56 protein-coding genes and 2 riboswitches (1 of these 58 cut by a window edge) are annotated in these 54,309 nt (G+C 63.5%); of the genes, 21 read left to right on the top strand and 35 right to left on the bottom strand.

What is annotated here, in order from left to right:
- The 6 genes from ACNQPL_RS17425 to ACNQPL_RS17400 all read right to left on the bottom strand — a co-directional run.
- Window positions 1–258, bottom strand: the 5' portion of a protein-coding gene (locus tag ACNQPL_RS17425; protein WP_346612949.1) for a pseudoazurin. It extends 177 nt beyond the left edge of the window; 258 of the gene's 435 nt are visible here — the first part of the coding sequence; it begins with the start codon at window positions 256–258; its stop codon lies off the left edge, out of view.
- A gap of 17 nt (window positions 259–275) precedes the next feature.
- The gene (locus ACNQPL_RS17420) at window positions 276–1,055 is read right to left on the bottom strand and encodes an ABC transporter ATP-binding protein (RefSeq protein WP_416467373.1); all 780 of its coding nucleotides are present in this window, start codon (window positions 1,053–1,055) and stop codon (window positions 276–278) included.
- Between the two features lie 5 nt (window positions 1,056–1,060).
- The gene (locus tag ACNQPL_RS17415; protein WP_346612951.1) at window positions 1,061–2,077 is read right to left on the bottom strand and encodes an iron ABC transporter permease; all 1,017 of its coding nucleotides are present in this window, start codon (window positions 2,075–2,077) and stop codon (window positions 1,061–1,063) included.
- Window positions 2,077–3,087 carry an ABC transporter substrate-binding protein gene (locus ACNQPL_RS17410; RefSeq protein ID WP_416467361.1) on the bottom strand — a complete coding sequence of 337 codons (1,011 nt, stop codon included), beginning with the start codon at window positions 3,085–3,087 and terminating at the stop codon, window positions 2,077–2,079. The genes ACNQPL_RS17415 and ACNQPL_RS17410 overlap by 1 nt, the downstream gene beginning before the upstream one ends.
- A 110-nt stretch (window positions 3,088–3,197) precedes the next feature.
- Window positions 3,198–3,396, bottom strand: a riboswitch (cobalamin riboswitch).
- A gap of 28 nt (window positions 3,397–3,424) precedes the next feature.
- Entirely contained in the window at window positions 3,425–4,591 is a 1,167-nt protein-coding gene (locus tag ACNQPL_RS17405; protein WP_416467360.1) for a DUF1624 domain-containing protein, read from the bottom strand.
- Between the two features lie 186 nt (window positions 4,592–4,777).
- Window positions 4,778–6,904, bottom strand: coding sequence for a TonB-dependent receptor (locus tag ACNQPL_RS17400; RefSeq protein WP_416467359.1), 2,127 nt, complete (start codon window positions 6,902–6,904; stop codon window positions 4,778–4,780).
- 109 nt (window positions 6,905–7,013) lie between these two features.
- Window positions 7,014–7,220: riboswitch (cobalamin riboswitch) on the bottom strand.
- 161 nt (window positions 7,221–7,381) lie between these two features.
- Here ACNQPL_RS17400 and ACNQPL_RS17395 point away from each other — a divergent pair.
- Window positions 7,382–8,128 (top strand): outer membrane beta-barrel protein, encoded by a 747-nt coding sequence (locus ACNQPL_RS17395; RefSeq protein WP_346612955.1) that lies wholly within the window; start codon window positions 7,382–7,384, stop codon window positions 8,126–8,128.
- 78 nt (window positions 8,129–8,206) lie between these two features.
- Here ACNQPL_RS17395 and ACNQPL_RS17390 read toward each other — a convergent pair whose 3' ends face one another.
- From ACNQPL_RS17390 to ribBA, 5 genes are all read right to left on the bottom strand, one after another.
- Complete coding sequence (locus ACNQPL_RS17390; protein WP_416467357.1) at window positions 8,207–9,355, bottom strand: ABC transporter ATP-binding protein; 1,149 nt, start codon at window positions 9,353–9,355, stop codon at window positions 8,207–8,209.
- Window positions 9,356–9,374: 19 nt separating this feature from the next.
- Complete coding sequence (locus tag ACNQPL_RS17385; RefSeq protein WP_346612957.1) at window positions 9,375–10,184, bottom strand: ABC transporter permease; 810 nt, start codon at window positions 10,182–10,184, stop codon at window positions 9,375–9,377.
- A 6-nt stretch (window positions 10,185–10,190) separates the two neighbouring features.
- Window positions 10,191–11,108, bottom strand: coding sequence for an ABC transporter permease (locus ACNQPL_RS17380; RefSeq protein ID WP_387528192.1), 918 nt, complete (start codon window positions 11,106–11,108; stop codon window positions 10,191–10,193).
- The gene (locus ACNQPL_RS17375; RefSeq protein ID WP_387528189.1) at window positions 11,105–12,130 is read right to left on the bottom strand and encodes a polyamine ABC transporter substrate-binding protein; all 1,026 of its coding nucleotides are present in this window, start codon (window positions 12,128–12,130) and stop codon (window positions 11,105–11,107) included. Before ACNQPL_RS17375 ends, ACNQPL_RS17380 begins: the two co-directional genes overlap by 4 nt.
- A 223-nt stretch (window positions 12,131–12,353) precedes the next feature.
- Window positions 12,354–13,475, bottom strand: coding sequence for a bifunctional 3,4-dihydroxy-2-butanone-4-phosphate synthase/GTP cyclohydrolase II (gene ribBA / locus ACNQPL_RS17370; RefSeq protein WP_416467356.1), 1,122 nt, complete (start codon window positions 13,473–13,475; stop codon window positions 12,354–12,356).
- 78 nt (window positions 13,476–13,553) lie between these two features.
- Between ribBA and ACNQPL_RS17365 the strand changes: the two genes are divergently transcribed.
- Together ACNQPL_RS17365 and ACNQPL_RS17360 are read left to right on the top strand one after the other, a co-directional pair.
- Window positions 13,554–13,847, top strand: coding sequence for a DUF1330 domain-containing protein (locus ACNQPL_RS17365; RefSeq protein ID WP_346612961.1), 294 nt, complete (start codon window positions 13,554–13,556; stop codon window positions 13,845–13,847).
- Window positions 13,848–13,944: 97 nt separating this feature from the next.
- Complete coding sequence (locus ACNQPL_RS17360) at window positions 13,945–15,342, top strand: PAAR domain-containing protein (protein WP_416467355.1); 1,398 nt, start codon at window positions 13,945–13,947, stop codon at window positions 15,340–15,342.
- Window positions 15,343–15,842: 500 nt separating this feature from the next.
- Here ACNQPL_RS17360 and ACNQPL_RS17355 read toward each other — a convergent pair whose 3' ends face one another.
- Window positions 15,843–16,862 (bottom strand): alpha/beta hydrolase, encoded by a 1,020-nt coding sequence (locus ACNQPL_RS17355; protein WP_416467354.1) that lies wholly within the window; start codon window positions 16,860–16,862, stop codon window positions 15,843–15,845.
- 146 nt (window positions 16,863–17,008) lie between these two features.
- On the opposite strand from ACNQPL_RS17355, the gene ACNQPL_RS17350 reads away from it, so the two are divergent.
- From ACNQPL_RS17350 to ACNQPL_RS17325, 6 genes are all read left to right on the top strand, one after another.
- Window positions 17,009–17,893, top strand: a complete 885-nt coding sequence (locus ACNQPL_RS17350; protein WP_346612964.1) for a LysR family transcriptional regulator — start codon at window positions 17,009–17,011, stop codon at window positions 17,891–17,893.
- A 75-nt stretch (window positions 17,894–17,968) separates the two neighbouring features.
- On the top strand, window positions 17,969–18,370 hold the full coding sequence (locus ACNQPL_RS17345; protein WP_416467353.1) for a hypothetical protein: 402 nt from the start codon (window positions 17,969–17,971) through the stop codon (window positions 18,368–18,370).
- Window positions 18,371–18,478: 108 nt separating this feature from the next.
- Window positions 18,479–18,700, top strand: a complete 222-nt coding sequence (locus ACNQPL_RS17340; protein ID WP_003256222.1) for an MbtH family protein — start codon at window positions 18,479–18,481, stop codon at window positions 18,698–18,700.
- Window positions 18,697–19,416 (top strand): thioesterase II family protein, encoded by a 720-nt coding sequence (locus ACNQPL_RS17335; protein ID WP_387528173.1) that lies wholly within the window; start codon window positions 18,697–18,699, stop codon window positions 19,414–19,416. Before ACNQPL_RS17340 ends, ACNQPL_RS17335 begins: the two co-directional genes overlap by 4 nt.
- Before the next feature lie 57 nt (window positions 19,417–19,473).
- On the top strand, window positions 19,474–20,025 hold the full coding sequence (locus ACNQPL_RS17330) for a hydrolase (protein WP_416467352.1): 552 nt from the start codon (window positions 19,474–19,476) through the stop codon (window positions 20,023–20,025).
- Window positions 20,026–20,051: 26 nt separating this feature from the next.
- Window positions 20,052–21,104: a DUF1615 domain-containing protein gene (locus ACNQPL_RS17325; RefSeq protein ID WP_416467351.1), complete on the top strand. Its 1,053-nt coding sequence runs from the start codon at window positions 20,052–20,054 to the stop codon at window positions 21,102–21,104.
- A gap of 111 nt (window positions 21,105–21,215) precedes the next feature.
- On the opposite strand, the gene ACNQPL_RS17320 is transcribed toward ACNQPL_RS17325, so the two are convergent.
- From ACNQPL_RS17320 to ACNQPL_RS17280, 9 genes are all read right to left on the bottom strand, one after another.
- On the bottom strand, window positions 21,216–22,085 hold the full coding sequence (locus ACNQPL_RS17320) for a metal ABC transporter substrate-binding protein (RefSeq protein WP_416467350.1): 870 nt from the start codon (window positions 22,083–22,085) through the stop codon (window positions 21,216–21,218).
- The gene (locus ACNQPL_RS17315; protein ID WP_346612970.1) at window positions 22,082–22,981 is read right to left on the bottom strand and encodes a metal ABC transporter permease; all 900 of its coding nucleotides are present in this window, start codon (window positions 22,979–22,981) and stop codon (window positions 22,082–22,084) included. The genes ACNQPL_RS17320 and ACNQPL_RS17315 overlap by 4 nt, the downstream gene beginning before the upstream one ends.
- Window positions 22,981–23,727, bottom strand: a complete 747-nt coding sequence (locus tag ACNQPL_RS17310) for a metal ABC transporter ATP-binding protein (RefSeq protein WP_416467348.1) — start codon at window positions 23,725–23,727, stop codon at window positions 22,981–22,983. The genes ACNQPL_RS17315 and ACNQPL_RS17310 overlap by 1 nt, the downstream gene beginning before the upstream one ends.
- Window positions 23,724–24,626, bottom strand: coding sequence for a metal ABC transporter substrate-binding protein (locus tag ACNQPL_RS17305; protein WP_346612972.1), 903 nt, complete (start codon window positions 24,624–24,626; stop codon window positions 23,724–23,726). The genes ACNQPL_RS17310 and ACNQPL_RS17305 overlap by 4 nt, the downstream gene beginning before the upstream one ends.
- Window positions 24,627–24,643: 17 nt before the next feature.
- Window positions 24,644–25,213 carry a DUF6162 family protein gene (locus tag ACNQPL_RS17300; RefSeq protein WP_416467372.1) on the bottom strand — a complete coding sequence of 190 codons (570 nt, stop codon included), beginning with the start codon at window positions 25,211–25,213 and terminating at the stop codon, window positions 24,644–24,646.
- Between the two features lie 11 nt (window positions 25,214–25,224).
- Window positions 25,225–25,545, bottom strand: a complete 321-nt coding sequence (locus tag ACNQPL_RS17295; protein WP_346612973.1) for a hypothetical protein — start codon at window positions 25,543–25,545, stop codon at window positions 25,225–25,227.
- On the bottom strand, window positions 25,542–26,081 hold the full coding sequence (locus tag ACNQPL_RS17290; protein WP_416467346.1) for a thiamine pyrophosphate-binding protein: 540 nt from the start codon (window positions 26,079–26,081) through the stop codon (window positions 25,542–25,544). Before ACNQPL_RS17290 ends, ACNQPL_RS17295 begins: the two co-directional genes overlap by 4 nt.
- Complete coding sequence (locus ACNQPL_RS17285) at window positions 26,078–27,271, bottom strand: PepSY domain-containing protein (RefSeq protein ID WP_346612975.1); 1,194 nt, start codon at window positions 27,269–27,271, stop codon at window positions 26,078–26,080. Before ACNQPL_RS17285 ends, ACNQPL_RS17290 begins: the two co-directional genes overlap by 4 nt.
- A 176-nt stretch (window positions 27,272–27,447) precedes the next feature.
- The gene (locus tag ACNQPL_RS17280; RefSeq protein WP_416467345.1) at window positions 27,448–28,782 is read right to left on the bottom strand and encodes a lysine N(6)-hydroxylase/L-ornithine N(5)-oxygenase family protein; all 1,335 of its coding nucleotides are present in this window, start codon (window positions 28,780–28,782) and stop codon (window positions 27,448–27,450) included.
- Between the two features lie 199 nt (window positions 28,783–28,981).
- On the opposite strand from ACNQPL_RS17280, the gene ACNQPL_RS17275 reads away from it, so the two are divergent.
- Window positions 28,982–29,431, top strand: a complete 450-nt coding sequence (locus ACNQPL_RS17275) for a hypothetical protein (protein WP_416467343.1) — start codon at window positions 28,982–28,984, stop codon at window positions 29,429–29,431.
- Window positions 29,432–29,480: 49 nt separating this feature from the next.
- Here the strand turns inward: ACNQPL_RS17275 and pbpG are convergent, their stop codons facing one another.
- The 3 genes from pbpG to ACNQPL_RS17260 all read right to left on the bottom strand — a co-directional run bounded on the left by pbpG (window position 29,481) and on the right by ACNQPL_RS17260 (window position 31,262).
- Entirely contained in the window at window positions 29,481–30,407 is a 927-nt protein-coding gene (gene pbpG, locus ACNQPL_RS17270) for a D-alanyl-D-alanine endopeptidase (RefSeq protein ID WP_346612978.1), read from the bottom strand.
- Window positions 30,408–30,649: 242 nt separating this feature from the next.
- A complete protein-coding gene (locus tag ACNQPL_RS17265) occupies window positions 30,650–30,832 on the bottom strand; it encodes a hypothetical protein (protein WP_346612979.1) in 183 nt (60 codons plus the stop codon).
- A gap of 94 nt (window positions 30,833–30,926) precedes the next feature.
- Window positions 30,927–31,262 carry a hypothetical protein gene (locus ACNQPL_RS17260; RefSeq protein ID WP_416467342.1) on the bottom strand — a complete coding sequence of 112 codons (336 nt, stop codon included), beginning with the start codon at window positions 31,260–31,262 and terminating at the stop codon, window positions 30,927–30,929.
- A gap of 162 nt (window positions 31,263–31,424) precedes the next feature.
- Here ACNQPL_RS17260 and ACNQPL_RS17255 point away from each other — a divergent pair, with 162 nt between their 5' ends.
- The gene (locus tag ACNQPL_RS17255) at window positions 31,425–32,246 is read left to right on the top strand and encodes a shikimate 5-dehydrogenase (RefSeq protein WP_346612981.1); all 822 of its coding nucleotides are present in this window, start codon (window positions 31,425–31,427) and stop codon (window positions 32,244–32,246) included.
- Between the two features lie 104 nt (window positions 32,247–32,350).
- Here ACNQPL_RS17255 and ACNQPL_RS17250 read toward each other — a convergent pair whose 3' ends face one another.
- The 3 genes from ACNQPL_RS17250 to ACNQPL_RS17240 form a co-directional block, all read right to left on the bottom strand.
- Window positions 32,351–32,593 carry a hypothetical protein gene (locus ACNQPL_RS17250; RefSeq protein WP_346612982.1) on the bottom strand — a complete coding sequence of 81 codons (243 nt, stop codon included), beginning with the start codon at window positions 32,591–32,593 and terminating at the stop codon, window positions 32,351–32,353.
- A 109-nt stretch (window positions 32,594–32,702) separates the two neighbouring features.
- Window positions 32,703–33,230: a lactoylglutathione lyase gene (gene gloA, locus ACNQPL_RS17245; protein WP_416467341.1), complete on the bottom strand. Its 528-nt coding sequence runs from the start codon at window positions 33,228–33,230 to the stop codon at window positions 32,703–32,705.
- Window positions 33,231–33,451: 221 nt separating this feature from the next.
- On the bottom strand, window positions 33,452–33,811 hold the full coding sequence (locus ACNQPL_RS17240; protein WP_346612984.1) for a histone-like nucleoid-structuring protein, MvaT/MvaU family: 360 nt from the start codon (window positions 33,809–33,811) through the stop codon (window positions 33,452–33,454).
- Between the two features lie 355 nt (window positions 33,812–34,166).
- On the opposite strand from ACNQPL_RS17240, the gene ACNQPL_RS17235 reads away from it, so the two are divergent.
- The gene (locus ACNQPL_RS17235; RefSeq protein WP_416467340.1) at window positions 34,167–35,456 is read left to right on the top strand and encodes an OprD family porin; all 1,290 of its coding nucleotides are present in this window, start codon (window positions 34,167–34,169) and stop codon (window positions 35,454–35,456) included.
- A 65-nt stretch (window positions 35,457–35,521) separates the two neighbouring features.
- On the top strand, window positions 35,522–36,271 hold the full coding sequence (cobF, locus tag ACNQPL_RS17230) for a precorrin-6A synthase (deacetylating) (RefSeq protein WP_416467339.1): 750 nt from the start codon (window positions 35,522–35,524) through the stop codon (window positions 36,269–36,271).
- Window positions 36,272–36,321: 50 nt separating this feature from the next.
- Here the strand turns inward: cobF and ACNQPL_RS17225 are convergent, their stop codons facing one another.
- The gene (locus ACNQPL_RS17225) at window positions 36,322–36,672 is read right to left on the bottom strand and encodes a response regulator (RefSeq protein ID WP_346612987.1); all 351 of its coding nucleotides are present in this window, start codon (window positions 36,670–36,672) and stop codon (window positions 36,322–36,324) included.
- Between the two features lie 249 nt (window positions 36,673–36,921).
- Here ACNQPL_RS17225 and ACNQPL_RS17220 point away from each other — a divergent pair, with 249 nt between their 5' ends.
- The 5 genes from ACNQPL_RS17220 to ACNQPL_RS17200 are packed head-to-tail and all read left to right on the top strand — an operon-like array spanning window position 36,922 to window position 43,424.
- Window positions 36,922–40,389: a response regulator gene (locus ACNQPL_RS17220; protein WP_416467338.1), complete on the top strand. Its 3,468-nt coding sequence runs from the start codon at window positions 36,922–36,924 to the stop codon at window positions 40,387–40,389.
- Window positions 40,386–41,207 carry a CheR family methyltransferase gene (locus ACNQPL_RS17215; RefSeq protein ID WP_346612989.1) on the top strand — a complete coding sequence of 274 codons (822 nt, stop codon included), beginning with the start codon at window positions 40,386–40,388 and terminating at the stop codon, window positions 41,205–41,207. Before ACNQPL_RS17220 ends, ACNQPL_RS17215 begins: the two co-directional genes overlap by 4 nt.
- Window positions 41,204–41,779, top strand: a complete 576-nt coding sequence (locus ACNQPL_RS17210; protein ID WP_346612990.1) for a chemotaxis protein CheB — start codon at window positions 41,204–41,206, stop codon at window positions 41,777–41,779. The genes ACNQPL_RS17215 and ACNQPL_RS17210 overlap by 4 nt, the downstream gene beginning before the upstream one ends.
- Entirely contained in the window at window positions 41,773–42,999 is a 1,227-nt protein-coding gene (locus ACNQPL_RS17205; protein ID WP_346612991.1) for a hybrid sensor histidine kinase/response regulator, read from the top strand. Before ACNQPL_RS17210 ends, ACNQPL_RS17205 begins: the two co-directional genes overlap by 7 nt.
- 47 nt (window positions 43,000–43,046) lie before the next feature.
- Window positions 43,047–43,424 (top strand): response regulator, encoded by a 378-nt coding sequence (locus ACNQPL_RS17200; protein ID WP_176511937.1) that lies wholly within the window; start codon window positions 43,047–43,049, stop codon window positions 43,422–43,424.
- 125 nt (window positions 43,425–43,549) lie between these two features.
- Here ACNQPL_RS17200 and ACNQPL_RS17195 read toward each other — a convergent pair whose 3' ends face one another.
- From ACNQPL_RS17195 to ACNQPL_RS17185, 3 genes are read right to left on the bottom strand one after another with little or no spacing between them, the layout of a single operon-like run.
- The gene (locus ACNQPL_RS17195) at window positions 43,550–44,131 is read right to left on the bottom strand and encodes a TetR/AcrR family transcriptional regulator (protein ID WP_346612992.1); all 582 of its coding nucleotides are present in this window, start codon (window positions 44,129–44,131) and stop codon (window positions 43,550–43,552) included.
- Window positions 44,132–44,143: 12 nt separating this feature from the next.
- Window positions 44,144–44,992, bottom strand: coding sequence for a 3-hydroxybutyryl-CoA dehydrogenase (locus ACNQPL_RS17190; RefSeq protein ID WP_346612993.1), 849 nt, complete (start codon window positions 44,990–44,992; stop codon window positions 44,144–44,146).
- A 13-nt stretch (window positions 44,993–45,005) separates the two neighbouring features.
- Window positions 45,006–46,190 carry an acetyl-CoA C-acyltransferase family protein gene (locus ACNQPL_RS17185; RefSeq protein WP_346612994.1) on the bottom strand — a complete coding sequence of 395 codons (1,185 nt, stop codon included), beginning with the start codon at window positions 46,188–46,190 and terminating at the stop codon, window positions 45,006–45,008.
- 168 nt (window positions 46,191–46,358) lie between these two features.
- Between ACNQPL_RS17185 and ACNQPL_RS17180 the strand changes: the two genes are divergently transcribed.
- On the top strand, window positions 46,359–47,369 hold the full coding sequence (locus ACNQPL_RS17180) for an AraC family transcriptional regulator ligand-binding domain-containing protein (protein WP_416467337.1): 1,011 nt from the start codon (window positions 46,359–46,361) through the stop codon (window positions 47,367–47,369).
- Between the two features lie 58 nt (window positions 47,370–47,427).
- Here ACNQPL_RS17180 and ACNQPL_RS17175 read toward each other — a convergent pair whose 3' ends face one another.
- Together ACNQPL_RS17175 and ACNQPL_RS17170 are read right to left on the bottom strand one after the other, a co-directional pair.
- Window positions 47,428–48,954, bottom strand: coding sequence for a catalase (locus tag ACNQPL_RS17175; RefSeq protein ID WP_416467336.1), 1,527 nt, complete (start codon window positions 48,952–48,954; stop codon window positions 47,428–47,430).
- Window positions 48,955–49,061: 107 nt separating this feature from the next.
- Window positions 49,062–49,499, bottom strand: a complete 438-nt coding sequence (locus ACNQPL_RS17170; RefSeq protein ID WP_416467371.1) for a carboxymuconolactone decarboxylase family protein — start codon at window positions 49,497–49,499, stop codon at window positions 49,062–49,064.
- A 199-nt stretch (window positions 49,500–49,698) separates the two neighbouring features.
- Here ACNQPL_RS17170 and ACNQPL_RS17165 point away from each other — a divergent pair, with 199 nt between their 5' ends.
- Window positions 49,699–50,895 carry a cyanate transporter gene (locus ACNQPL_RS17165; protein WP_416467335.1) on the top strand — a complete coding sequence of 399 codons (1,197 nt, stop codon included), beginning with the start codon at window positions 49,699–49,701 and terminating at the stop codon, window positions 50,893–50,895.
- Here the strand turns inward: ACNQPL_RS17165 and ACNQPL_RS17160 are convergent.
- Entirely contained in the window at window positions 50,888–52,321 is a 1,434-nt protein-coding gene (locus ACNQPL_RS17160; RefSeq protein ID WP_346612997.1) for a PLP-dependent aminotransferase family protein, read from the bottom strand. The two genes, ACNQPL_RS17165 and ACNQPL_RS17160, sit on opposite strands and share 8 nt — an antisense overlap.
- An 888-nt stretch (window positions 52,322–53,209) precedes the next feature.
- Entirely contained in the window at window positions 53,210–53,548 is a 339-nt protein-coding gene (locus ACNQPL_RS17155; protein ID WP_346612998.1) for a hypothetical protein, read from the bottom strand.
- Window positions 53,549–53,720: 172 nt separating this feature from the next.
- On the opposite strand from ACNQPL_RS17155, the gene ACNQPL_RS17150 reads away from it, so the two are divergent.
- Window positions 53,721–54,302, top strand: a complete 582-nt coding sequence (locus ACNQPL_RS17150; RefSeq protein ID WP_387528084.1) for a flavin reductase family protein — start codon at window positions 53,721–53,723, stop codon at window positions 54,300–54,302.
- Window positions 54,303–54,309: the final 7 nt, after the last annotated feature.

Raw genomic sequence — 54,309 nt, 5'->3', positions numbered from 1 at the left:
CTCGAACGGCTGGTTCAGCTTGCTCTTGAACGCTTCGGCACCGGCTGGCAGCAACCCCGGCAGGCTGGCCGCGTTATGGCCGCTCTGGGTCGGCACAAAGCGCACGGTGTCGCCCGGCGCGATGCGCAGGTGGTCCGGCTCGTAGACCATGGCGCCCGCCGGCCCGCGGTTGAGCATCTTCACTTCGTGCACTTCGGCCAGCGCGGTAAAAGGCAGCAGGGTGCTGGCGAGCAGCAGGGCGGTGGGGCGCAGCAGCATGGCAGGAACTTCCTGGTTCAGGGGGCGCGAAAGCGCAGGATGCGCGCGCCGTCGAAGGGGTCGGTGAGGTAGTGGGCGTGTACGCCGAAGGTGCTCAGCAGGCGCTCGGGGGTGAGTACCTCCAGCGGCTTGCCGAGGGCGACCAGGCAGCCCTGTTCGAGTACCGCCACGCGGTCGCAGGTGAGGGCCTGGTTCAAGTCGTGCAGGGCCACCAGGGTGGTGACCGGCAGTGCCTGCACCTGCTGCAACAGGCTCAGCTGGTGCTGGATGTCGAGGTGGTTGGTCGGCTCGTCGAGCAGCAGCACCTGAGGGCGCTGGGCCAAGGCGCGAGCGATGTGCACACGCTGGCGTTCGCCGCCCGACAGTGAGCCCCAGATGCGTGTGCGCAGGTGCGTGGCATCGAGGTCGGCCAGGGCCTGCTCGACAATGGCGCGGTCCGCGTTGGAGAACGGCGCCAGCGCCGATAGCCACGGGGTGCGCCCCAGCGCCACGGCGTCGAACACGCTGATCGCGTCGAGGGTGTCGGCCTGTTGCTCGACCAGCGCCAGGGCCTGGGCGATACGCCGGCGCGGCAGGCGCGCGAGGGGCTCGCCAAGCAGCTGCACGCTGCCGCTGTGCGGTGGACGCAAGCCGGCCAGCAGCTTGAGCAGGGATGATTTGCCGGAGCCGTTGGGGCCGACGATGCCAAGGGTTTCGCCTGCCGTCACGGTGAGGTTGATATCGCGCAGCACGCGGTTGCCCGACAGTTGCAGGCTCAGGCCCTGGCAGGTGAGTGGGGCGATGTGCAGCGGCGTCATGACCGTCATGCGCGCCCCCGGCGGCTGACCAGGATCAGCGCAAACACCGGGGCGCCGATCAGCGCCGTGACCACGCCCACCGGGATCACCTGGCCAGGGATCAACGTGCGCGACAGCATGTCGGCGGCGATCAGGAACAACGCACCGCCCAACGCACTGGCCGGCAGCAGCCGGCTGTGGCCGGGGCCAAGCAGCAGGCGCAAGGCATGTGGAATGACCAGCCCGACGAAGCCGATGGCGCCGACAATCGAAACCATCACTGCCGTCACCAGCGCCGCGCAGCTGATCAACAGCAACTGGCTGCGGCGCACCGCGATGCCCAGCGATGCCGCTGAGTCGGCGCCGAAGGTGAACGCGTCCAGCGTGCGCCGGTGCCACAGGCACACCACCAGCCCGAACAGCGCCACTGGCACCGCCAGCCCTACCGATGGCCAGCGCACGCCGCTGAGGTTGCCCAGCAGCCAGAACAGGATGCCGCGGGCCTGCTCGGCGGTGGCCGACTTGGTGATGAGGAATGCGGTCAGGGCGTTGAACAGTTGCGAGCCGGCGATGCCGGCCAGGATTACCTGGGCGTTGTTGCTGCTCGGCCCGGCCGCGCGGGCCAGCATCAGCACCAGGGCGAAAGCCGCCACGGCGCCAACGAATGCGCCGCCGGACATGCTCAGGGCTACGCCGCCCAAGCCCAGCAGGCCGACCAGCACGGCACCGGTCGAGGCACCTGCCGACAGGCCCAGCAAGTAGGGTTCAGCCAGCGGGTTGCGCAGCAGCGCCTGCAGGATCACCCCGCAGGTCGCCAGCCCTGCACCGCAGGCCGCAGCGACCAGGGTGCGGGGCAGGCGGTAGTTCCAGATGATGCCGGCGTCGATCGGGTCGACCGGGTAACCGGCCTGCCACAGGTGGTTGGCCAGCACCTGGTAGACCACGCTGGGCGACACGCTGGTTTCGCCAATGGCAGTGCCTGCAAACAGGGCTGCGAGCAGGGCGGCCAAGGCCAGGGCAGTGCAGGGCAACAGGCGCTTCATCACTGTGCCGCTTTACCGCTGGCGAACGCCGCCGACAAGGTCTGCAGGCCGCGGAACAGGCGGATGCCAGCTTGCATGGCGTCGGCGTCGAGGATGATGATGCGGTTGTTCTTCACGGCGTCCATGTGCTGGGTGACCGGGTCGCTGTGGAGGAACTCGAGTTTTTTCTGGTAGTCGTCGGCGGGGAAGCGGCGGCGGTCCATACGGGCGATGATCAGCCAGGTCGGGTTGGCCTTGGCGATGGTTTCCCAGCCCACGGTCGGCCATTCTTCGGTGGACTCGACCACGTTGCGCACGCCCAGGGTGCGCAGCATGAAATCGGCCACCCCTTGGCGGCCGGCGACGTAGGGGTCGATATCCAGGTCAGCGCTGGAGAACCAGAACAGTGCCGACGTGTTGCTCAGATCCTTGCCGGCCAGTTGTTGCCTGGCGCTGTCCAGGCGCGCCTTGAGGTCGGCATTCAGCGCCTCGCCGCGGTCCTGCACGTCGAAGATTTCGGCCAGCTGGCTGACGCTCTTGTAGATGCTGTCGACCTGAAACGCCTGCAGCCGGGTGCCGTCGGCACCCACCAGGTTGTCCTTGCCTTCGCAGTCCGAGGGCAGCAGGTAAGTGGGGATCTTCAGTTCGTTGAACTGTTCGCGGGTAGCGACCACGCCTTGGGGGCCGACCATCCACTCGAATTGCACCGCCACCAGTTCAGGGCGCTTGCCGACCACCGCTTCAAAGCTTGGGTCGTTGTCGGCCAGGCGCGGTACCTGGTCGTTCAACGCCTTGTACTCGGGCAGCACATGGTTGAACCACAGCGAAGTGCCGGCCAGCTTTTCACCCAACCCCAAGGCATAGAGCATTTCGGTGCCGGCCTGGCCGATGGTCACCGCGCGCGCGGGGGCATGCGCGAAGGTCTGCGGCATGCCGCAGTTGTCCACGGTCAGCGGGTAGTGCGTGGCGGCGGCGTGGGCCACGCCGGTGAGGCTCAGGCCGGCGAGCAGGGTGGCGAAACGAGGCAGCATGCTGGGCGATCTCCTATCGGACAGTTCACGGAAGGAACGCACGGACAGGCATCGCCGAGCCCCTGCAGGCGGCAGGGGCAACACTGATGGCCAATCCCGGACACCCCGCCGGTTGGTGAATGTAAGCCGGCAGGTCTCCTGACTGGTGCTTCATCACCCGGCTCCGGCCTTCCCGGATCATGGGACCCAGTGGCATTCATGGAGCGGGCTCGGCACCTACAGTTGCGGGGGCAGTTCCGTTTGGCGCGCCTGGGCGGCCTGGGATTCCCTATTAATTCCGTGGTGGAAACCGGCGGCCCGCATGGTAGACCATCAGGCGCCGGGTGAAAACGCTAAATCAGAAGTACTTGAGCCAGGCGATGTCGCGCCGGCGGCCCTTGAGCCGGGCGAACCAGCGCACCGGCAGGTACAGCGCCGCGGCCAGCAACAGAGCACTCAGCCACACCGCGCCAATGCCGTCGAAGCCGAAGTAGTCGCCGTGGTTCAAACCGAACAGCGCGACGCATGCCAGGTACAGCAGCTTCAGTACGTACAGGTGCAGCAGGTAGAAGAACATCGGCGCCGCGCCGAATACCGCCAGGGCACTGATCCAGCGTGCCTGGCCGGCGCGTTCGAAAGCGCGCAGCAACAGCAGGCCGCAACCAAGTGTCAGGGCCAGGAACAGCAGTGAAGGCGGGTATTTGGTGATGTTGAAGAAGCTCATCAGCGTTTGGGTCAGCGTCGGGTAGCCGCTCCACGGCGCTTCGCCGTAGCCGTTGAGCATGCGTAGCACGACGAACCCCAGCACGGCGATCACGCCTGCCAGCAGCAGCTGATGCTGACGCTGGTGCGCCTGCGCACCACGGCCGAACCATGGGCCAAGGCCATAGCCCAGGGCGATCACGCCGATCCACGGCAGCACCGGGTAGGAGGTCCGCAGGCGCAGGCTGTCGGAAACCTCCAGCCAGCCACGGTCATGCAGGATTGCCCAAGGCACGTGCATCGCCGAACCGCTGCCAAAGTGCAGGCCATCGAGCAGGTTGTGGCCGGCGATGAGCACGCCAGCCAAGCCCAGCAGCGCGGGGCGCGGCAGCCACACCAGCAGCGACAGGGCGATCATGCTGACACCGATGGCCCAGATCACCTGCAGGTAGATCACGCTGGGCGGCAGCTGGAAGGTCCAGGCGAAGTTGACCAGGGTGAACTCCAGCACCACCAGGAACAGGCCGCGCTTGAACAGGAATGCCGAGACATCGCTGCGGCCCTGGTACTTTTCGCCGTACAGCCAGGCCGACAGGCCGGTGAGCAGTACGAACACCGGCGCGCACAGGTGGGCCAGGGTGCGGCTGGCGAACAGCGACGGGTCGGTAACGTCGATGGCCATCGGGTCGCTGACCTGACGGTGCAGGAAGAACGTCTCGCGAACGTGGTCGAGCAGCATGAACAGAATCACCAGGCCGCGCAGGGCGTCGATGCTCTGCAGGCGCTGGGTGAGCAGGGTGGGGGTGGCGGCGGCACTTGTCATGGAAGAGGGTCGCAGGCAGGAATGGATGTCAAATGAAACGTTATCTTATAACTATTTAATAACTGCCTGGTAGTGGTTTTTGTGCTGTCATGCCGGCCTCATCGCCGGCAAGCCGGCTCCCACACGGCGCTGCTGTACCTGTAGGAGCCGGCTTGCCGGCGATGAGGCCGGTACAGCCAACTCAGATCAGAAGCTGTAATCCACGGTAGCAAAGTACGACCGCGGCACGCCCATGATCCACTGCGTGCCACTGAACGCCGAGGCCACGTACTCCCGGTCGAACAGGTTGTTCACCTGCAACCCGAGCCGCACGTCCGGCAACACCTGCCAGCCGATGTTGGCATCGACCACGGTGTACCCCGGTGCGCGCTGGGTGTTGGCAGTGTCGGCGTAGCGCTCATCCACATAGCGCGCGCCAATGCCGGCTTCCACCTGCTGGCCGAACCCCTTGGTCAGCCACAGGTTGGCGGTACGCCGTGGCACATTGGCCGGGCGGTTGCCGCTGCGGTCCTGGGGCACACCGCCGGCCGTCTCGTCGAAGTCGTCATACCTGGCGCGCAACAGCGAGGCATTGGCAGAAACCTGCCATTGCTGCGGCAAGGCCAGCTCCAGCGTCGCCTCCAGGCCATCGGAGGTCTGTTGCCCGGCCTGCTGCTTTTCGTGGGTGAGCGGGTCATCCACCAGCAGCTTTTTCTTGACGATGTGGAAGGCCGCCAGCGTCCACTCCCCGCGACCTTCCCAGAAGCGTTGCTTGAGGCCCAGCTCGGTTTGCTTGGACTCGGTCAGGTCGTAGTTCATCTGCGTCGGGCTCAGGCTGATCAGGTTGTTCACCCCGTCCTCGCTGGTGGAATACTGGCCGTACAGCGACAGGTTGTCGGTGGCTGCAAACACCAGCCCGGCGCGCCAGTTGCCGCCTTGCAGGCTGCGGTCGCTGCGCGTGTTGTTGGTGAGGTTGTCGCGGTCGATGTGGTTCTGGTCACGGCGCACGCCGGTCACCAGCGACAGGCGCTCGGTCAGTTGCAGGCGGTTCTCGGCAAACAGGGCGAAGGTGTGGGTGGTGGAAAGGGTTTGCGGGCGGGTGGGCGAATCGCTGTGGAACACGCCCGGGGTCGGTTGCCATGGGTCGATGTAGTCGCCGCCGACGTCGTTGTACGGCGCGTTGCTGTCGACGTTGAAACGCACCTTGTTGTACTCGGCACCGACCAGGGTCCTGCTCGCCAGGCCAAACAACGAATGGTCGAAGGTGAAGGTCTGGCGGTCACCGATCTGCTCCTGGTTGTGCTTGATCTGCAGGTAGCTCTGGCGCAGCAGCTGCCCACGGTCGGCATCCCAGCTGTAGTCCTCGGCGTTGCGCCAGTGGCGGCGGCTTTTGATGTAGTAGAGCTGGTTGCTGGCGCTGAGCTGGTCGTTGATGGCCCAGTCGGTAGTGAGGCGGGTCCACTCGTCGTGGTAGCGCTGCACGTCATTCTGGATGTTGTAGTTCTTCTTGCGCAGGCTGCTGCGGTAGTGCCCGTCGATCAGCGGGGTGCCGTAGTAGTTCGCCGGCTGCGCGTCGCCACGTTCATGGGCCAGGGTGAAACTCAAATCGTCGCTGGCGTCGAAGCGCAGCGCCGCGCTGAGTGCCAGGCTGCGCGACTCGGTGCGGTCGACCCAGCCGTTGCCCGCCTGCTGGTTGAGGGTGAGGCGGTAGCTCAGGCGCTCGCTGAGGCTGCCGCCGCTGTCCAGGCCGAGTTGTTGGCGGTCCCAGGAGCCATAGCCCAGGCGCAGGTGGTTGTGAATGTCGCCGGTCACGGGCTTTTTCGGGATGACGTTGATCACTGCACCGGTGGCGCCTTCTCCATACAGCACCGAAGCCGGGCCGCGAATCACATCGATGCGCTCGACCATCCACGGGTCGACCGGGAACGTCTGGGTGCCAGCACCGGTATACAGGCGCGCGCCGTCGAACAAGGTCATCACCGAACCTTGCCCGGTAAAGCCGCGGGCCGACAGGCCGGTGCCGCCATCACCCGGGCTGCCGACGAAGGTGATGCCCGGCGAGCGTGCCACGGCGTCCTGCACGGTGAAGTTGTTGCGTTGCTGGATCTGTTCGGCGGTGATGCTGCTGGTGCTGGCCGGGGTTTCCAGGGCGCTGAGGTTCAGGCGTGAACCAGCCTGGGTCGGCGTGGCGAGGTCGACGTGCTGGTCATCGCGGGTGTCGGTGACGGCCGTGGACGGCAGCGCCAGGACGGCTGAGCCTTGGTCATCGGCCAGGGCTGGCAGAGCGACGGCCAGGCAGGCCGCCAGAGGGTGAAGCTTGAAGAAACGGGACATGTCTTTCCACTGCTGCAGGAATGAATGGATCCCGGTGGAAAACACGCAAAGGCGCAACCGCACACGCAGGCGCGCACGCGGATACCGGCCTGCGCCCGCCCACCGCGGGTTGCCAAGTGAAGCCTCAGGCCGGTCTCCGGGCTTGCGAGGGTCATGACGCCTTCACCTTCCCATGCAGGTGCACAGTGGTGTGTCGAAGGTATCGCTCGCTTACCGTTGCGGGGGCAGCGCCGGACTTGTCGTGGAACACGACGCACCGGCTTCCCGTTTCACCCTGCGCACGGCGGCGCAGGACACCTGAAACTGGCGCGCATATGACCACTCGCGGGCACGCGCGTCAATCATGTGGAGGGTTGGCAATAGTGTGACGAAACACAGAGTTGGGCGAATTTGATGATTTTTTTCCGAACTTTCGCGGCGGGGCTATTCTCGTAATGAGGGTTCGCCATTCGTTTCGCTGTCATGGAGACTTCACGCATGCGTACTCGTTATCTGTTACGTCATACCTGCATTCTTGCCCTGATGGGTTCACCTCTGGCGGCCACTGCCGCACCCAGCACCGATCCATTGTTCACCCTTGGCCTGTTAGGCGCTTACGACGAATTCAACTTTCATGGGGGGCAGCAAAGCCAGTCGGAACACGTGGGTGAGGGTGGCGTTTTCGCCAACTTCGGTAACAAGATGACGGCCGAATCCGGGTTCATCTACCAGGTCGGTGCAGAAGGCAAATACACCAAGCAGAAGGACAACAAGCTCAAGGAAGCCCAGGCTAACCTCGACCTGGGTTGGCGGGCGGCACTGGATGCGCGCAACTTTGTCGATGTGATCGTGGGCGCGGGCTACGCCTGGACGCGGTTCGAAATCGAGGGCCGCAGGCTGGACAGCGACTTGACCTACAAAGGGCCCTACGCCAAGGCGGCGCTCGGTTACAACCATCAGTTCGATGCGGCAACGCTGCGGGTGGAGGCTGGCGTGCGGCGCAGCATCGATGGCAAGGTGAAGCTCGATGTGGAACGACTCGGCAGCGACAGGGCGGACACGAGGGACCGCACCAACCCGTATGCCGAGATCAGCCTGCTGATGAACCAGCAGGGCGACTTCCCGATTTATGCCGGGGTGTATTACACCCGCACCAACTACGAGCTGGACGAAGACACCTTGCTGGCAGACAACACCGAACTCAAGCGTGACGAGTACGGGGTCAAACTGGGCCTGTCGTTCTGAACCTGAAGGGTTGAAACGTAGCGGCCCCTTCGCGGTGCAAGCCTTGAAGAGGCCGGTACATTCAGGGTTGCTTGCCGATCAATGCGCCCCTGCCGATTTGCTCAGGTCGCTTTGCGCCCACTCGGTGTAAATGCACGCATCCGCTACCGCCCAACGCACCTTCACGGTATCGCCCGGCTGCATCGGCATGCCAGTGGCCGACAACGCTTTCACGGTCATTTCCGTACCGCCTGGGGTCATCACGTGGCAGGTCTGGCTTTCGCCAAGGAACAGCACTTCGCCGACTTTCGCGATGACCTCGTTCCAGCCCGTGGGCAACGGTTCGCGCGCCGCTTGTTCAGTGGTCAGGGCCAGGGCTTTTTCCGGGCGCACCATGATCAGTGCGTCCTGCCCGGCGGCCAGGCCAGGTGTCAGGCGGATCGCCAGCGGCTGGCCCTCGAAACTGCCGGCGCCATGGCCGCTGGCCTTGATCTGCAGGAAGTTCGAGTTGCCCAGGAACGAGGCGACGAAGGCATTCGGCGGGTTCTGGTACAGGTCGTAACCGGTGCCCAGGCCGACGATCTTGCCGTGGCTGAAGATGGCGATGCGCTGGGACAGGCGCATGGCTTCTTCCTGGTCATGGGTCACATAGACGATGGTGATGCCCAGGCGCCGATGCAACTGGCGCAGTTCATCCTGCAGGTCTTCGCGCAGCTTCTTGTCCAGCGCGCCGAGCGGCTCGTCCATCAGCAGGATGCGCGGCTCGTAGACCAGCGCGCGGGCAATCGCCACGCGCTGTTGCTGCCCGCCCGACATCTGCGAGGGCTTGCGGTGCGCGAATTGCTCCAGCTGCACCAGCTTGAGCATGGCGTCGACCCGCTTGCTGGTCTCTGCAGCGCCGAGTTTGCGGATAGCCAGTGGGAAGGCGATGTTGTCGCGCACGTTCAGGTGCGGGAACAGCGAGTAGCGTTGGAACACCATGCCGATGTCGCGCTTGTGCGGCGGCACGTTCACCAGCGACTGGCCTTCGACCAGGATCTCGCCGCTGCTGGGGGTCTCGAAGCCGGCCAGCATCGACAGGGTGGTGGACTTGCCAGAGCCGCTGGAGCCGAGGAAGGTGAGAAACTCGCCGTCCTGGATTTCCAGGTCGAGGTTGTCTACGGCGGTGAAATCGCCGTAGTGCTTGTTCAGGCCGCGCAGGCTGACCAGGGTCTTGTTGTGCGCGTTGTCTTTGATCACTGCACTCATTGTTGTTTTCTCCGCGCGCTCAGGCGTTGACTTCGGTGCGCCGGCGCAAGGCGGCGGCAATGACCATGACCAGCAGCGACAGGCCGATCAGCAGCGTCGAGGCGACGGCGATCACCGGGCTGAGGTCCTGGCGCAGGGTGGTCCACATTTTCACGGGCAAGGTCTGCAGGTCGGGGCTGGCCATCATCACGCTCAGCACCACCTCGTCCCACGACACCAGAAAGGCGAACAGGCCGCCGGCGATCATCCCCGGGCGAATCGCCGGGAAGGTCACCTTGAATATCGCCTGCAGGCGCGAGGCCCCGCAGATCACCGCGGCGTCCTCGATCGACTGGTCGAACAGCTTCAGCGAGTTGATGATGGAGATAATGGTGAAGGGCAGGGCGACGATCACATGGCTGACCACGAAGGCGAACAGCGTGCCGGTGTAGCCCAGCTTGAGAAACAGCGCGTACACCGCCACCGCGATGATCACCAGCGGCACGATCATCGGCATGGTGAACAACCCGTAGAGCATCTCGCGGCCTGGGAAGCGGCCACGCACCAGGGCGAACGCCGTGGGCAAGCCCAGCAGCACGGCAGCGAGGGTGGTCAGCACGGCCACCTTGAGGCTTGCCAGGGCGGCATCCATCCACTCCGGGTTGGCGAAGAACTGCACATACCATTTGAAGGTCCACCCCGGCGGCGGGAACACCAGCCACTGCGATGAGCCGAACGACAGCAGGATGATGAACACCACCGGCAGCAGCAGGAAGGCCGCGATGACCCCGGTGGTCAGGTACAGCCCCGTGCGCAGCGGGCGCCCCATGGCGTTGGGAGACAGAAGCATGGCGTATTACCTCGCATTGCCGACCGGGGACTCCGGCTGCAGCTTCAGGTACAGGTAGAAGAGCACCAGGGTGATCACCACCAGCAGCGCGGCGGCGGCGCTGGCCAGGCCCCAGTTGAGGAACGACTGCACCTGCTGGATGATGAATTCGGGCAGCATCATGTTCTGCGCACCGCCGAGCAACGCCGGGGTGACGTAGTAACCGAGCGACATCACGAATACCATCAGCGCCCCCGAGAACAAGCCCGAACGGCACAGCGGCAAGAACACCTTCCAGAAGTTGGTCCACGGGCTGGCGCCGCAAATGGAGCCTGCCTGCAGGACCATCGGGTCGATGGCATGCATGGTCGCCTGCAGCGGCAGCACGATGAACGGGATCATGATGTAGCTCATGCCGATCACCACACCGGTCAGGTTGTGGACCATTTCCAGCGGCGCATCGATGATGCCCATCGCCATCAACGCCTTGTTGATCACGCCCGAGCTTTGCAGCAGCACCAGCCACGAGTAGGTGCGCGCCAGCAGGCTGGTCCACATCGACAGCAGCACGATGTTCAGCAGCCAGCGGCCCCAGCCATTGGGCACCAAGGTGATCGCCCAGGCCAGCGGAAAGCCCAGCAGCACGCTGATCAGGGTGACCACACCGGCGACCGAGAAGGTGTTGAACAGTACCCGTGCATACGCCGAGTTGGCGAACAGCTGCTCGTAGTTGCCCAGGCCCGGCACTGGCTCCAGCACACCGCGCAGCAGCAGGCCGATCAGCGGGGCGAAGAAGAACAGCCCCAGGAACAGCAGGGCAGGCAGCAGGTTACGGCTGCCTTTCCAGCGCTGGCCCAGGCTTACCCGGCGTGGGGCCGTTCCCGGGGCGCCGGTGCCCGTGGGGGCACCTTGCGCGTTGTGCAGGGCGTTGATGGCGACTTTCATTTGACCAACCACTCATTCCAGCGCGCGGCGATGGTTTGGCCGTTCTTCGCCCAGTAGGCGAAGTCCAGCGTGACTTGATCCTGGGCATAGGCGGTCGGCAGGTTCTGCGCAAGGTCCTTGTCGAGCTTGGCGATGCTGTCGACGTTGACCGGCGCGTAGGCGGTCTTGTTGGCGAAGTCGGCCTGGCCTTCGGCGCTGCTGGCGTTGGCCAGGAACTTCATGGCCGCGTCCTTGTTCTTGGCGCCTTTGGGAATGACCAGGAAATCGGCCATGACTAGGTTCTGCTTCCAGCTCACGCCAACCGGTGCACCGTCTTGCTGCAGCGCGTAGACGCGGCCGTTCCAGAACTGGCCGAGCGAGGCTTCACCTGAGGCCAGCAGCTGCTGGGACTGGGCGCCGCCACCCCACCAGACGATGTCTTTCTTGATGGTGTCGAGCTTTTTGAAGGCGCGGTCCAGGTCCAGCGGGTAGAGCTTGTCAGGTGCCACGCCGTCTGCGAGCAGGGCCAGCTCCAGCACGCCGGGGCTCGGCCACTTGTACAGGGCGCGCTTGCCAGGGTAGGTCTTGGTATCGAACAGGGCGGTCCAGTCCACCGGCTTGTTGGCGCCCAGTTTGCCTTCGTTGTAGCCCAGCACGAACGAGAAGAAGAACGAGCCTACGCCGTGATCGGAGACGAAGCGTGGGTCGATCTTGTCGCGCTGGATGGTGTTGAAGTCGAGGGGTTCGAGCAGGCCTTCGCTGGCGGCGCGCAGGGCAAAGTCGGCTTCCACGTCGACCACGTCCCACTGCACGTTGCCGCTCTCGACCATGGCCTTGAGCTTGCCGTAGTCGGTGGGCCCGTCCTGGACGACCTTGATGTTGGTCGATTTGCTGAACGGCACCGCCCAGGCTTCTTTCTGGGCGTCCTGGGTGGTGCCGCCCCAGCTGACGAAGTTGAGGCTGTCGGCGGCCTGGACGGCCTGACAGGCCAGAGTCAGCAGGCTGGCGGACAGCACAGCGGTTACACGTTTGCTCAACAGCATGGTTACGCCCTCGTTGCTTTTGTTATTCGAGGCGGGGCTGGTAGTGCGCCCGCCAACAGTATTCGGGGAGCAGCTAAAACAAAGTGTCGGTGGCCGTTAACAAGTGTAGGTGGCGGCCCGAGATTTTAAGGTCTACGGGATATCATATTATGGTATTCCAAACTTTTGGCAAGAGGCATCAGGCTACCGGCCATCACTCCGCCGCGCCTGCAGAGCCCCTGTATCAGCTGACCATCACTGGCTCGAACGGAATGCTCTGCACCACTTCCAGCTCATACCCGGCCAGCCCGGCATATTTCAACGGCGGGCCCAAGTGGCGCAGCTTGCCGACGCCCAAGTCCTGCAGAATCTGTGCACCGGTACCCACCTCCGAGTACACCTTCGACTGCCCACGCTGGTAAGGCCGCACCGGCTGGGTCAGCTGCGGCACACGTTCCAGCAGCGCTTGGGAGGATTCATGGTTGGCCAGGATCACCACCACACCGGTGCCTTCCTCGGCAACCTTCTGCAGCGCCGCCCACAGCGTCCAGTTGGCCGGCCCGGCGTATTCGGCGCCGACCAGGTCGCGCAGCGGGTCGATCACATGCACGCGCACCAGCGTCGGCTGCTCGCGGCGGATATCGCCCATCACCATGGCCATGTGCACACCGCCTTCGATACGGTCCTCGTAGGTGACCAGGCGGAAGGTGCCATGCACGGTCGGCAGTTCGCGCTCGCCGATGCGTTTGATGGTCTGCTCGGTGCTCAGCCGGTAATGGATCAGGTCGGCGATGGTGCCGATCTTGATGCCGTGGCGGGCGGCGAACACTTCCAGGTCGGGGCGCCGGGCCATGGTGCCGTCGTCGTTGAGCACTTCGACGATTACCGAGGCAGGGGCAAAGCCGGCCAGGCGCGCCAGGTCGCAACCCGCTTCGGTGTGGCCAGCGCGGTTCAGCACACCGCCTTCACGGGCGCGCAAGGGGAAGATATGGCCAGGCTGTACCAGGTCTTCGGGGCGGGCGTCGGCGGCCATGGCGGCGGCGACGGTACGCGCGCGGTCGGCGGCGGAAATGCCGGTGGTGACGCCCGTGGCGGCCTCGATCGACACGGTGAAGGCGGTGCTGAACACGCTGCCGTTGGCCGGTACCATCTGCTCCAGGCCCAGGCGCTGGCAATGCTCGTCGGTCAGCGTCAGGCAGATCAGGCCACGCGCTTCGCGGGCCATGAAGTTGATGGCCTGGGCGTCACAGTGCTCGGCGGCGATCAGCAGGTCGCCCTCGTTTTCCCGATCCTCGTCGTCCACCAACAGGACCATCTTGCCTTGCCGGTAGTCCTCGAGGAGTTCTTCGATGCTGTTGAAGGGCATGCTGCACGCTCACTGTTGTAGGGTGATTATTATGGTATACCATCATACATAAATATTTTTGCAACAGGAGATCAGCGGATGAAAGCGTACTGGATCGCCCACGTGGACGTGACCGACCTCGAGCAGTACCAGCAGTACACCCAACGGGCGCCTGCGGCCTTTGCTGCGTTTGGCGGGCGGTTTCTGGCGCGGGGAGGGCGCAGCGAAGCGATGGAGGGGCGGCCGACGCCGCAGCGCAGTGTGGTGATCGAGTTCGAGTCGTACGAGCAGGCGGTGGCCTGTTATCGCTCTGAGCTGTATCAGGACGCCTGCAGCCATCGCCAGGGGGTGGCCAAGGCTGAGGTCATCATCGTCGAAGGGTTCGAGCCCTGAGATAAACGCTTGTAGGGCAATTCTGATTTTCGTTGCGCCAGGTCGATACATGCGTTTCCGGTGTTAGCTTCCAGTGTTCTACGGCAGGAGGCTAGTCATGACGCGCATATCGATACATGGAAAAGGGCAGGCGCTGGAGGGTGATATCACCACCACCGGCGCGGTCTGTATTGCCAGCAGTACCAGCTACCGGGGAGACAACCGACGTGCGCTGCGTCTGGGCGATGCCACGACCGAGTGCCCGAAGTGCGAGAAGGCCGGCATCATCGTGGAAGGGGTGAGTTTTTTCGTCATCGGCGGTAAACCGGCTGTTGTGGATGGGGCGCTCGTCAAGTGTGATTGCCCGAGCGGCAGCAACCGGATCATTGCGCGGTCAGCCGTGCACGGGGCTGGCAGCCGTTCTGCCCAGGCTACATCGCCTGCCCCTGCCGCCCGTTACCCGGCTTCTTCATCAAGGCAAACCCCAGCTCAGGCGTACCACGCATCTCCCGTTGGCTCATTGTCTGCACTTGAGCCTGGCTTCCACATTGTGCAACGTAGCATGTCGTTCGAGCAGGTGCTTCAGAGCCTTGGGGAGGTGAACAGCCCTCTGCCAGTGGCATTGTTGCAGCGCTTGAATCCTAGCTCTGCGCAAGGTTTCAAGGCGGGTGAAATCTTCGTGCTCAGCAGCCCCCGCAGCGGGTTTTCCTGCAGTGCTGCGCAGACTGACCTGATGATGGTGGCACAGGAGGCAAGAGCGACGCTGGCGATCCTTACAGATGAAGAGGCCAACTTCATGATGAAGCACATTGGTGAGATTGCCGGGGTGCTCAGTGGTGCGAGCCAGTCCATGGGGGTGGGCACGAATATGCTTGAGAAGGGGCTGGCGCAGGTAAAGGATACATTGAAAGGGATCGAAGCTTTACACCAACGCCAATTTGCGCTCCATGGCCATCTGAACAGCCCTGAATTTTTTGCGTTGCGCAAGCAGCTCCACAAACAACTGGATGGCCAATTGCGCACGGCGTTTCTGAACAAATCGCTAGGCTTGGGAAGCTACGACAATTTACGGCGTGATCTCGGGATCTCTACCAAAAGTGTGGTGCATCACTGGAAGAAAGCGGGTGTGCCAGGGCAGATCCCGGGTTACGTCACGCACCTGGACGAGGTGGCGAAGGTCTCCAAATACCTGAAGTACGGGGGGTGGGTTGGGGTCGGACTTGGCGCCAGCGCTTCCTACCTGAAGGTACATGAAGCTTGCCGTGCCGGTGAGACAGATGAGTGTAAGAAAGTGCGTTTTACGGAGACTGGCAGTTTCTCAGGTGGACTTGCCGGTGGGGCGTTGGGCGCGGGAGTTGGAAGAGCCGCGGCTGTAGCGGTGTGCAAGTTTGGAGTTTGGGGTAAAGCTGCCTGCGGGATTGTCACAGTTGGCGCCACGGCCTTTGGTGTATCTAAAGGTGTAGAGACAATCGGCGAGAAGGCGGGGGAGCAAATTTATGAGTTTATATATAACTAGGTTAGAGGATTGGACAATTTATGCACGCTTAGCCTTCTTGTGCTGCCCTCTGGGAATGATTGTTATAGGATTAGCGATTGATTTCTACATCGCCGGTTCGCGGCATTTCATGGTTATGTGTCACGCGTTCAGGCGCAGCTCGTTGCTGGTAGAGGAGACACACTTTTCAGGAACGCTGAGCCTACGTGCGAGATTCATGGTTGTAGCTGGGATGAGCAGTGCAATGCTATGGCCTAATCTTTTCATCCGCCGTGGCCAGTTGCATCCTGACGATAATGACCAGTTTCCAGAATATTTGCGGCGGCGAATGAGCGTAGCAATGGGACTGATGGTTGCTGGCGCACTATGGTCGATCCTTGGCGTTGTTTTCGTAGACATGTAAATTACGCGGCTGCACTGAGGGCGGAAAGCCGCCGTCAGGTCGTCGGTGGCACGTTGCTCGAATTGGGTAGATTGCAAAACCTAAAAGACCCGCTCACGCGGGTCTTTTTTCTAGCGCATTACTGTAAATGCACCTTCAACTCTCCAGCCGCCTGGCGCATCGCCGCCTTCACCTCAGGCACCTGGCTCAACGGGTTCAACAGCCCATAGTCATGAATCATCCCGTTGTAGCGCACCGAGGTCACCGCCACCCCTGCCGCATCCAGCTTGCGCGCATAAGCCTCGCCTTCGTCGCGCAACACATCGAACTCGGCCGTTTGCACCAGCGCCGGTGGCAAGCCTTTGAGCTGCTCGCTGCTGGCCCGCAGCGGCGAGGCGTAGATCTGTTCACGTGCCTTGTTATCAAGGGTGTAGTTGTCCCAGAACCATTTCATCATCCCGGTGGTCAGGAAGTGCCCTTCGGCAAACTGCTTGTACGACCCGGTCTCGAAGCTGGCATCGGTCACCGGCCACAGCAGCAGTTGGAAGCGCAGCTTCGGGGTACCCGCCTGCTTGGCCTTGAGCGCTACCACTGCGGCCATGTTGCCGCCGACGCTGTTGCCGGCCACCGCCAGGCGCTTGCCGTCCACGCCGATCTCCTTGCCATGCTCGGCCACCCAGCGGGTCGCGGCATAGGCTTGATTGATCGCGGTGGGGTAGTGCGCTTCGGGTGACGGCGTGTAGTCCACATAGACCGCCACTGCGCCGGAGCCGACCACCAGGTCGCGGATCAGCCGCTGGTGGGTCGGGAGGTCGCCCAGCACCCAGCCGCCACCGTGGAAGAACATGAACACCGGCAGTTCACCCTTGGCGTTGGCTGGCCGCACAATTTGCAGCTTGATCGACTCGCCGTTGGCCTGGAGGGTGCGTTCTTGCACTTCGATGCCCGACAGGTCGACCTTGACCGAGGCCTGGGCGCCGGTCAGCACGGCGCGGGCGTCTTTCGGGCTGAGTTGCTCGAGCGGCTTGCCGCCGCCTTTTTCCAGGGCTTCGAGGAAGGCCTGGGTGTGGTGCTCGACGCCTGGGCTGCCTGCAGCGAAAGCGCTGGACACGGACAAGGCAAGGAGGCTGGCGGTGAGGGTTTTGTGGACAATGTTCATGCGCGAATCCTTTTCTGTGCAAATGCTGTGGGTGGCCGTCTTGCCTGGCCTTCAGGGCCATCGCTGCGACTTGTGAGTAGATTAGGCAGATGCACGGATGGGAAAAAGCCGTTATAAAGCGTTTTACTGTCACCAAGAGCGAGACAATGAACCCCTACGAAGACATGCGGATCTTTGCCCAGGTCATGGAAGCCGGCAGCTTTACTGCGGCCGCAGACCGCCTGGGCATGTCCAAGCAATCCGTCAGCCGGCGCCTGATGCAACTCGAAGACCGCCTGGGCGTGCGCTTGCTCAACCGCTCTACCCGGCGCCTTGACGCCACGCCGCTGGGCCAGCACTACTACCAGTCGGCGCTGCGCCTGCTGGGTGAAGTGCAGCAGGTGGAGCACGACATCAGCGGCCAGGATCAGGCCCTGCGCGGCACTTTGCGGCTGAGTGCACCGCTGTCGTTTGCCATCGCGCACCTGGGTTGCCTGCTGACCGAATTCCTGCGTTTGCACCCGCTGGTAGACGTGGAAGTGGACCTTAGCGACCGGGCCGTGGACCTGATCGGTGAAGGCTATGACCTGGCCTTGCGCATCGGTGCGCTGGAAGATTCCAGCTTGATTGCGCGGCGCATCGCCAGTGTCGAACGGGTGTATTGCGCAAGCCCCGGCTATCTCGACGCGCGGGGTACGCCAGCGCTGCCAGAAGCACTGGCCGGGCACGATTGCCTGCCCTACGGGCATTCACGGCAGGTGCAGTGGCAGTTCAAGCACGGCGGCAAGGCGCAGGCGATTGCGGTGGCCGGGCGGATGCGGGCCAACAATGGCGAGTTGCTGCGGGATGCGGCGATAGCCGGCATGGGGGTGACTTACCTGCCGACGTTTATCGTCGGGCAGGCGCTGGCCGATGGGCGCCTGGTGCGCGTGCTGGACGCCTGGACGCCGCCGGCGCTGCAGTTGTCGGCGGTGTATCCGCAGCACCGGCAGGTAGCGAGGCCGGTGCAAGGGTTCGTGGCGTTCTTGCGGGAGCGCTTGGTGCAGTTGTAACGCTGGGGCTGATTCGCAGGAGCGGCCTTTGCTGGCAGAGGCGCAAATGGGTGCGTTCAGGCTATGCTTGGGCCCATGAGCACAGCACCTTCCCTACGCCAACCGTGCCCGCCTGGCGCCTGTGACTGCGGCCGCGAACGGTTGGACGAGCACCCGTCGGCGGCGCAGCGCATCCTCTTGCTCACCCGGCAGGAGGAGAAGCGGCTGCTCGAACGCCTGGAAAACCTCAAAGACCTGGAAGACCTGCAGCGGCTGCAGAAACGGATGTACGAAAACCTGGGTATCCGCGTGCGCATTGCGCCCGGGTTCAACGAAGTGCGCACGATGCGCGGTATTGTCATTGAGTTGGATCAGCAGGCGGGGTTATGTCGCAAGACCCGGCAGTCGATTCCTGCGGCGATTCGGCGGGGGCTGGAGCGCAACCCCGAGGTGGCGTACCGGTTGCTGGATGCGCATGATTTGCTTGGCGGGGCGTGAGCTGCTACGCCAAAAACAGCCCCTAATTTTCCGGAAGCTTCCTACGTCTATCTGAGAGCCGCCCTACGCCAAGCGCACGTGGGCATCTATCACTCAAGGAGACAGGCAATGACTTCCGTTTTCGACCGCGACGATATCCAGTTCCAGGTAGTGGTCAACCACGAAGAGCAGTATTCCATTTGGCCCGACTACAAGGCGATCCCCAACGGCTGGCGTGCTGTGGGCAAGAGCGGCCTGAAGAAGGACTGCCTGGCTTACATCGACGAGGTCTGGACCGACATGCGCCCGCTGAGCCTGCGTCAGAAGATGGCTGAAGCCGCTGCCCAGTGACCGTACTCAACCTGCTGTGCCTGCCGTATTCAGGCGCCAGCGCCATGGTCTACAGTCGCTGGCGGCGCAAGCTGCCGGCCTGGATTCAGCTGCGCCCTGTCGAATTGCCCGGGCGCGGTGCGCGCATGGGCGAGCCGCTGCACACCGACATGCAGGCCCTTGCCAGGCAACTGGCAGCCGAGCAACGCCTGGCCGCTGCGGCGCCGTATGCACTGTTGGGCCATAGCCTGGGCGCGTTGCTGGCCTTCGAGCTGGCCCACGAGCTGCAGGCGCTGGGCTGCCCGCCGCCACGGGCGTTGTTCGCCTGCGGTACCGCAGCGCCGACCCGGCGTGAGGATTACGACGGCAAGAATTGGCGCGACCCGAAGTCTGACGATGAGCTGAGGAACGAGCTGCGCGAGCTCAATGGCACCCCGGAAGAAGTGTTGGCCAACGCCGAGCTGATGAGCCTGACGTTGCCGATCCTGCGCGCCGACTTTTTGCTCTGCGGCCGCTATGCCTACCGCCAGCGGCCCGCCTTGGCGTGCCCGCTGCACGTGTTAGGCGGTGAAGATGACCGGGCCAGCGAGGAGCAGTTGCTGGCCTGGGGGCAAGAAACCCACGGTGAATTCACCTTGCGGATGTTCCCTGGCAGCCACTTCTTCATCCATGAGCACGAGGACCGCGTACTCGCTGCGCTGGCTGCGTCGCTGGAGCCGCTCAGGCGTTCGGCCTGATTGACGCCGCCGCTTGCCTGGGGGAGGCTAGGGCTTTTCCCAGGCAAGAGGCAGACCATGCTGATCGACCCTCACAAGGCCACGCTGTTGGTCGTCGACATCCAGGAAAAACTCATCGGCGCCATGAGCGACGCCGAGGGCACCCGCGCCCGTGCGCGCTGGTTGCTGGCCGCGAGTGCCGAACTGGAGCTGCCGATCGTGATCTCGGAGCAGTATCCCAAAGGCCTGGGCCACACCCTGCCTGAGCTCATTGCCGCGGCCCCGGCGGCCGAGGTGGTGGAGAAGAGCCACTTTTCCTGCGTCGCGGCGCAGTGCCTGCCCGCCAGCCTGCTGGCCCGTGAGCACGTGATCGTCTGCGGCATGGAAACCCACGTCTGCGTGCTGCAGACCGTCCTTGGCCTGCTGGGCCTGGGCAAGCAGGTGTTCGTGGTCGAAGATGCCTGCGACAGCCGTACCCCGGCTAACAAGGCGGCGGGGCTTGCGCGCATGCGCCAGGCCGGGGCGCACATCGTCACCCGTGAAATGGTCCTGTTCGAGCTGATGGGCAGCGCCAGCCACCCTCGTTTCCGCCACATCAGCAAGACCTACATGGTCGGTGATCAGCCCTGAACGGGCGGCTGTTGGCAGCGGGGCTGATGGCCTTGGCGCTGCTGCAGGGCTGCGCCGGGCGCCGCGAGGAAGAGCCCGAAGCCGACCCTGCCAAGGTACGCGCCCAGCTCATGCGCTTGCTGCCCCCCCAGGCCAAGGACCGCGAAGGCTGGGCCAAGGATATCCAGGTGGCGTTCGAAGCCCAGCGCATTGCGCCGAGCAAGAGCAACCTGTGCGCGGTGCTGGCGGTGACCGAACAGGAGTCGACCTTCAATGCCGACCCGCAGGTGCCAAACCTGGGGCGCATCGCCCGTGCAGAAATCGACCGCCGTGCAGCCAGCCTGCATATTCCGGGCTTGCTGGTCGACGGCGCGTTGAAGACACCGTCGGGCAATGGCAAGACCTACCAGCAGCGGCTGCTCGCGGTGCGCAGTGAGCGGCAGCTGAGTGCCCTGTACGACGAGTTCATCGCCGGCCTGCCGCTGGGCAAGACGTTGCTCGGCGGCCTCAACCCGGTGCACACCGGCGGCCCGATGCAGGTCAGTGTCGAGTTTGCCGAGCAGCACGCCAAGGATTATCCCTACACCTACGACGGCACGATTCGCCAGGAAGTCTTCAGTCGGCGAGGCGGTATGTACTTCGGCATCGGCCATTTGCTCGGCTACCCCGCCCACTACGATCGTCAGCTTTATCGCTTTGCCGATTTCAACGCCGGTTGGTACGCCAGCCGCAATGCGGCGTTTCAAGCTGCATTGAGCTCGGTGACAGGCGTGGCGTTGGCATTGGATGGCGACCTGATTGCCCCGGGCGCGATCATGCCAGGTACCACCGAACAGGCGGCGCGCAAGCTGGGCGCGAAGCTGGGGCTGCGCAACCCACAGATCCGCAGCCAGCTGGCGCTGGGCGACAGCCTGGCGTTCGAGGACAGCAAGCTGTACAGCGGGGTGTTCGCGCTGGCTGATGCCGCGGCGGGCAAGCCGGTGGCGCGGGCGAGGCTGCCGGGGATCGAACTGAAGAGCCCGAAGATTACCCGCAAGCTGACCACGGCGTGGTTTGCAGGGCGGGTGGATGAGCGGTATCAGCGGTGCATGAAGCGTTAGATCTGCTGTGTCAGTGCCGGCCTTTTCGCGGGGCAAGCCCGCTCCCACAAGTCCACTGCAAATACCCTGTGGGAGCGGGCTTGCCCCGCGAAAGGGCCAGGCCAGGCAGCATCATCCTTCGCTCAGTGCCCCGACCACCTGATCGACACTGGCCTTGAGCCCGCCCACTGCATCTTCGGGGTCGCTTTCGACCACCAGCAGTTTGGCCCCGCTAGCCTTGATCACCTCGGCCACCTGCGCATCCGGTTGCCGGTGGTCCAGCACCAGCGCAACGTCCTGCTCCTTGAGGTTCTCGGCCAGCGCCTCGAGCGCCGCGTCATCCCATTTGCCGTCGGCCGGCAGCGCCTGCTCCACCACATCCAGGTTCAGGCCGCTGGCCAGGTAACCCAGCCGCTCGGACAGGCTGACCACGGTCAGGTTGTCGGCCTTGGCCAACTGGGTCTGGCTATTGGCTGTCAGCTCCAGCAACTGGCGCTTGAGCCCCGCCAGGTTGCCCTGGATCTTCGCCTTGTCGGCAGGCGCCAGGCGCTCCAGGTCATTGGCCAATACGTCGGCCATGCGCCCCAGGTTGGTCGGGTTCAGCCAGGGGTAGGCGCCGTAGGCGTCGTCGCCACTCACCGCGATACCCGGCAGGGCGCCGTCAACCGGCCGCGCGGCATCGATCTCGACGATGCGGATATTGCTGCGCCGGGCCATCGGGTACAGCGGGTCGTCGCGCCAGATCGAGCGCACACCGATCACCGCATCCGCCTGCTGCGCAGCTTTGGCCAGGCTATCACCACCACGGCTGCTGAAGTAGGAAGGTTGGCGGCTGGCCGGCAGGTTGGCCGGGGCGGCGCGCTTGAGTTGCACCGAGGTGCCGTCGAGCAAGGCGCTGGCCAGGCTGTGGGTGACCGGCAGGGTGGTCAGCACTTGCGTGGCAGATGAGAGCGCAGGCAGGCCGGCCAGGGCCAGCGCCAAAGTCAGCTGTTTCAGGTTCATGCCGGGTTTCCTTGCAGGCGTGGGACGAGGGCGCGGGCGAGGGCTGCGAGGGCGAAGCAGATGCCGGCGACCAGGATGATCGCCGCGCCCGAGGGCACTGGCAGGTCGAAGACGATCGGCAGCAGGATGCCCAGCAGCGTGCTCAGTGTGGCAATCAGCACCGAGATGAAGAAGAAGCCCTTGAGCGACTGGCTGACCAGGCGCGCGGCTGCCGCCGGGATCACCAGCAGCGCACCGACCAGGATCGCCCCGATCACCTTCACCGACGCGACCGTGACCAGTGTCACCAGCACCACGAAAAGGTAGTCCAGGGTCTTCACCGCCACGCCACGTACCGCCGCCAGTTGCGGGTTGAAGCTGGCCAGGATGATGCGGTTATACAGTGGCAGGGCCAGCGCCAGTACCAGGGTTGCGACCACCCCAAGCACCACCAGGTCGTGGGCGCTGACGGTCAGTACCGAACCGAACAGCACGTTCTCGAGGATATGCACGTTGATCTTGCCGGCCAGCATCAGCAAAAGGCTCGCACCCAGCGCCAACGACACCGACAAAAATACCCCGATCAGCGTGTCAGGCGACAGCCCGGTGCGGTTGCGCAGGAAGTTCAGCAAGATGCCGAACAGCAGGCAGTAGCCGAACAGGCTGCCATAGGGGCCGGTGTAGGGCTCGCCAAGCAGGATGCCGATGGCCACGCCGGTCAGGGCGGCATGGCCGACCGCTTCGGAGAAGAAGGCAAAGCGCTTGACCACCACCAGGGTGCCAAGGCCGCCCAGTACCGGCCCGATCATCAGCCCGGCGACCAGTGCGTTGATCACGAAACCGTAGGCCAGCGCCTCCGGCAGGAAGCCAGCGCTGGCCCATTCCTGGACCAGTTGGCGAAATGCTTCATAGCTCATCAGGCGACGCTCTCGCTGCGCGGGTGGACGGAGAACAGGCTCAGCAGCCGCTCCGGGGTCAGGGCTTGTGCCGGTGGGGCGTCGAACAATACCTGGCGGCTCAGGCCGGTGACCCGGTCGGCCAGGCGCAGCACCGCCTGCAGGTCGTGTTCGATCCACAGCACGGTGGTGCCGGCCTGGCGCCAGCCATGCAGCAACTGTTCGAACACCTGAATGCCGGCTTCGTCCAGCGCCGACATGGGTTCGTCGAGCACCAGCAACTGCGGTTCGGGGATCAGGCCCTGGGCCAGCAGCACGCGCTGGCGCTCGCCGCCCGACAGCGCGCCCATGCGCCGTTTGCGCTTGTCGAGCATGCCCACCCGTGCCAGCGCCGCATCGATGGCCGGCTGCACGCGGCGCGACAGGCCGAGGAAGGCCGGGCGCCGCTGGCACATCGCGGCCATGAAGTCGTCGACGGTCATCGGCAGGCCACGGTCGAACTCCAGCGCTTGCGGCACGTAACCGATCACCTGCTGCTCACCCGGCCAGTCCAGGGTCAGCTGGCCGTGGTGGGGCATCTGACCGAGCAGGGTCTTGATCAGCGAACTCTTGCCGCCGCCGTTGGGCCCGACGATGGCGTGCACGCTGCCAGCGGTGACGCTGAAAGCGACCTGTTCGAGGATGCGCGTGCGGCCGAGTGTCAGGTCGATGCCAGCGAACTCGATGCGTGGCCCGCCGTGCGTCACGAGGTTGGCGGCAGCGGTCATGCGCGGTTCTCCTGGATCGCGCGGACCACCGTGTCGAGGTTGCGCTTCATCTCCACTTCGTATTTTTCCGGGGTGTATTCGCCGTAGGAAATGTGCGTAAGCGGGTACAGGCGCACGCCCGATTCGCGCTGGATGGTTTCGACATAGGCCGACGGGAAGTCCATCTCCGAGAAGATCACCTTGACGTCCAGCGCCTTGAGCTGGTCGATGGTTTTCTTCAGTTGCGCCGGGCTCGGCTCGATGCCGTGGGCAGGCTCGACCACGGCGGTGACCTCCAGGCCAAAGTCGCGCACCAGGTAGTCGTAGGCGGCGTGAATGGTGGCAACGCGAAAGTTGGCGCCCGGGGCCTCGGTGACCTTGGCCAGCGCCTCGGCGCGCAAGGTGCGCAGGCGCTTGGCGTAGGCGCGGGCGTTCTGGGTATAGAACTTGGCATTGTCGGGGTCGAGCTTGCCAAGTTCGCGGGCGATGTTGTTGACCTGGGCGATGGTGGTGCTGATCGACAGGAAGGTATGCGGGTTGACCACCTTGCCCGCACCGCGCGCGGCGATGCCGGTGGCTGCCAGCAACGGCACGTTCTGGTTCGCTTCGATGGTCTTGATGTCAGGCTTTTCGCTGGCGGCGATCATGCGGTCAGCGAAATCGTCATGGCCTACACCGTTGAGCACCACCACATCCAGGCTGCCGATGCGCTTGATGTCCTCAGCCCGTGGCTCGTAGGCATGCGGGTTGAAGCCTGCTGGAATCAGCGGCACCACCTCGGCCTTGTCACCGACGATGTTGCTCACGTAGCTGTAATACGGGTGCAGAGTGATGCCGATGCGCAGGGGCTTGCCGGTGTCGGCCAGGGCCAGGGCCGGCAGGGCGAAGGCCAGGAGCAGGGCGAATGCAGAGCGGAACATGGGGAAATTCCTTGGGTTCAATGACGGTGTTCGCGGGTGACACCAGCGTCGTAATGGCTGACCACTTGCTGCCAGCCGGCGGCGATCAGCGCGGCCTGGCCGAGGTCGTCCGGCACCACGGCGGCGCTGTCGCGGCGCAGCCAGACATCGGCCTGGCCGTTGCTGTCGCCCGGCAAGATCAGCAGGAAGCTGCCGGCCACCTGCGGCGCCTGGCTGCGGCCGAGATAAGCGCCGGCCTGCAGCCATTGCCACTGGTGGCTGCCACGGCTCTGGCTACCTGCGTCCTTCACGAACGGTGGCAGGCCTTCTTCGGCCAAGGCTTCTACGCCAGGGACCGCAGCGTTTTCTTCGCGCAGCAGTTGGACCTCATCGAACGCTACCAGCAGGTCGGTGTAGATGCCCTGTTCGGCGGCCGTCAGGTCGCGGCGGGCGTCGATCTGATGGCTGGCGATGGCTTGCTCGTCCTCGCGCTCACCCCGCAGCAGCACCACCGTGGCGGCGACGATCACGATCAGCAGGCTGACCAGCAGCACATACAGGGTTTCATGCCCGGCTCCGGCGGGGCGCACCACCTGGGTGCGGCTCAGGGTCGGGCCGCTCATGGTTGCGCGATGTCGGCGTAGTCGACTTCCACCACGTGGCCGGGGCCGGCGTCGAACAGCACGTAGAACTCACCGTCCGGGCGCTTGAAGGTAAGCGTCGAATCCTCGCCGAGCTTGCCGCCGACCAGTACCTGCTCGTCGTAGCCGATCACGTCCAGGGTCACCCCCGGGGCGCCGCTGCCGTCGGAGAAGCCGCCGGTGCATTTCACCTGGCCGGCGTCGACCGCTTTGCATTCGCACATCGGGTTGTGGGCCAGGGCAGGGCCTGCGGCCAGCATCAGTAGGGGCAGGGCGAGCCTGCGCATCAGGTGTTTCATGGTTTGCCTCCTTGTTTCTCGAGCCAGGCCACGGTGGCCGGCGAAGCCTTGGCGAGCGGGACCGACGCCTGGTGCATGCTGCCGTCCCAGCCTTCGATGGTGACCCACACCTGCGCGTCGGGCCGGGTGCGTGGTGGTACCGGCAGGTTGGTGCCCATGCGGTACGGCGCGCCGAAGAAGATGGTGCCGGCTGCACGCAGGCTGCGGGGTTTGCCGATGCGCAGGTAGACGGCCTTCACCTCATTGGTGCAGGCCTTGCACAACGCAGCATTGAAGGCTTTGAAATGGCCGGCCGGGCCGTCGGCGCGGGGCGCCTCGTCACGCAGTTCGGCCAGGTCCAGGCTGTATGGCCCGACCTGGATATCGCTGATCTGGTTCACCCCCAGCCCGGCATCGCCGCGGAACATTCTGGCGTCGGCGAAGTACTTGGGCATGAAATCCAGCGGGATGAGGATCAGCAGGATGTTCAGGTGGAAGCGCCACTTCAGCCAGAACTGTTTCAGCGGTGTGGCGGGTAGGGCTCGGGCCTGGTTCATGGCTGAATCTCCGCAGTGATGTCGCTGGCCCGCGCACGGGGTGCCCGTTCGCTGCGCTTGAGTGCAGCAGCGGTGGCCTGTGCGGTGCGTTTGGTCCAGATCAGCAGGCCGCTCAAGACCATCAGCGTCAGGACCAGGCCGAAGAAGAACCACACCAGCTTGATCGCGAGGCCGCCGAAGTCACCGGTATGCAAAGGCCGCATTGATTCGGTGACGAACTCCAGGGCGCTGCGGTCGCCAAGCAGGAACTGGCTGTCGACGACGCGGGTATAGGGGTTGACCGCGGCGCTTTGGAACATCAGCGGGTACCAGCCGCGCCCACCCAGGTCGATGTGACTGTAGGCGGTGGCAGGCAGCGAGATTAAGCTGATGTCGACGCCCGGGATGGCCAGGCCGGCGATGCGCACGGCCTCGTCCAGGTCGATGCGTGGCGCGGGGCTGCCATCGGTGCTCTGCGGCACCTGCTCACGGGCAATCACCGGTACCACCGGTTCGCTGGAAATGGTGATGTGATTGTCGCCGAGGATCGCCTGGATCAAGAACCATATGCCGGTTATCGAAATGACCGCGATGAACCAGATGGACCAGACGCCGGCCAGGCGATGCAGGTCGCCCCAGAAGATGCGCGAACCGTGGCCGGTGCGCACGGGTTTGAAAAAGCCTTTCCAGAACTTCTTGTACACGACCAGGCCGGTGACCAGCGATGCCAGCATGGGCAAGCCCAGCAGCGACACCAGGTACCAGCCCCAGCTGTACCCGTTGGTGAATGGCACCAGCCACCAGCCGTGCAGGGCACGGGTGAATGCCTCGAAGTTGAAGTCAGGCATCTTGCCCTGGATCGCCCCGGTGTATGGGTTGACGTACAGCGTCGGCGTGGTGCCATCGGCGAGGGTCACACGTGCCTTGATGGCGAAATGCGAGCCATCGGGCTGGCTCAACGAGCGCACGGACATGTCGGGTTCGGCCTGGTTAAGAGCGTCCAGCACTTGCTGAAAACTCAGGCGTTCGGCGCTGTCGTCGGGCTGGCTGGCACGCACATCGGGGTTGGCCAGCCAGACGATTTCCTGGCTGACCACGGCGAGCATGCCGGTGAAGCAGACGATCAGGACGAAGAACCAGATCGGCAGGGCGAGCCAGCTGTGGACCAGGAACCACAGCTTGGACTTGGATTTTTTCGGTGATTTGGCCATCAGTCGGTCTTCTGAAAATGAGGGTCGAGCTTATGCCCAACCACTGGGGCTGCATTTATAAAGACGAATGAGAATGGAAATCCTGCCGATTTAAATGCAAGCAAATGTTTCGGAAAGCACAAAGCCGGCAGGTGCGCGAGGCACCGTGCCGGCTTGTGAACGGCTGCGCGGGGAGATCAGGCGCTGGTCAGGGCGGCCACGGGTTGCGCTTTGCCTTGTTGGCGAGCCAGGTCGTGGTAAAGGGCCTGGCCGATTTCGGCTGCACGCGATGGCAGCACCGAGAGCAGGGTATCGCTCAGGCCATGGCTGTTTTCGCAGAATCCTTGCAGGTAAACCGATGCTTGCAGGTCCTGGCTCGCGAGTACGCGGTAGTTGCGGTCGACGGCAAAGTCTTCCAGGTAGCCTGCCAGCGGTGCGAGCAGGTCGCGGTGTGAGCGGCGCTCGTAGCCGGTGGCGAGAATGATCGCGTCGTAACGGTGCGTCTGCTGTTGGCCGGTGGCCAGGTCGCGCAGGGTCAGCTCGATGCCCTCGCGGGTGGCGACTACAGCGTCCACGTGGCGACGGCACAGCACGTTGTGGCGGAACTGATGGGACACCTTCTGGCGGTAGAGGATGCCGTAAATGCGCTCGATCAGGTCCAGGTCGACCACCGAGTAGTTGGTGTTGTGATATTCACCCAGCAGCTTGGCGCGCTGGTCAGCGGGTTCGTTGAAGACCAGGTCGGTGTAGTCCGGCGAGAAGATCTCGTTGACGAATGGGCTGTCGTCAGCCGGTTTGAGCGCGGACCCACGCAGCACCATGTCGACCTTTACCGACGGGTAGCTGTCGTTGAGGTCGATGAACGCTTCGGCAGCGCTCTGGCCGGAGCCGATCACCGCAATACGCATCGGCTTGCCTTCGGCACACGGCAGTTTGTTGAGGCTGCTCAAATACCGTGAGTGGTGGAACACACGAGGATCATCCTTGAACGCACCGAACTTTTCCGGAATTTTCGGCGTGCCGCCGCTGCCGACCACCACCGAGCGGGTGCGTCGGCTGTATTCGCGGCCTTCTCCATCGCGTGATACCAGGCGCAGGTGCTCGACCCGGCCGGCTTTGACTTCCGGCTCGATACGCAGCACTTCTTCGCCGTACACGGCCTGGGTGGCGAAATGCTCGGCAGCCCAGCGCAGGTAGTCGTTGTACTCCAGGCGGCAGGGATAGAAGGTGCCGAGGTTGATGAAGTCGGCCAGGCGTTGCTTCTGGTGCAGGTAATTGACGAAGCTGTAGGGGCTGGTGGGGTTGCGCAGCGAGACCAGGTCCTTGAGGAAAGAGATCTGCAGCTCACTCTGGGTGGCCAGGGTTTCGCCGTGCCAGCGGTATTCCTTCTGCTTGTCGATGAACAGTGCGTCGAGGGCATGGCCGTGGGTCTGCGCGAGCTCTTCCAGGGCGATGGCCAAGGCCAGGTTGGACGGGCCGAAGCCGACGCCGATCAGATCCTTGATGGTTTCCGTGTTTGAAGACTGGCTCATGGCTGCGATTCCATAACGGTCGAATGTGGGCGCCCGCCGGTGCTCCGGCTCCTGCGCGAGTACATTGGTTGGAACGAGCCACGTGGTGGGGAATTTACTGAAGCGCCGCGCAGGCGATGAGCTGCAGCCCTAAAGAATTGCGCAGCCGTGCCGATAGTGGGGTCAACGCAAGGACCTATTTGAAGGCAGGGGCTCGAACATGACAGGCATCTCAGCGGTCACCATCAACACGGCATCGGTGCAGGCTGCAAGCACGGCCCAGGCTGCCAGCGGCAGTGAAACCGAAAAAACCGACGACGCACAGAAGAGCGGCGCCCAGGCCGCGTCAACGGAAACCGCGAGGGCTCAGGGCGGCGGCGGCGCGCAAGGTGCGCAGCAGAGCGACGAGAGTTCCGAGCCCGCACACATCAAGCAACTGCGCGAGATGATCAAGAAGCTGCAGAAGCAGTTGGCCGATGAGCAAAAGCAACTGGCCAATCTGATGGCGCAGAAGATGGACGAGACGGCCAAGTTGGCCGCAGTGACGGGCAAGCAGGCAAGTATTGCCACGATCAATGGCGAGATCATGACTGCCACGGCACAACTGCTCGAAGCGTTGCAGAAGACCGGCGGCAGCAGTGCTGGCGGGATGGTCAGCACGCAGGCGTGAAGGGGTTGCATGGGCCATTCGCGGCTAACCCGCGAATGGCCCGCAGCGGTTAGTCCGAAGCCAACCGGCTTTTGGTCTGCCGGTCCGACTTGTACTGCATCGCCACTGCCGGTGCCGGCTTGGCTGCGCCGGTTTCCAGCCATTGGCGCATGCGGCTGGCATCGGCAAAGTGGGTGTACTTGCCGAAGGCGTCAAGGATCACCATGGCCACCGGGCGGTTATCCATGCGGGTCAGCAGTACCAGGCAATGGCCGGCTTCATTGGTGAAGCCGGTCTTGGTCAGTTTGATGTCCCAGTTGCTCTTGTTCACCAGGTGGTCGGTATTGCGGAAGCCCAGCGTGTAGTTGGGCTTGCGGAACGCCACGGTTTTCTCGCGGGTGGTCGACAGCTCGCTCAGCATCGGGTACTTGCGTGATGCCATCAGCAGCTTGGCGAGGTCGCGGGCGCTGGAAACGTTCTGCGTCGACAGGCCGGTCGGCTCCACGTAACGGGTATGCGCCATGCCCAGGCTGCGGGCCTTCGCATTCATCGCCTTGATGAATGCCGGGTAACCACCGGGGTAGTGGTTGGCCAGGGTGGTGGCGGCGCGGTTTTCCGACGACATCAAGGTGATCAGCAAGGTTTCGCGGCGGTTCAGCTCACTGCCCAGGCGTACGCGCGAGTAGACGCCTTTCATGTCCGGGTTGTTGGCGATGGTCATGGTGAGCATCTCATCCATGGGCAGCTTGGCGTCCAGCACCACCATCGCCGTCATCAGTTTGGTCACCGAGGCGATCGGCACCACGCGGTCGGCGTGGCTCGAATACAGTTCCTGGTTGGTGTTCAGGTCGATCAGCAGGGCGCTGCCGGAAGCCAGATGCAGCTTTGAAGGGTCGCGTTGAACCTGGGCAGGGGGTTGTGCAGCAGCGGTCGACGGGAGGGTCGCGGTACCTGTGAGCAACAGCAGCAGGCTGAGGATGGACAGGGATGTTTTCACGTTGAGGCTCACTAAAAGTTGGTATGTCGTTGGCTGTGCAAGGGTTTTCCCCCAAAAAACGCTCGCATTGTGGAGTATGGCTTAACGGCTGTCGATTGCTCGTTACACCACCCCATCGATATGAAAAAAGCTTCATGCTGTAACGGTTTTGCCGCATCCGTTCGTCGGTTTGGTCGGGCAAAAAAAGACCCGCCAAGCGGCGGGTCAGAACAGGCGTAGGGAGCAACGCACAACAAATTCGGTCAAGCGATCAGGCAGTCGGCTTGGAGCTGTTCGGCAAGCGCCTGGGCAGACGCGCGGGTGGCCAATGGGCCGCTCACCGCTTCGCCGTTGCTGACCAGGTACCAGCAAGCCAGCAGGCCCTTTTCACGCAGGGTAGACGGGACGGCGCTGCCGACAACGGACATGATATGGATAGTGGCCATGTGGACCTCCTGTAAAACATGGCCCTACCTTACGCAGCAGCCGGTCCGGTTTGAAATCAACTTGCTCAATAGTGCTCATTAGCTTTATCAACAGTTACCAGCGTGGCGGGCCGTAGTACACCGGTGGCGGGCCATAAACGCGATAGGCCGGCGGCGGTGGAGCCGGAACGTAATAGGGCTGGTAGTACACTGGAGGCGGCGGCGCCTGCACGTATACCGGGGGTGGCGGATAGTAAGCGGGCTGGCGCTCGACATAGACAGTACGGTCATGGCCGCCGGAAACCGTCGCCCCGACCACTGCCCCGACCACAGCAGCACCCAACAGGGGGCCTGGGCCATACCAGCCACCGCCGCCACCGTGGGCGGATGCATGCCCGCTGATGGCCAGGGCACCGACCAGCAGGGCGATTCCAGGAACAAGACGGTTCATGTGACTACCTCGTGATAAAACCCCGCGCTTGGGGCCTTATCAATATGACTCGGGTATCTGTCAGCTGAGCACAGGGAAATGGTAAAGGTTGTGTAAGCGACGACCAGTGGTGGCCTCTGTTACGCTGAATAAACGATTCAGGTTATGAACAAGGAGCAGGTTATGACGGTAACTCCCAGCAGAGACACGGTACTGTGCATTTCCCTGGCCGGCAGGCCGGGTACCTTTGGGGTGCGCTTTCATAACCATCTCTACCAGCAGTTGGGCCTGGATTATTACTACAAGGCGATGAGCACGGCTGACCTGCCCGCTGCTGTGGCGGGCATCCGGGCGTTGGGCATTCGGGGGTGCGGGGTTTCGATGCCGTACAAGGAGGCCTGCCTGGCATTGGTCGATGAGGTTGACCCGTCAGCCGCAGCCATCGAGTCGGTCAACACACTGGTCAATTGCGACGGCCACCTCAAGGCCTATAACACCGACTACCTTGCGGTGCGCCAATTGCTCGAACAGCATCGTGTCGACCCGGCCACTGCCTTTGCCCTGCGCGGCAGTGGCGGCATGGCCAAGGCGGTTGCCAGCGCGCTGCGCGATGCGGGGTTCAAGGAAGGCATCATCGTGGCGCGCAACGAGCAGGCCGGGCGGCAACTGGCGGACGTGTGTGGTTATCGCTGGGTGGCCGAGCTGGGTGATCGTTGCCCGCCAATGTTGGTGAACGTGACGCCAATTGGCATGGCGGGCGGCCCGCAAGCGCAGGAGCTGGCCTTCAGCGAGGCCGCCATAGCAGCAGCCGAACGGGTGTTCGATGTGGTGGCGATGCCGGCGCTGACGCCACTGATTCGCCGGGCCCAGGCGTTGGGCAAACCGGTGATCACCGGCTTGGAGGTGATTGCACTTCAGGCGCTGGAGCAGTTTGTGTTGTATACCGGGGTGCGGCCGACGGCGGAGCAGGTTGACGCTGCCGTGGCTTACGCGCGGGATATCTAGTTTGCCTGCGCCGGCCCCTTCGCGGGGCAAGCCCGCTCCCACAGGTGTTCATACTTCCTGAGGGGGCGGGCTTGCCCCGCGAAGAGGCCAGTGCTGCCAGCACCTCAGAAGGCTTTATGCCCTTCGTCCAGCCGTTGATCCACCAAGGCCCTGCCATGCGCCAAGGACACATGCTGAGCGTGCTCAAGGTCTGAGAAGAACTTCATCGGCATCGACAATCGTCTGCTGGTGTGGCCTTCAGGGTCGGTGATCAGGCAGCCGGCCGCATAGGGAAGAGGGGAGTCTGGGTGAGGCATCACGCTGGCGGTGATGGTGTGGTCGCGGTATTCACAGTGAAGAGATTGCATCGTCCTTACCTCGCTGTGGCTAGTGAAGCGCTTACCTTCATATACCACAGCAAGGGGCCGGGAGTTCCCGGCCCGACGAGCGCGAGCCGACGAGGCTCGCAACGCGTGCTCAGCCTTTGAGTTCGGCTGGCTGGATCACTTCGACCCAGTAACCGTCCGGGTCCTTGACGAACGCCAGGTGGTTCATGCGGCCATCGGCCAGGCGCTTCTGGAACGGTACATCCAGTGCCTCGAAGCGTGCACAGGCAACGCGCACATCCGGCACCGAGATGCAGATGTGGCCAAAGCCGCGTGGGTCGGTGTTGCCGTTGTGGTAGGCGAACTCCGGGTCGTTCTCGGTGCCGTGGTTGTGGGTCAGCTCCAGCACGCCAGGGATTGACTTCATCCACTGGTGGCGCGCGGCGTCATCGGCAGGGATTTGCGCCGGGTCGACCAGCGCCAGGAAGTACAGGCTGAAGGCCGCTTCCGGGAAGTCCCGTTTATCGACCAGGCGGAAGCCCAGCACGCGGGTGTAGAAATCCAACGATTTCTCGATGTCCTTGACCCGCAGCATGGTGTGGTTGAAGACGAAGTTGGCGGTAGCGGCGTCAGGCTGTGCGGTGACACCTGGCAGGGTTTGCAGATCGTGCAGGCTCATGGGTACTCCAGAGACGAGGCTGGCAGCGGGGCCAGCGGAACAGACAGGGGGCCATGATACGGCAGTGAAGCGATTGCGCAAATGAAAGCGCCCTGCACAAGGCAGGGCGCTGGAAGAGAGGCCCGCATGTGCGGGCGCGTGATGGGGTCGCTAGTCCTTTAGCTGTCTCGATACTGAGCCAGCCGTTGTGAAAAAAGTGTGAAGCAAGTGTTGACGTTTCATCAGCGTAGCCAACTTTCCACCGTGCCGGCGCCATACTGTTCTTTCCACGCCTTGAGGCCTCGGTGGTTACCACCTTTGGTCTCGATCAGCTCGCCGGTGTGCGGGTTTTCATACACTTTCACCACGCGCGCACGGCGCTGCTGTTTCGGGGCGCTGGCTGCGCCGCGGGTAACGGCCTTCGGGTCGAGAATGGCGATGATATCGCGCAGACCTTTGTCATAGCTTTTCATCAGGCCGACTAGTTTCTGCTCGAATTCGATTTCGCGTTTTAGGCCGGCATCCTTTTTCAGCGCCTCCAGTTGAGCCATCTGTTCCTGGAGCGCTTTTTCGGCAGCACGAAACTCTGCAAGTCTGGACACTGTAATCACTCCTGTACGTCATCCGTGGCAGGCGCGACGAACATTGAAGCGAATTAACGCCGGCCACGCGGGTGGGTAAAACTGTTCGCTGATATCGAGTGTAGACATTAGTAGCAGTTGGGTAAACCGCAAACTTTTCCAAGTAAGACGGGAACTTTACAAGTTTTCCGAGCGGTGGCTTCGAGCGTTTCTCGCTGCCCACTCCAGTGCCTGTAGACCATGGTCCAATGGTGTATTCCAGAGCCTGTGCGCGATCATTTCAGATGATGGCTGAATGCTCTTCGGCCGCGTCGCATCAGCGTGGCACAGCGTTGCCCCGTATTGTTTTTTCGCCTGACTTTGGATCTTCCCTCGCATGTTTGCCCCCCTTCCTCTCGCCCCCGGGCGCCGTGTTGCCGGCCTGTTGCTGTTGTGTGCTGGCGCGCATGCCCAGGCCGCCGGTTTCCTAGAAGACAGCAGTGCCAAGGTTGAAGCGCGCAATGTCTATTTCAACCGGGACTTCCGTGACGGCCACAGCAGTTCCAGCCAGGGTGCGTCCAAGCGCGAAGAATGGGCGCAAGGTTTCATTCTCAATGTCCAGTCCGGTTATACCCAAGGCCCGGTAGGCGTTGGCGTGGATGCGCTGGGCATGTTCGGTTTCAAGCTCGACTCCAGCCCGGCGGACAGTAACAGCGGCTTGCTGCCGTCTACAGGTCATGACCCACGGCACGCTGCCGACCAGTATGCGAAGATGGGCCTGGCCGCCAAGGTCAAGGTGTCCAACACCGTGCTCAAGTACGGTTCGATGATGCCGGATGTGCCGCTGTTGAAATACAACGATGGCCGCCTGTTGCCGACTATGTTCCACGGCGCCATGCTCACGTCCGAAGAACGCCATGACCTGAAGTTCACCCTGGCCCGCCTGAACAAATACACCGCGCGAGATTCCACTGATCGCCAAGACATTCGCGTGCACTGCAAGAACAAGCGTTATGCCTGCGATATCGAAGCCGACCACTTTGATTTGGCCGGCCTGGATTACCGCTTCAATGACCGGCTCAGCGCCCAGTATCAGGTGGCCAAGCTGGAAAACATCTACCGCCAGCACTTTCTTGGCCTGGTGGCCAGCCAGCCGCTCGCGCTCGGCAGCCTTTCGGCCGACCTGCGCCTGATCAAAAGTGACGACATCGGCAACGCCCGCGCTGGCGAGATCGACCATCGCGCCTTCAGCGGCATGCTCGGCTACAGCCTGGGCGGGCACAAGATCAGCGCCGGCTGGCAACGCATGTATGGCGAAAGTGCCATGCCGTACCTCGATGGCAGCAACCCGTACCTGGTCAACTATGCGCAGGTCAACGACTTCGCCGCCGCCCAGGAGCGCTCCTGGCAGCTGCGTTACGACTACGACTTCAAGGCCCTCGGCGTGCCCGGGCTGACGTTCTTCACCCGCTACATCAACGGCGACCACATCAAGGTCCCGGGCAGTAACGCCGAAGGCAAGGAATGGGAACGCGATACCGAGTTCAAGTACCAGGTGCAAACCGGCACCTTCAAAGATGTCAGCGTGCGCCTGCGTAACTCCACGTACCGCAGCAACTATGAGAAGTGGGCACGCGATATGGACGAGACGCGGGTGATCGTCAGCTACAACTTCGCGATCTTCTAAGCGCGCTTTGCCAAACACCCGTAGCCGGCCGACAATGGCAGCTGGTTATTGTCCAGGGCGCTGTGATGAAAGACCTGTTGCTGATTGGTATCGGCCCGGGCGACCCTCGCCAGGTGACCTATGAGGCGGTCGAGGCGCTGCGCCGCGCCACGCTGTTCTTCGTGCTCGACAAGGGCACGGACAAGGACGAACTGGTGCGGCTGCGCAAGGCCATCCTGGAACGCTATCGGCCTGAAGGCGGCTATCGCCTGGTGCAGGTAGCGGACCCGCAGCGCGATGGCGAGGCCAGTGATTATGTGGCGTCGGTTCAGGATTGGCACCGTCAGCGTGCCGCGCTGTATGCCCGGCTGATCACGGATGAGATGGCCAGCGGCGACATTGGCGCCTTTCTGCTCTGGGGCGAGCCGGGCCTGTATGACAGTACCCTGCGCATTCTTCAGCGGCTCCGCGAATGCGGCCTGTCGCTGCGTTTGCAGGTGATCCCCGGCATCAGCAGTGTTCAGGCGCTGGCGGCGCGCCATCAGGTGCCGCTCAACCGTATCGGCGAACCGTTGGTCGTGTTGCCAGGACGCCGCCTGGCGGAGCAGGGGCGCCTGGACAATGTGGTGGTGATGCTCGATGGGCAGTGCGCGTTTGCCGCGCTCGATGACCCTGGGCTGGTGATCTACTGGGGGGCTTACCTGGGCACGGACGACGAGCTGCTGATTGCCGGGCCATTGCAGGCGGTCAAGGCGCGGATCCTTGAAGTGCGGGAGGAGGCGAGGGCGCGCAAGGGGTGGATCATGGATACTTACCTGTTGCGGCGAGAATCGTAGCGCTGCGTGGGCCCCTTCGCGGGCTTGCCCGCGAAGAATCCACTGTTTACTCAGGACTTGCCCAGAATGGCGACCACCTTGTCACGCAGCTGATCAATGCTGAACGGCTTGCCAATCATGTGCATGCCCTCCGGCACGTTGAGGCTTTCGGCATAACCGCTGGCAAACAACACCGGCAACACTGGCCGCAGTGCACGGGCCTTGGCGGCCAGTTCTTCGCCGCGCATGTCCGGCAGGCCCACGTCAGTCATCAGCAGCGCCAGCGGCTGTTGCGGGTCTTCAAGGATTTTGAGCGCAGCGCTGGCGCAGTCCGCCTCGATCGCCGCATAGCCCAGTTCGTCGAGCACTTCGACCATCAGCATACGGACGATGTCGTCATCTTCGACTACCAAGAGGTGCATTGTTTGATCCTGTACCAGAAGAATGTCTTTATTCTGTGCGCCGGGTGGCGGCAGAAGTTCCCTGAGGATACCGATCGTTGCAATTGGAGGGAACGATTGGCGAACGCAGTCTTCAAATACTGGCTAAATGCCCTGCCTCAGCCGCTAAAGCTGGTTAGAATCGCTGATAATCGGTGAGTGCGGCGGCAGGTAAATCTGGCGTTTTCGCCACACCGTTCTATGGACTTTTTTTCGCTCGGGCGTTTTCACATGATTCAAGCTGCCTCGATGGACCAGCAAAGCTTTCGCAAGCTGTTGAGCCGCAACGTTGGCCTGCCTTTGGGGGTAGGCTTGCTGGGCGCCGTGGCCTTTGTCGCGGTGATCAGCTACCTGCTGTCGGCCATGCAATGGGTCGAGCACACCGATCGGGTGATCGGTAATGCCAACGAAACGGTCAAGCTGTCGATCGACATGGAAACCGGCATGCGCGGCTTCCTGATCACCGGCGACGAGCGCTTCCTCGACCCCTACGAGGTGGCCAAGCCGAAGATCATCGGCAGCCTGCAGAGCCTGCGCGGCATGGTCGAGGACAACCCGCAGCAGGTTGACCGCATCGACCGGCTGGTGGCCCTGCAGCAGGCCTGGAACGAGTTTGGCAACGAAATGATCAACCAGCGCCGCGCTGGCGGTGACTACCGTGAGTCGGTCGGCAATGGCCGCGGCAAGCGCATCACCGATGAAATCCGCAAGGAGTTCGACGACCTGGTCGGCACCGAGCAGCAACTGCGCATGGCCCGTAACGAAAAGGTCAGCAGCGTCACGGTAACGGCCATTTCCGCCTTCGTGCTGTTGATCGTCGGCCTCAGCGCACTGCTGGCCTACCTGGGCCGCCGTGACCTGCTGGCACTGTCGAACAGTTATGACGACAACCTCAAGGCCCAGCAGCGCTCGGCCGAACGCCTGGAGCACCAGGCGTGGCTGCGCAACGGCCAGACCCAACTGGCCGAACAGGTATTGGGGCAACTGACCCTGCCGATGCTGGGTGACAACATCCTGCGCTTCTTCGCCAGCTACCTGGGCAGTGTGGTCGGTGCCCTGTACGTGCGTGATGGCCATGGCCGCCTGGTGCGCGTGGCCACCTATGGCCTGGACGCCGAGGAGCAGGCCCGCGAACAGGTGCTGGCCGCCCACGACGGGCTGCTGGCCCAGGCGGTCCGTGAAGGCCGCCTGCTGCGCCTGGATGACTTGCCGCAAGACTACTACCGCCTGAGTTCCGGCCTGGGCAGCGGCCTGCCGCGCAGCGCCTTGCTGATGCCGGCCAGCGAGGATGGCCAGATCAACGGGGTGATCGAACTGGGCTTCCTGCGCCCGCTGCAGGAGCGTGACGACGAACTGCTGGAGCGGGTCGGCGGCAACCTCGGCATGTCCATCGAAAGCGCCCGTTACCGCCAGCGCCTGCAGGAAGTGCTGGCTGAAACCCAGCAGCTCAACGAAGAGCTGCAGGTGCAGCAGGAAGAGCTCAAGACCGCCAACGAAGAGCTCGAAGAGCAATCGCGCGTGCTCAAAGAGTCCCAGGCGCACCTGGAAACCCAGCAGGCCGAGCTTGAGCAGACCAACGAGCAGCTGTCCGAACGCACCGATGCCCTTGACCGCAAGAACGACGAGCTGAGCCAGGCCCAGGAAGAACTGCAGGCCCGTGCCGACGACCTGCAACGCTCGAGCAAGTACAAGTCCGAGTTCCTCGCCAATATGTCCCACGAGCTGCGCACGCCGCTCAACAGCTCGCTGATCCTGGCCAAGTTGCTGGCCGAGAACGGTGAGGGCAACCTCAGTGCCGAACAGATCAAGTTTGCCGAGTCGATCTATTCGGCCGGCAACGACCTGTTGAACTTGATCAACGACATCCTCGACATCGCCAAGGTCGAAGCCGGCAAGCTCGAAATGCGCCCCGAAACCACTCGGCTGGAGCGCTTGGTCGAAGGCCTGCGCGGCATGTTCCTGCCGCTGGCCGAGCACAAGGGCCTGGCCTTCGAGGTCAAGGTCGAGCCGCAGGTACCGGTCACGCTGTTCACCGACCGCCAGCGCCTGGAGCAGATCCTCAAGAACCTGCTGTCCAACGCCATCAAGTTCACCGACCACGGCCAGGTCACCATGACCATCAGCTACCAGGCGGGCACCGGCATCGTGTTCGCCGTGCGCGATTCCGGCATCGGTATCGCAGCAGACCAGCAGCAGGCGATCTTCGGTGCGTTCCACCAGGTCGACGGCAGCAGCAACCGTCGCTATGGCGGCACCGGCCTTGGCCTGTCCATTTCCCGCGACCTGGCGCACTTGCTGGGCGGGCAGATCAGCGTCGACAGCAGCCCTGGCCAGGGCAGCGTGTTCAGCCTGATCGTGCCCGAGCGTTACGAGGCCGAGGCAGAAGAGGTCGAGGCCCTCAGCCTGCGGCCTGCGGTCGACAGCCTGCCGCCGGCACCCCAGATCGCCAGCGCTGTGGCGCCCAAACTGCTGGCACCTGCCTTTGCCGATGACCGCGACCGGGCACCGTTCAGCAACCGCTGCATCCTGGTCATCGAAGACGAACCGAACTTTGCCCGCATCCTCTTCGACCTGGCCCATGAACTGGGCTACAGCTGCCTGGTCGCCCAGGGCGCCGACGAAGGCTTTGCGCTGGCCGCGCAGTACATCCCCGATGCGATCCTGCTGGACATGCGCCTGCCCGACCATTCCGGCCTGACCGTGCTGCAGCGCCTGAAGGAGTTGGCCAGCACCCGGCACATCCCGGTGCACATCATTTCGGTCGAAGACCGCGTCGAGGCGGCCATGCACATGGGCGCAGTGGGTTACGCGGTCAAACCGACCAGCCGCGAAGAGCTCAAGGAGGTGTTCGGCCGCCTGGAAGCGAAGCTTACGCAGAAGCTCAAGCACATCCTGCTGGTGGAAGATGACGACCTGCAGCGCGAGAGCATCGCCCGCCTGATCGGCGATGATGATATCGAGATCACCGCCGTGGCCATGGCCCAGGATGCCCTGGCGCTGCTGCGCGAAAACATCTACGACTGCATGATCATCGACCTCAAGCTGCCAGACATGCTCGGCAACGAACTGCTCAAGCGCATGACCGCCGAGGACATCCGTTCCTTCCCGCCGGTGATCGTCTACACCGGGCGCAACCTCACCCGCGAAGAAGAGACCGAACTGCTCAAGTACTCGCGCTCGATCATCATCAAGGGCGCCCGCTCGCCAGAGCGCCTGCTCGACGAAGTGACGCTGTTCCTGCACAAAGTCGAATCGCAGTTGTCCCATGAACGCCAGCGCATGCTCAAGACCGCACGCAGCCGCGACAAGGTGTTCGAGGGCCGCAAGATACTGCTGGTGGATGACGATGTGCGTAACATCTTCGCCCTGACCAGCGCCCTGGAGCACAAGGGCGCCATCGTCGAGATCGGCCGCAACGGGCGCGAGGCCATCGAGCGCCTGGAGCAGCATGACGACATCGACCTGGTGCTGATGGATGTGATGATGCCCGAGATGGACGGCTTCGAGGCTACCCGGCTGATCCGTCAGCAACCGCGCTGGCGCAAGCTGCCGATCATCGCCGTGACCGCCAAGGCGATGAAGGATGACCAGCAGCGATGCCTGCAGGCTGGCGCCAATGATTACCTGGCCAAACCGATCGACCTGGACCGCTTGTTCTCGTTGATCCGCGTATGGCTGCCGCAACTGGAGCGAATTTGACTAGCGAGCGCAACACCGACATCGAGATCCGGCTGCTGATCGAGGCGATCTACCTCAAGTACAGCTACGATTTTCGCAACTACTCCGGCGCTTCGATCAAGCGCCGCATCTTGCACGCCCTGCGCCAGTTCGACTGCCTGACGGTGTCGGCGCTGCAGGAGCGGGTGCTGCACGACCCGGGCATGTTCATGCAGTTGCTGCAGTTCCTGACGATCCCGGTCAGCGAGATGTTCCGCGACCCGAGCCACTTCCTTGCCCTGCGCAACGAAGTGGTGCCGCTGCTGCGCACCTGGCCTTCGATCAAGATCTGGATCGCTGGCTGCAGCACCGGCGAGGAGGTGTACTCGATGGCTATCCTCTTGCGTGAGGAAGGCCTGCTCGAGCGCACCATCATCTACGCCACCGACATCAACCCGCGCTCGCTGGACAAGGCCAAGCAGGGCATCTATTCGATGCAGAGCATGCGCGAGTATGAGGAAAACTACCGCCTGGCCGGCGGCCGCCGTGATTTCACCGAGTACTACACCGCCGCCTACGGCAACGCCATCATGGACAGCACCCTGCGCGACAACGTGACCTTCGCCGACCACAGCCTGGCCACCGACAGCGTGTTCTCCGAAACCCAGCTGGTGTCGTGCCGCAACGTGCTGATCTATTTCAACAAGGACCTGCAGGACCGGGCCTTGGGCCTGTTCCATGAGTCCTTGTGCCACCGCGGTTTTCTGGTGCTGGGCAGCAAGGAATCGGTGGATTTCTCCGCTTACAGCGATCGCTTCGAGCCGTTGGTCAAGCCCGAACGGATCTTCCGCAAATCATGAACGGCGTTCGTGCGGTGGTGATCGGTGCCTCGGCGGGCGGCGTGCAGGCGTTGTTCCAGGTACTCGGCGGCTTGCCGCCGGGCTTTGTCACGCCGGTAGTGTGCGTGCTGCACCTGCCCGACGACCGTCACAGCCAGTTGGCCGAAGTGCTGCAGCGGCGCCTGAACAGGCCGGTGCGCGAGGCCTGTGACAAGCAGGCCATCGAGGCAGGGCTGATCTACGTAGCCACGCCCGGTTATCACCTGTCGGTGGAAAACGACTTCAGCCTGTCGCTGAGCCAGGAGGACCCGGTGCACTTCTCCCGCCCGGCGATTGATTTCCTGTTCTTCTCGGCGGCCGACGCTTACGGCGATGGCCTGCTCGGCATCCTGCTGACCGGGGCCAATGAGGATGGCGCCAAAGGCCTTGCCCATATCAAGAACAGCGGCGGCCGGACTGTGGTCCAGGACCCCCGCGACGCCCAAGTGGCGCTGATGCCGGAGGCCGCACTGGCCCTGCACCAGCCTGACCATATTCTTACTCTGAGCGGTATCGGGCAATTGCTCGCTACCCTGGAAGCCAGCGCATGTTAAGCCTCACCACCGCCAAACTGCTGATCGTCGACGATCTGCCGGAAAACCTGCTGGCCCTCGACGCCCTGATCAAGGGCGAGGACCGCGAGGTGCACCAGGCGCAGTCTGCCGAAGATGCATTGTCGTTGCTGCTTGAGCACGAATTCGCCCTGGCCATCCTCGACGTGCAGATGCCGGGCATGAACGGCTTCGAGCTGGCCGAGCTGATGCGCGGCACGGAAAAGACCCGCAATATTCCGATCGTCTTCGTCACCGCGGCCGGGCGTGAGATGAACTACGCCTTCAAGGGCTACGAAAGCGGCGCGGTGGATTTTCTGCACAAGCCGCTCGACACCTTGGCGGTGAAGAGCAAGGTGTCGGTGTTCGTCGACCTGTACCGCCAGCGCAAGGTGCTCGACCGGCAGTTGCAGGCCTTGGAGCGCAGCCGCCAGGAGCAGGAACTGCTGCTGACCCAGTTGCAGGTGGCGCGCGGCGAGCTTGAGCACGCCGTGCGCATGCGCGATGACTTCATGTCGATTGTCTCGCACGAGGTGCGCACGCCGCTCAATGGCCTGATCCTCGAAACCCAGTTGCGCAAGATGCACCTGAGCCGTGGCAACCACGACGCATTCAGCGCCGACAAACTGCAGGCCATGGTCGAGCGTGACGAGCGGCAGATCAACAGCCTGATTCGGCTGATCGAAGACATGCTCGATGTCTCGCGCATCCGTACCGGTAAACTGTCGCTGCGGCCCAAGCTGTTCGACCTCGCCGCCCTGGTGCGTGGCCTGGTGGAGAATTTCGGTGCTCAGGCCGCGGCGTTGGGCACGCACATCGACCTGCAGCGCTGCGAGGCACTGCAAGGTGAGTGGGATGAATTCCGGATTGAACAAGTGGTGGCCAACCTGTTGTCCAATGCGTTGCGGTATGGCGAACGCCAACCCGTCGAGGTGCGGGTGTTCGAGCAGGGGGAGTGTGCCTGGGTGCAGGTGCAGGACCACGGCATTGGGATCAGCGAGGCCAACCAGCAGCGGATCTTCCAGCAGTTCGAGCGTGTGGCCACGCAACAGGCCAGCGGTGGGCTGGGGTTGGGGTTGTACATCTCGGAGCAGATCGTGCAGGCCCACGGCGGGCGGATTCAGGTGGAGAGTGAAGAGGGCAAGGGTGCCACGTTCAGCCTGCAATTGCCGCTGACGCGGCGGACAGAACAAAACGACCAGGTGCGGGCAACCTCTGCCTGAGCCTGGGGTCAGATGGCCAACTGTATGAATTTCAAGGCGTTGTTGTCATGAGTGAAGATGCACAAGATGTGGTGCTGGTCGTCGAGGACGAACCGGCGATTCGCATGATCCTGCGGGATTACCTGGCAGGCGAGGGCTACCACGTGCTGGTGGCCGAAGACGGTGAGCAGGCATTCGCGATCCTGGCGAGCAAGCCGCACCTGGACTTGATGGTGACCGATTTTCGATTGCCCGGCGGTATTTCCGGGGTGGAGATCGCCGAGCCTGCAGTGAAGTTGCGACCGGATCTGAAGGTGATCTTCATCAGCGGGTATCCGGCGGAGATCCTCGAGTCGGGCAGCCCGATTGCGCGCAAGGCGCCGATCCTGGCCAAGCCGTTCGACCTGGATACCTTGCACCAGCAGATCCAGACACTGCTGCGTTGAAGCTTGCGGCCTCTCGCGGGGCAAGCCCGCCCCCACGGACTGGGCTGCCCCAGGTTGGATTGGTGTCCAACTTCTTGGGGGTAGTCTGTGGGAGCGGGCTTGCCCCGCGAAGAGGCCCTGAAGGGCTATCGAAGCGTTCGCTCGATCCCACCGACCAGCATGCTCTCCATCAGCGCCAAACCCTGCTTTTGCGGCAGTGCCTTGAGCATCCCCGGCAACTGGTTCAGCAACGTCGCCACCACATGCGCCGTCGCCACCAACGCTTGCCCCGGCAGCTTCGCCTGCGGCGCGATCAAGCGCAGTAACCCCGCTTCATAGCGCTTGCGCAACGAAACCAGGCGCCCTTGCTGCTCCTCGCTCAGGCAACAGAAATCCCGCTCCGCCAGGCGAAACTGCAGCGGCCGCTCGGCGTGCAATTGCCAATGCGCAGCAATCAGGCAGGACAGCGCCGAACCGCCGCGGGCCATCGCCCTGCGGCCAAGCTCCAGGGTGGCCTGCAACTCCTCGTACAACTCCTCGATCAAGTCGTAAAGCAGGTCCTGCTTGCTGGGAAAGTGGTGGTACAGCGAACCTGCAGTCAACCCCACATGCGCCGCCAGTTCGCGCATGCTCACCTGGCCGAAGCCTTTCTCGGCGAACAGCGCCAGGGCCAGATCACGCCGCTCTTCAAAGCTGGCACAGCGCATCGCGGCGTTGACTGGGGGCATGCTGGTCGCTCCTCAGTAGGTGAAGAAACCGCGGCCGGTCTTGCGCCCCAGCCAACCGGCCGCGACCATTTCCTTGAGCAGCGGGGCAGGGCGGTACTTGCTGTCGCTGAAGCCCTCGTGGAAGGCCTCCATGATCGCCAGCAAGGTGTCCAGGCCAATCAGGTCGGCCAGCGCCAGCGGGCCGATCGGCTGGTTGCAGCCCAGGCGCATGCCGGTGTCGATGTCCTCGGCACTGGCCAGGCCTTCCTGGCGCACGAAGATCGCTTCGTTGATCATCGGCACCAGAATGCGGTTGACCACAAAACCCGGGCGGTTGCCAGCGGTGATCGGCGTCTTGCCGAGCTTCTCGGTGACCAGCAGTGCCTGGGCGTAGGTGCTGTCGCTGGTCTGCAGGCCGCGGATGATCTCTACCAGCGCCATCATCGGCACCGGGTTGAAGAAATGCACACCGATGAACCGCTCGGGGTGCTCGATGCTGGCCGCCAGCTGGGTGACCGACAGCGACGAGGTGTTGGTGGCGATCAGGCAATCGGCCGCCACGTTCGAGGCTACCTGTTGCAGGATGCGCTGCTTGAGTTGCAGGTTTTCGGTGGCCGCCTCGATCACCAGTTGCGCAGTATTCAACTGCGCGTAGTCGGTGGTGGTGCGGATGCGTGCTTTCGCTGCCGTGGCGCGCTCGGCATCGAGGGTGCCTTTGTTGACTTGGCGCTCCAGGTTCTTGCCCAGGGTGGCCGCGCCCCGCTCCAGCGCGGCGTCGGACACATCCACCAGCAACACCGGGTAGCCGGCCACCGCGCACACCTGCGCGATGCCGTTGCCCATGGTGCCGGCGCCGATCACGGCGATCTGTTCAATGCTCATGGTGCCCATTCCCTCAAACGCGCTCGAAGACAACGGCGATGCCCTGGCCGCCGCCAATGCACATGGTGGCCAGCGCGTAGCGGCCCTGGATGCGCTGCAGTTCATGGATGGCCTTGGTGGCGATGATCGCCCCGGTGGCGCCGACCGGGTGGCCCAGGGAAATGCCCGAACCGTTCGGGTTGACCTTCTCCGGGTCGAAGTCCAGTGCGCGGGCCACGGCGCAGGCCTGGGCGGCGAACGCTTCGTTGGACTCGATCACGTCCAGGTCGCTGAGCTTCAGGCCGGTTTTCTCCAGCACCTTCCGCGTGGCCGGGATCGGGCCCAGGCCCATCAGTTCCGGTTCGACACCGGCGTGGGCATAACCCACCAGGCGTGCCAGCGGCTTGAGCCCCAGGCGGCGCACGGCGTCACCGGTGGCCAACACCAGGCCGGCCGCACCGTCGTTGATACCGCTGGCGTTGCCGGCGGTCACCGTGCCGTCTTTCTTGAACACGGTCTTCATGCCGGCCAGCTGCTCGGCGGTCACATCGCCGCGCACATGCTCGTCCACGGCGAACTGCACCGTGCCTTTGCGGGTTTTCAGCTCCACCGGGACGATCTGGCTGTCGAAACGGCCCTCGGCAATGGCGCGCGCCGCGCGGCGTTGGCTGGTCAGGGCCAGTTCATCCTGCATTTCGCGGGTGATGCCGTGCTTGGCGGCGACGTTTTCTGCGGTGATGCCCATGTGGAAGTGTTCGAAGGGGTCCTGCAGCACACCAACGGTGTAGTCGATGCCTTGCAGGTCGCCCATGCGCGCGCCCCAGCGGGCTTGCGGCAGCAGGTAAGGGCCGCGGCTCATGGACTCGGCCCCGGCGGCCAGGGCCACGTCGGCATCACCGAGCAGCAGGCACTGGGTGGCCGAAACGATCGCCTGCAGGCCCGAGCCGCACAGGCGGTTGACGTTGAAGGCCGGCGTTTCCTTGGGGATGCCGGCGTTCATCGCGGCAACCCGCGACAGGTAAGCATCCCGCGGTTCGGTAGGGATCACGGTGCCCATGACCACGTGGCCGATGTGCTCGGCGGCCACGCCCGAACGCTCGATGGCGGCGCGGCTGATGGAGGTGGCCAGGTCGGCCAGGGGCAGGTCCTTGAGCGAACCGCCAAAGCCACCGATGGCGGAACGGACGGCACTGACCACGTAGATTTCTGCGCTGCTCATAGAGGCTCCGATTGCGTAGGCATGGCGGGAGCGGGCCAGGCTCTGCGAGAATGGCCGGCGATCCCGGATGGGGTCCGAGTCTAGGCAAAGGCGCTGTTGCAGCCTATGCCGGATCTGTTCAGTCAACCTGGCACTTTTTGCCACTCAGCATAGACAGTGAATACCGCCATGCGCGATAGCGACACGGTCGCCGTGTACTTCCTGAACGCCATGCTCCACGCCCTGCGGGGCCAGCCCGAGGTCCGCGATGCGCACCTGCGCGCGGTGGGCATCGACCCGGCGCTGCTTGGGCAGGCCCAGGCCCGCGTGCCTGCCAAGGCGTTCGCTCAGCTGTGGCTGACACTGATCCACGTGCTGGACGATGAGTTCTTTCGCCTCGACAGCCATGGCATGCCGCTGGGCAGCTTTGCACTGATCTGCCGCGGCCTGATCCAGGAGCCGAACCTGGAAAAGGCCCTGCGTCAGTGCATGGGCAATTTTGCCCTGTTCCTGCGTGACCTGCGTGGCAGCCTGACGGTGCGGGCCGGGCGGGCGGTGATCAGCGTGCAGTCGCAGATTGCCGACCCATCCACCCGAGTCTACGCCGAAGAAACCTACCTGGTGCTGGTGATCGGCCTGCTGTGCTGGCTGGCCGGGCGGCGCATTGCCATCCACCGCACCGAGCTTGCGGTCGCGCGCCCTGCCCAGGACGACGACCTGCTGTTATGGGGGCCTGATTTGCGGCTGGGCAGCGGGCGTACCGAGGTCGAATTCGACAGCGCCTGCCTGCGCCTGCCGGTGGTGCAGGACTTGAGCAGCCTCAAGACCTTCCTGCGCAGCGCACCCCAAGGGTTGGTGATCCGCTTTCGCAACCAGGGCGGCCTGGTCGCCGAGGTATACCGGCACCTGCGTGCACGGCGTTACGGGCAATGGCCCACCCTGGAGGCGCTTGCCAGGCAACAGGGCATCAGTGCCAGCACGTTCCGCCGGCAACTGGAGCGCGAGGGGCGTTCGTATCAGCAGATCAAGGATGAGGTACGCCGGGCGATGGCGTTCGAGCGCTTGCGTGAGGGGGTGATGAGCGTTGCTGAAATTGCCGAGCAGGCAGGGTTTCAGGAACCCAGTGCGTTTCACCGGGCATTCAAGAAGTGGACAGGGCAGAGCCCGGGGAGCTACCGGGCCCGGTTGGCGGGGCGATAGCGTTAACCGTAAGGCCCTTTCGCGCAGGACCGCCGCGCAAGGGCCATTGGCTCAAGCTTCAGTCTTCCAGGTTTGCCGCCAGCGCCTTGACGCGCTTCAAGTCGCCCTTGGCTACTTTGGCCACCCCCGCGCCATATTCGGCATCAGCCTTGTACAAGAACGACAAGATGATGTGCTTGCTGTCGTCATCGGCGTCGACGAGTGATTGACCGAAGCTGTTCACCAGGTCACGTTGCTCGCCTTTGCTGTAAGAGCGGTACAAGTCACCCGCCTGTTTGAAGTTCTGCTGCTTTGCCATGCCCTGCTGCTGGGTAGTCCCGCTCAACGGTAGTTGGCTATATCGAGCTGAAACCGTGGTGGTGCGTGGCTGCAGTCGGCTGGGTTCGTAGTTGACCATGCCACGGGTGCGCCCGGGGTTGAGCGCACCATCCTGGTTACCATTGTTGACGGCTGCGCGCGGCTGGTTGATCGGCAGGGCCGCAGCATTGGCGCCGACCCGGTACATCTGGGTATCGGCGTAGGAAAACAGCCTGCCTTGCAGCAAGCGGTCCTCGGACGGTTCGATGCCCGGTATCAAGTTGGAAGGCGCCAGGGCGACTTGCTCGGTTTCCTGGAAGAAGTTGCCGACATTGCGGTTGAGCACCATCTGACCTACTCGGCGCTCGGGCACTTCAGGCCAGATTTTGGTGGCATCCAACGGATCGAATTCGAACTGGGTCAACTGCTCCGGGCGCAGGGTCTGGATATAGAGATCCCACTTGGGATAGTCGCCGCGACCAATCGCGCTGACCAGGTCCTGGGTCATGTGGCTGAAGTGCTTTGCCTGAATCTGTTCGACTGCCTTGGGTGTGAGGTTTTCTCGGCCCTGCAAGCTCTGCCAACGAAACTTCACGTAGGTGGCTTCACCTTGGGCATTGACGAACTTGTAGGCGTGGACGCTGTTGCCATCCATATGCCTGTAGCTCCTGGGCGTTCCCTCGTTGGAGTAGAGCAGTGTCAGGGTACGGGTGGCTTCCGGCATGTGCGAGAGCAGATCGAAGCGCCGGGCGTCATTGGCCAGGTTGTTACGCGGGTCGGGTTTGAAGGCATGCACCATATCCGGGAACTTGATCGCATCACGTATGAAGAAGGTCGGGAAATTGTTGCCTACCAGGTCCCAGTTGCCGGTGCTGGAGTAAAAACGGGTGGCGAAGCCACGCGGGTCACGCAGGGTCTCGGGCGAGTGCAGACCGTGAATCACCGAAGAGAAACGGACGAATACCGGCGTCTTTTGACCAGGCGTGAACAGCGGCGCCAGGGTGAGTGCGGAAAGGTCTTCGAAGGCGGTGAATTCGCCGTGGGCGCCTGTACCACGTGCATGGACCACGCGCTCCGGGAGCCGCTCGCGGTCGAAGCGCTGGAGCTTCTGGATCAATTGAACGTCTTGCAACAGCGTCGGGCCTGTGGCGCCGGCAGTCTGGGAATGCTGGTTGTCACCAACGGGTGCGCCATTGTCTCGGGTGAGGGGTTGGGCCAGCGCCGCAGGTGCAAGAAGTGCGGCGCATAACAGAACTGAGGCAGATGAGGGCAGGCGGGTTATTAGCATGGGGTGGCTCACGGCTCGTTATTGGAGCCCCGATGCTAATAACGCCGCCTGGATGACACTGTCAGCAGAGTCCTCCGCGTGTTGTCTGATGTTTCACTCCAGGCAAATCATGCCGGAACCATGGCAAAGCCCACGCCAAACCGGTTCCAGGCATTGATGGTGGCGATGGCCAGGGTCAGGTTGACCACCTCGGCTGGCTCGAAATATTCCTGCAGTGCCTCATACTCCGGTTGGGGCGCACCGCGCTCTGGCAGACGGGTAAGGCTCTCGACCCAAGCCAGCGCCGCACGTTCACGCGGTGTAAAAAAGTGCGTTTCCTGCCACACGGCCAAGGTCTGCAAGCGCGCCTCGGTCTCGCCGGCCTTGCGGGCGTCATTGGCATGCATGTTGACGCAGTAGGCGCAGCCGTTGATTTGCGAAGCGCGCAGGCGCACAAGCTCCAGCAGCGAGTTCTCCAGGCCGCTCTTGGCCAGGGCCTGTTCCAGGCCGATCATGGCTTTGTAGGCTTCGGGTGAGTGTCTGGCCCATTCGATACGGTTATGCATGGCGATCTCCAAGGAATGTGGGTTGGACATGGCGCTACCTTAGCGCCACCCGTTCATCGGGCCGATAGCCAATTCTGCGCATTGCCGGGAGGCCAATTGCACCATTCAGGTGCCCACTGATGTGCATCCAATCTCTTCATTTCTGCCCCGCCTGGCGAAGCGGGATAATCTCCTGACTATGGAAACAGGCGATCGCGTAATGAGAGGTGCTTTGAATTTGCTGTTGGTGCTGCTGTTGGCGCTGAATTTGCGACCCATACTGACCAGCATTGGCCCGCTGCTCGAACCGATGCGCGCCAGTACCGGCCTGGGTTACCAGCAAGCCGCACTGCTGACCGCGCTGCCGGTGCTGTGCATGGGCCTGGTGCCGTTGCTGCAGCCATGGCTGCGCCGCTGGGTCAGTGAGCACGGCGGCATGCTAGGTGGGCTGGCGGCTATCAGCCTGGCCTGCCTGTGGCGGCTGCAGCTGGACAGCGCCTGGGCGCTGATTGCCAGTGCGGTGCTGGCCGGGTTGGGTGTGGCGGTGGTGCAGGGCATGATGCCGGGGCTGGTCAACCGCTGGTTCCCCCATCGCCTTGCAGGGACCATGGGCCTGTATTCGGCGGCCTTGATGAGCGGCGGTGGGCTGGCTGCGGTGCTTGGCCCACACATCAGTGGTTATTTCGGCCATTGGCAGGCAGGCCTCGGCCTGTGGGCGATTCCCGCTGTGCTGGCCGTGCTTGCCTGGGCAGTGCTGCGCCCGCGTGAAGCGGCGCCCAAGCTGGCAGGGGCTGCCGAGGGGCATTGGTTCGGCACGCGCCGGGCATGGCTGCTGGCGCTGTACTTTGGCCTGATCAACGGCGGTTACACCAGCATGGTCGCCTGGCTGCCGGCCTATCACCTGGAACATGGCGGCACGGCCCAGGGCGGTGGTGACCTGGTGGGCCTGATGACCCTCTTCCAGGTCGCAGGCGCGCTCGGCTTGCCGTTGCTGCTGCGGCGCTTGGCGGACCGTCGGCCTGGGCTTTGGCTGGCATTGTCGGTGCAGCTGATGGGCTTTCTGGGCTTGTTGCTGGCGCCGGCAGCGGCAATGGGCGTGTGGGTGGCGATGATCGGTTTTGGCCTGGGTGCGTGCTTCAGCCTGAGTCTGACCTTGACGCTCGAGCACCTGAAAACACCCGGTGGGGCAGGGAGCCTGGCGGCGTTCGTGCAGGGGATCGGCTTCATCATCACGGGCATCGTGCCGTACATCACCGGTTGGTTGCGTGACGTCAGTGGTGACTTCCAGGCGTCATGGACGCTATTGACCGTCACGGTGCTGGCGATGCTGCTGGTGACCGCGTGTTTCGCACCACGCGGCTATGCCGCCGCGATTGCGCGGCCACGCCAGGGCGGCAAGGCAGCCGCCGTCAACTGAGGCGCTGCAACGTATCGCGTACGCGGTCCAGCGCCGGGTCGATATCCAGCACTTCGATGGCGCCAAAGCCGAACACCAGCCCAGGCCGCACTGGCACTTCACTGAAGAAAGGCGCCAGCGAGTAGAGGCCGACTTCGACCTTGCGGGCGAGGTTGGCCAGCAGCTCGATATCTACGCCGGCTTGCGCCAGGGCGCTGAGGTGGAACCCGGCACTGGCCGGCACGGCCTCGAACCACGGCGCCAGGTCGCCCTCCAGCCGCGCCAGGATGCGCGCGCGGCGGGCACTGTAGATGTCGTGGCAGCGGCGGATGTGCTTGCTCAGGTGCCCTTCGCTGATAAACCGCGCCAGCGCCCACTGCAGCAGCGTCGGGCTGTGCCAGTCGCTCAGGTGCTTGGCCACGCAGGCAGCGCCGAGCACGGCCGGTGGCAGCACCGCATAGCCCAGGCGCAGTTCTGGCAGCAGGGTCTTGGAGAAGGTGCCGACGTAGGCCACCAGGCCATGCTGGTCGAGGCGCTGCAGGGCTTCGGAAGGTGGGCCTTGGTAGCGGAACTCACAGTCGTAGTCGTCTTCGATGATCAGCGCGCCGAGCTCGGCGGCCCTGGCCAGCAACGCTTGGCGGCGTGGTTCGCTCATGGGCATGCCGAGCGGGAACTGGTGCGAGGGGGTCACGTAGATCAGCCGGGTGCCGTCGGCGATCTGCTCCACGCACATACCTTGATCGTCCACGGGTACTGATTGCAGGCGTGCACCGAGGGCCAGGAACAGCTGGCGTGCGGGCGGGTAGCCGGGGTCTTCCATGGCCACCGGGCAGCCGGGTTCGATCAGCACCCGGGCAATCAGGTCCAGCGCCTGTTGGGCGCCGTTGCACACCAGGATATCGGCGGCGCTGCAATGCACGCCGCGGGCGAAGGCGATGTGGTGGGCGATGGCTTCGCGCAGCTCGGGCAGGCCTTGGGCCTGGAACTGTCGTTCGGGGTGGCGCTGGCTGCGGCGCAGGGCGTAGTTCAGGCAGCTGCGCCAGTGGTCGAACGGGAATTGCGACTTGATCGAGGCGCCGCCTACGAAGTCGTACCGCGAGGGTGCTTCATGGGTGCGTCTGGCGAGTACGGTGGCGCGTTGTTGCCAGCGGTCCAGCGAGGCTGCGGCGGCGAGGGGCACGGTTTGTGATTCGCTGCTGCGCACTGGCTGGCGTGGGGTGATGAAGGTGCCGCGGCCGACAACGCCACTGAGGAGGTTGTCGTAGGTCAGGCGCGAATAGGCTTCGGCCACGGTTTTGCGTGACACGCCGAGTTGTTCGGCCAGCAGGCGGGTGGGTGGCAGTTGGGTGCCGGCGGCGAGGTGGCCACTGTCGATGCCGGCGCGCAATTGTTGGTAGAGCTGGTCGGCCAAGCCTTTTCGGCCTTCCAGGCGAATGTGCAGTTCCATGATGGTGTCCGGGGCGCGAGAGTGCTGAGGATAGCGGAACTTTGCAAAATTCTGGTGCTGCCCTCAACCCCGCAGTCGGTATGACCGACCCACATGGGTTACAGGGGAGTGCACGCACATAGGTAACAGTCTTTAACTGGCTCTGGCTCTGGCTCTGGCTCTGGCTCTGGCTTTGGCTTTTGCTTTTGCTTTTGCTTCTAAGCGCGCAATAGTCCAGACGACATAGATTGCGACTTCAGGAGGCCGAGTGGAGGTCTTGCGGAGGGAGGTGACGGGCAGGATGCCCGGCAAGCGCTTCGGCCCATGGATGGGCCGTGGGCGCGGTCCTCCCGGGAGCAAGGCCGGAGCGAGGGAACCCCGGAGCGAAGCGTAGGGGCCGGATGATGGGAGCGGGCGGTTTTGGTTACTTTGGCCAAGACCAAAGTAACCCGCCGTAAGGGCGGAAAGGTGACTCAGCGCCGCCATCGCGAATGGATATGCTCGCAAAGCCAAAAGCCAAAAGCGCGTCGGTTCTGATGTGTTTGAGCAGATCCATTGGCTGTGGCGACGCTCACTCACCTTTCCGCCCTTACGGCGGGTCACTTTTTGGCAAACGCCCCAAAAAGTAACCAAAAAAGGCTGGCTCCTATCATCCGGCCCCTACGCTTCGCTCCGGGGTTCCCTCGCTCCGGCCTTGCTCCCGGGAGGACCGCGCCCACGGCCCATCCATGGGCCGAAGCGCTTGACGGGCATCCTGCCCGTCACCTCCCTCCGCAAGACCTCCGCTCGGCCTCCTGAAGTCGCAATCTGTGTCGTCTGGGCTATTGCGCGCTTAAAAGCAGAAGCACGGCAACAGCAACAGCAACAGCACGGCAACGGCAACGGCAATGGCTGGGGGCGTTGTTGGTTTCAGAGCCGGGCCGTGCTCACGGTGATATAGCCTTTGTCCACCAGTGCTATGCGGATCACCGTCTCATCCGCCTGCGCTTTGTGCTTTTGCTTGATACAGACGCCGTCAACCGCCACCGCACGCATGCGGTGGGCGATGGCGCGGCCGTAGGCGTCGAAGAACACCTCGCTGGCCAGCAACTCGATGCGCTCGATCAGCTGCCGTGTTCGCTCGTCGGTGGCACAGAAGAACAACACCCCCGACAGGTGCGGGTCTTCATCCGGGTTGTTGACCTCATGGGCCAACAGCTCGCGCAGGGTGCTGCGCAGCTCGGCGGTAGTGTGGGCGTGTGGATGCATAGGGCAGCTTCCTCTGATCGCAAGTGCCGATGATGTTTTCGCCGGGCGAGCGCGACAAGTAGGGCGTTTCCGAGAGGGTGGGTAGGAATTTTCTGAAGATACAGAATGGATGCCGTGGATTTATTGATGCTGCACAATTACGCATCTGATTGCGCGAGTACCGAGGACATCGATGAACAGCCATTTTCAAGCCGTCGACCTGCAAAAGGCCTACCGCCTGCTCAACCACGGGCCGACCGTGCTGGTGTCGGCCAGCCACCAAGGCGTGGACAACGTCATGGCCGCCGCCTGGGCCTGCGCGCTGGACTTCGACCCACCCAAGGTCACCGTGGTGCTGGACAAGATCGCCCGCACCCGGCAATTGATCGAAGGCAGTGGCTGGTTCGTGATCCAGGTACCGACCGCCGCCCAAGCGCAACTGACCCATCAGGTCGGTACCCGCAGCCTCTTTGATCACCCCGACAAGCTAGCCAGCATCGGCGTTGAACTGGAACGCGTCGAAGGGCACGCAGCGCCGCTGGTCAAAGGCTGCTCGGCCTGGTTGATGTGCCGCGTGATCGACGAGCCGCACAACCAGAGCACCTATGACCTGTTCATCGGCGAAGTGGTGGCCGCCTGGGCCGATGACCGGGTGTTCCGTGACGGGCACTGGGCCTATGAGCAGGCCGACCCGCAGTGGCGCAGCCTGCACTATGTGGCGGGTGGGCATTTTTATGCCATCGGTGAGCCGGTGGTGGTAAGGCAGCAGGATTGATGTAGAC

The organism is Pseudomonas sp. LFS044 (assembly GCF_047978245.1).
In the GTDB taxonomy this organism is placed as follows: domain Bacteria; phylum Pseudomonadota; class Gammaproteobacteria; order Pseudomonadales; family Pseudomonadaceae; genus Aquipseudomonas.
This window is presented reverse-complemented; position numbering and strand designations above follow the sequence as displayed.

Bases quoted from the DNA above. Each gene is read 5' to 3' on its own strand.
- ACNQPL_RS17420 (WP_416467373.1), bottom strand. From the start codon at position 1,055: ATGACGCCGCTGCACATCGCCCCACTCACCTGCCAGGGCCTGAGCCTG.
- ACNQPL_RS17415 (WP_346612951.1), bottom strand. From the start codon at position 2,077: ATGAAGCGCCTGTTGCCCTGCACTGCCCTGGCCTTGGCCGCCCTGCTC.
- ACNQPL_RS17410 (WP_416467361.1), bottom strand. From the start codon at position 3,087: ATGCTGCCTCGTTTCGCCACCCTGCTCGCCGGCCTGAGCCTCACCGGC.
- ACNQPL_RS17405 (WP_416467360.1), bottom strand. From the start codon at position 4,591: ATGACAAGTGCCGCCGCCACCCCCACCCTGCTCACCCAGCGCCTGCAG.
- ACNQPL_RS17400 (WP_416467359.1), bottom strand. From the start codon at position 6,904: ATGTCCCGTTTCTTCAAGCTTCACCCTCTGGCGGCCTGCCTGGCCGTC.
- ACNQPL_RS17395 (WP_346612955.1), top strand. From the start codon at position 7,382: ATGCGTACTCGTTATCTGTTACGTCATACCTGCATTCTTGCCCTGATG.
- ACNQPL_RS17390 (WP_416467357.1), bottom strand. From the start codon at position 9,355: ATGAGTGCAGTGATCAAAGACAACGCGCACAACAAGACCCTGGTCAGC.
- ACNQPL_RS17385 (WP_346612957.1), bottom strand. From the start codon at position 10,184: ATGCTTCTGTCTCCCAACGCCATGGGGCGCCCGCTGCGCACGGGGCTG.
- ACNQPL_RS17380 (WP_387528192.1), bottom strand. From the start codon at position 11,108: ATGAAAGTCGCCATCAACGCCCTGCACAACGCGCAAGGTGCCCCCACG.
- ACNQPL_RS17375 (WP_387528189.1), bottom strand. From the start codon at position 12,130: ATGCTGTTGAGCAAACGTGTAACCGCTGTGCTGTCCGCCAGCCTGCTG.
- ribBA (WP_416467356.1), bottom strand. From the start codon at position 13,475: ATGCCCTTCAACAGCATCGAAGAACTCCTCGAGGACTACCGGCAAGGC.
- ACNQPL_RS17365 (WP_346612961.1), top strand. From the start codon at position 13,554: ATGAAAGCGTACTGGATCGCCCACGTGGACGTGACCGACCTCGAGCAG.
- ACNQPL_RS17360 (WP_416467355.1), top strand. From the start codon at position 13,945: ATGACGCGCATATCGATACATGGAAAAGGGCAGGCGCTGGAGGGTGAT.
- ACNQPL_RS17355 (WP_416467354.1), bottom strand. From the start codon at position 16,862: ATGAACATTGTCCACAAAACCCTCACCGCCAGCCTCCTTGCCTTGTCC.
- ACNQPL_RS17350 (WP_346612964.1), top strand. From the start codon at position 17,009: ATGAACCCCTACGAAGACATGCGGATCTTTGCCCAGGTCATGGAAGCC.
- ACNQPL_RS17345 (WP_416467353.1), top strand. From the start codon at position 17,969: ATGAGCACAGCACCTTCCCTACGCCAACCGTGCCCGCCTGGCGCCTGT.
- ACNQPL_RS17340 (WP_003256222.1), top strand. From the start codon at position 18,479: ATGACTTCCGTTTTCGACCGCGACGATATCCAGTTCCAGGTAGTGGTC.
- ACNQPL_RS17330 (WP_416467352.1), top strand. From the start codon at position 19,474: ATGCTGATCGACCCTCACAAGGCCACGCTGTTGGTCGTCGACATCCAG.
- ACNQPL_RS17325 (WP_416467351.1), top strand. From the start codon at position 20,052: ATGGCCTTGGCGCTGCTGCAGGGCTGCGCCGGGCGCCGCGAGGAAGAG.
- ACNQPL_RS17320 (WP_416467350.1), bottom strand. From the start codon at position 22,085: ATGAACCTGAAACAGCTGACTTTGGCGCTGGCCCTGGCCGGCCTGCCT.
- ACNQPL_RS17315 (WP_346612970.1), bottom strand. From the start codon at position 22,981: ATGAGCTATGAAGCATTTCGCCAACTGGTCCAGGAATGGGCCAGCGCT.
- ACNQPL_RS17310 (WP_416467348.1), bottom strand. From the start codon at position 23,727: ATGACCGCTGCCGCCAACCTCGTGACGCACGGCGGGCCACGCATCGAG.
- ACNQPL_RS17305 (WP_346612972.1), bottom strand. From the start codon at position 24,626: ATGTTCCGCTCTGCATTCGCCCTGCTCCTGGCCTTCGCCCTGCCGGCC.
- ACNQPL_RS17295 (WP_346612973.1), bottom strand. From the start codon at position 25,545: ATGAAACACCTGATGCGCAGGCTCGCCCTGCCCCTACTGATGCTGGCC.
- ACNQPL_RS17290 (WP_416467346.1), bottom strand. From the start codon at position 26,081: ATGAACCAGGCCCGAGCCCTACCCGCCACACCGCTGAAACAGTTCTGG.
- ACNQPL_RS17285 (WP_346612975.1), bottom strand. From the start codon at position 27,271: ATGGCCAAATCACCGAAAAAATCCAAGTCCAAGCTGTGGTTCCTGGTC.
- ACNQPL_RS17280 (WP_416467345.1), bottom strand. From the start codon at position 28,782: ATGAGCCAGTCTTCAAACACGGAAACCATCAAGGATCTGATCGGCGTC.
- ACNQPL_RS17275 (WP_416467343.1), top strand. From the start codon at position 28,982: ATGACAGGCATCTCAGCGGTCACCATCAACACGGCATCGGTGCAGGCT.
- ACNQPL_RS17265 (WP_346612979.1), bottom strand. From the start codon at position 30,832: ATGGCCACTATCCATATCATGTCCGTTGTCGGCAGCGCCGTCCCGTCT.
- ACNQPL_RS17260 (WP_416467342.1), bottom strand. From the start codon at position 31,262: ATGAACCGTCTTGTTCCTGGAATCGCCCTGCTGGTCGGTGCCCTGGCC.
- ACNQPL_RS17255 (WP_346612981.1), top strand. From the start codon at position 31,425: ATGACGGTAACTCCCAGCAGAGACACGGTACTGTGCATTTCCCTGGCC.
- ACNQPL_RS17250 (WP_346612982.1), bottom strand. From the start codon at position 32,593: ATGCAATCTCTTCACTGTGAATACCGCGACCACACCATCACCGCCAGC.
- gloA (WP_416467341.1), bottom strand. From the start codon at position 33,230: ATGAGCCTGCACGATCTGCAAACCCTGCCAGGTGTCACCGCACAGCCT.
- ACNQPL_RS17235 (WP_416467340.1), top strand. From the start codon at position 34,167: ATGTTTGCCCCCCTTCCTCTCGCCCCCGGGCGCCGTGTTGCCGGCCTG.
- cobF (WP_416467339.1), top strand. From the start codon at position 35,522: ATGAAAGACCTGTTGCTGATTGGTATCGGCCCGGGCGACCCTCGCCAG.
- ACNQPL_RS17225 (WP_346612987.1), bottom strand. From the start codon at position 36,672: ATGCACCTCTTGGTAGTCGAAGATGACGACATCGTCCGTATGCTGATG.
- ACNQPL_RS17220 (WP_416467338.1), top strand. From the start codon at position 36,922: ATGATTCAAGCTGCCTCGATGGACCAGCAAAGCTTTCGCAAGCTGTTG.
- ACNQPL_RS17210 (WP_346612990.1), top strand. From the start codon at position 41,204: ATGAACGGCGTTCGTGCGGTGGTGATCGGTGCCTCGGCGGGCGGCGTG.
- ACNQPL_RS17205 (WP_346612991.1), top strand. From the start codon at position 41,773: ATGTTAAGCCTCACCACCGCCAAACTGCTGATCGTCGACGATCTGCCG.
- ACNQPL_RS17200 (WP_176511937.1), top strand. From the start codon at position 43,047: ATGAGTGAAGATGCACAAGATGTGGTGCTGGTCGTCGAGGACGAACCG.
- ACNQPL_RS17195 (WP_346612992.1), bottom strand. From the start codon at position 44,131: ATGCCCCCAGTCAACGCCGCGATGCGCTGTGCCAGCTTTGAAGAGCGG.
- ACNQPL_RS17190 (WP_346612993.1), bottom strand. From the start codon at position 44,992: ATGAGCATTGAACAGATCGCCGTGATCGGCGCCGGCACCATGGGCAAC.
- ACNQPL_RS17185 (WP_346612994.1), bottom strand. From the start codon at position 46,190: ATGAGCAGCGCAGAAATCTACGTGGTCAGTGCCGTCCGTTCCGCCATC.
- ACNQPL_RS17180 (WP_416467337.1), top strand. From the start codon at position 46,359: ATGCGCGATAGCGACACGGTCGCCGTGTACTTCCTGAACGCCATGCTC.
- ACNQPL_RS17175 (WP_416467336.1), bottom strand. From the start codon at position 48,954: ATGCTAATAACCCGCCTGCCCTCATCTGCCTCAGTTCTGTTATGCGCC.
- ACNQPL_RS17170 (WP_416467371.1), bottom strand. From the start codon at position 49,499: ATGCATAACCGTATCGAATGGGCCAGACACTCACCCGAAGCCTACAAA.
- ACNQPL_RS17165 (WP_416467335.1), top strand. From the start codon at position 49,699: ATGAGAGGTGCTTTGAATTTGCTGTTGGTGCTGCTGTTGGCGCTGAAT.
- ACNQPL_RS17160 (WP_346612997.1), bottom strand. From the start codon at position 52,321: ATGGAACTGCACATTCGCCTGGAAGGCCGAAAAGGCTTGGCCGACCAG.
- ACNQPL_RS17155 (WP_346612998.1), bottom strand. From the start codon at position 53,548: ATGCATCCACACGCCCACACTACCGCCGAGCTGCGCAGCACCCTGCGC.
- ACNQPL_RS17150 (WP_387528084.1), top strand. From the start codon at position 53,721: ATGAACAGCCATTTTCAAGCCGTCGACCTGCAAAAGGCCTACCGCCTG.